The sequence below is a fragment of the Actinoallomurus oryzae genome (genome assembly GCF_039541955.1).
Taxonomy (GTDB): domain Bacteria; phylum Actinomycetota; class Actinomycetes; order Streptosporangiales; family Streptosporangiaceae; genus Actinoallomurus; species Actinoallomurus oryzae.
The window spans coordinates 1-56414 of the sequence record NZ_BAABHF010000002.1; the positions used below are offsets into that span (position 1 = coordinate 1).

The following is a 56414-nucleotide window of genomic DNA, read 5'->3' on the forward strand; positions in this document are numbered from 1 at the left end:
CTGGTGGTGGTGTTGCAGGTGCCAGGCGATCGTTTCGGGCCCGGCGTCTAGCCCCTGCTCGGACAGTTCTTTGCGGATCCGGATGATCAGCTCCACCGTCCCGGCGTCGATCGCGGCCGGTGAGGTATGCGGGCGCCGCGACCGCGGCTCGAACGCGGTCGCGCCCTCGGCCCGGTACCGGGCGACCAGCTTCGACACCCACCCCTTCGACACCCCGTAGGCGCGAGCGACCTCGGCTTGAGAACGGCCCTCAACGACCACCGCGGTGATCACAAGTCTGGCTTTCGACACCGCCAGACTCTGCCGCCCAGGTGTTTCCTATGTCTTGAGACATGCGTTTCCTATGTCCTGAGCGAGCACACCACCCGGGGTACTCACAGAATCGACGGCCGGCGCCGCCCGGACCGGATCACCGTACGCCGCCCCGGAACAAGGCGGCGATCAGGAAGGACGGCAGCGTCCACGACCGTGCGCCGTACGCGAAGCTCGCCCCGCTAACGATTGCTGCCACTTCGGGGGTCTTCACCTCTGCGGGAGGAGAGCGATGGCCGCTGGACGGGCTGGTGTCCCGTACCGACGCGTTGGGCCGGACCACCCGCTACACCCACGGCTCCCTGAAAGAGTTCACGACGGCCGCTGCGTCCGCTTCGAATACAACGATCTCCTTCTCCCTGTCACGATCACCGACGCCGACGGCAGGGCGTGGCGGCACGAGAAGGACGAGCCCGGCAACCTCACCGCGGCGACGGATCCGCTGGGCGCGACCACGACCTGCGCCTACAACGGTCGCGGGAACCTCAGCGCCGTCCGCGACGCCATGGGCGGCGCCTACCGGGTCCGCACCGACGCGGCGGGCCTACCGGTCGAGATCGTCGATCCGGCCGGTGCCGTGACCTGCTACTCCTCGATGAACGAGTGAGGTGTCCTGCCGAAGAAGTTCACTAGGTTCCAGACGGTCTTGCCGCTCTCTTCGTCGGGCCCCGCACACCCCCATTCGTTGCTCAGCGCCTCGATCAGGAGCACCTCGGCAACACCGACCGGCGCACGTCATCGCGCGGCACTGACGACGGCGGCGAGTGCGTCGCGGTCGCCGTCGTCGCCGCTCGGTGACCCGTGAGTCTCCTCTGTCCTGGTCAGTCGGGCAGAGGGGCGGACGGGGGCTGGTAGGCGACCTCGCTGGGCTCGGTGCGGCGGTGGACGAAGTCGAGCAGGTCGCGTTTGCGTGCGGCCAGGCGGCGGTGGGCGGCGACGCGGCGGTAGTGGGCGTGGTCGCCGCGGTCCGGCCGGGCGGCGCCGTCGACCTCGTAGCCGTGCTCGCGCAGCAGGTCGCCGGCCACGGTCTCGCACAGGGCGATCTCCGCTGCCGTCAGGCGCGTGCGCCAGGTGCCGGCGCGGGTCGTGGTGACCTCTTCGTGGGTGCGGGCGTGCCAGACCTTGCGGCCCGGTACGGCGACGGCGGCGACCTGGTCCGGCTCGCACATCGCCGGGTCGAAGTCCTCGCCGAGGAAGTCGCACAGCGCCTTGAGCTCGGTGGCCGGATCGCTGATCAGGCGTTCGTAGTAGAGGCGGTGGTAGGACTCCGGACCGAGCGACCGCGCCGCGCGCTGCCCCGCCTCGATCGACTCCACCCAGGTCGCGAGCGCGTGGTAGGAGTCTTGTTTGTACCAGTCCATCTCCTTCAGCGACGCGACGCAGTCGCGGCCGTCGCGGATGAGCTGGACGATCTGCGCGTCGGGGAACAGGCGTCTCAGTGCGGAGATGCGCTGGAAGTACCCGGGTCGCTTGTCACCCCACCGGGGCTTGCCGAACCTCGCCGCGTACGCGCGCAGCACGATGCCGAGCGCGGAGCCGAGCGTCGGCGGCCCGGCGACGATCTGCTCGATGATCCGTTCCCCGTCCAGACCCAGGTCGGCGAAGCGAGTCTTCTTGCGCTCGACGATCCAGCGCGCGAGCGCCAGGCGGTTGTTCGGCATGCGGAGGTCGCCGAAGTCGGAGCGCGCGTCGTACGCGGCCATCAGGAACCGCGTCTCGGGCGGAATGGCGATGCGCGGGTGGGCGTGCAGCATCAGTTGCAGCATGGTCGTTCCGGACCGTGGACAACCGACGACGAAGATGGGTCGCTCCGGCTGGGTCATCGCTCCACGGTAGAGAAAATTACTGAGAGTTGGTTGAGAGTTTACCGAGAACCTGCTTTCTTTTATTCCCTATAGGAATAGTGAAGCTTCATCGGAACAGCCACTCCAGACGCGGCTCGACGGCCCAGCGGAACGCCTTTCGTACGGGGTCGGTCATCAGCACGACGGCCAGGAGGACACAGCCGAACGTCAGCACCGGCACCTGCCAACCGGAGATGCGGTAGTACCAGCCCTGGTAGGACAGGAAGAGCGTGACGAACCCGTGGAGCAGGTAGGCGTACATGGAGGCGGCGCCGAGCCGGCTGAACCACGTGCGGCGCGCCGGGACCACGGCCAGGAAGGCCGCGGTGAGCAGTCCCGCCGCGGCCAGCGCGAGGACACGGAAGCCGACGCCCGAGGGGGCGCCGACGCCGAGCTCGGCGAAGCTGCGCCGCCAGTGCACCCATTCGGGGTCGACGCTGCTCTCCAGCACGTACGCGGCCGCCGCCCCGGCGACGAGCGTCAGCGCCCCCGCGACACGGATCGCCGGCCTTCTGAGCAGGGCGAAGTGGCGCGGCCCGAGGATCAGCCCGAGCACGAAGAACGGCAGGAACGACAGCACCTGGACGGCGTCGAGCATGCTGGGCAGGGTGACGAGCCCGGCGAACAGCCAGATCGCGACCGCCAGCCCGATCGCGATCGGGAACCGCAGCTGCTGCCACAGCGGCACGGAGAGCCGCCAGGCGAGCAGTGCGGGCAGGAACCAGGTCAGGTAGTAGGGCTCGAGCGGATCCCAGCGCATGTGCCGGCCCGCGAGGAACTCCGTGTAGACGACGTAGACGGCGCTGAACAGGACGTACGGGACGACGATGGCGGCGACGAGCTTGCGGGTGCGGTTCCGGGAACGGCTGAATCCGCGGGAGAAGTACCCGCACATGACGATGAATACGGGGAGATGGAAGGCATAGATGAATGACTGCCCCGCCCCGAGGACTCGCCCGCCGACGGCCGCACCGCGCAACGGCTCCCAGGCGTGCCCGACGACGACCAGAGCGACCGCGAGGAACTTCGCGTTGTCGAAGTAGGGGTCCCGGCTGGTCGGTATTTCCCGGGTAATTCTATCGGCATTACTTGGTTTATCCGGCTCGGTCGGATTCGCGGCACCGGGCGGCGCCGGTTCCGCCGCCACCGGCCCGTCCCTGCGGCCGGAACCGGCACCGAGGCCTTTCGCCGTGCCGACGTCCACGCCGCCGGGACCGCGAAGTCCGCCGTCCCCCACCGCGCCGGGGTCGTCTCGGTCGGGCGCCGGTCCGGAGCCGCCACGGCCACCGGATCCAGGATCCGTGTCCGCGCCGGGAGCCGCCCCGGTGCGACGGCCCGGTTCGAGCAGGGCGCTCCGCCCGCTCCCGAGCGCGGCATCCCGCCCACCGAGCCGCTCGGCACGGTCCGCGGCGGAATCCTCACCGCCGCCGAGCACGCCGCCCTCGCCGACGCCACGACCAGCGGCATTCGCACCGCCGCCGCGACCGTCACCGGGACACACCTCACCTGCGCCACCACGGTCGCGATAGGCCACCGGCCCGCCCTCCGCCGCCGACCCACCGCGGAACACCGCCCCACCGCTGCCCGTACCGCCACCCGCCGCCGAACCGCCCCCGCCCGCCGAGCGACCGCCCGCAGCCGAGCCGCCACCGGTCCCCGGCACACCACCGTCCGCCGCCGAAAACGTCTCCGCCCCTTCGACATCTCCGCCCGACCAGCCCGTACGCTCCGGTGCACCACCGGTCACAACGCCGCCGCCGGTCGCGGAACCACCGCCTCCCGCCGGGAACGCCTCCGACTCCCCCGACCGCGCCGTACGCTCCGAGCCGCCACCGATGCCATCGCCACCCCCGGTCGCGGAATCGCCACCTCCCGGCGGGAACGCCTCCCCTTCCTCCGCCACTCCGCCCGACCGCGCCGTGCGCTCCGACCCACCACCGGTCACATGGCCACCGCCGGTCGCGGAGTTGCCACCTCCCGCAGGAAACGCCTGCCGCTCCTCCGCCACTCCGCCCGACCGCGCCTCGCGTTCCGGCCCAGCGCCCGTCGCACAGCCACCCCCGGCCGCAGAGCCACCGGCCCCTGCCGGGAACGTCTCCGGCGTCTCCCCGCGCGAGCGCGCCGGGTCTCGCGGGCCGCCATCGGTCTCACGTCCGCCTGCGGCCGTGGTGCCGGGGCTCGCCGGCGGGGCGTCGTCCGCCGGCGGGTCGTCGTCTCGGCAGTCCGCCGTGGCCGGCTCGGTGCCGCGGCCATCCTCCGGCTCGCCGTCGTCGGTCGCCCTCTGCTGAGCCGTCACCGGACCACTTCCACCCTCACCAGGGTCACCCTTTCCGCCGTCGCCTTCGGCCGCATCGTGAGTACCACCGTCCTCCACCCCATCACCGGGGGATGAGACCGGGCTGGGATCAGGCTGAGAATCGTCACCACATCCGATCGTCTCCGGGCCGGCGGCCGTCGAACGGTCGGTTCGCCGTCGCTCGCCGGGCGGCCCGTTCCCTCCCCTGCCGAGTCACCCGGTCGCGCGGAGTCCGTACGGGGAGCGCGCACGCGCCGCGGACCAGGGCGTTCCGGGCAGCGGGCGGCCGTGGCCCGGAGCGGGGCCACGGCCGTCGTCGTCCGCCGGGTCACGGTCAGGTCCGGGTTCGGGAGCCGGACCCTGACCGGCCGGCTCATCTTCGGGCATAGAGCCTCGTGGCCGCGGCGACGCCCACGGCCGCCAGTACGACCTGGATCGCCAGCTCGATCCAGTCGATTCCCGCGGTGTCGGCCACACCGACCGCTCCCGCGATGGCGGTGCCGATCAACGCGGCGATGATGCCGATGACGATGGTCAGCCAGATCGGGATCGGCTGACGGCCCGGTATGACCAGCCGGCCCAGCGCGCCGATGATCAAACCGATGATGATCGCAGCGATGATTCCGTTGACGTGCATATCGGGGGCTTCCTTTCGTTCGTGAGGACGCGCAACGGTTCTCCCCGCGATCGCCCGGCCTAAGCCCGAACTCACCGCCGAATCCGACTTACAGGGCGTAACCGGGCCACTCTCCCGGGCCGCGATCTACCGCCTCCACGTCCATGCACCCTCGCCGCCGCGCTCGGCCATCACCGGTTTCGCCGGAGTCCTCGATCGATGGGGCACGGTGGTGTAGGACGGGGCATATGACCTTCCCGCCCGAGCCGCCGCGACCGGAGGACCCGCGGAGTACGCCGGGCACTCCGCCGCCCGCCACGCCAGGCGCACCGCCGCCGGGTACGCCGCCGCCGGCCGTGCCGGTGGGACCGCCGCCCGCCGTGCCGGGGGGACCGGCGCCGTACGGCTGGGACACCGCCTCGGGTCCCCAACGGCGCGGCCGGGGTCTACTGGTCTCGCTCATCGTGGCCGCGGCGGCGTTGGTGCTGGTCGGAACGGTCGCGGCGGTGCTGCTCCTGCACGGAGGCGGTTCCGCCGACAGCGCCTCCGGTCCGCTCAAGACACCGATCCGGTTCCTACCGGTGCTGTCGGAGACGCCCGGCTCATGCCGCGGGGCCGGAACGCCGAGCAGCGACCACCACACCTGCTACCGGACCGCCCTCAGCGGCATGACGGTGACGCGGGTCAAGTCCATCTCGGTGATGTCGCCGGATGCCGAGCACGGCATGACCTCTTGGGGGATCGACCTGAGCCTGGAGCCCTCGGATGGCCGCGCGTTCGAGCAGCTCAGCGCCACGGCCGCCGCGGCAGGACCGCAGCGGCCGGGCAACAAGATCGCGATGGTGGTCGGCGGCGCCGTCGTCTCCGCACCGATGGTCACGGAGACCATCACCGGCGGCCGCGTCCAGATCACGGGCCCCTACGACGAGCAGGCCGCCAAACGACTCTTCCACCAGCTCATCGGCGAGGGCTGACGCACCGCCGGCCCCGAGGAGCCCGCGGCCGGATCCGACCACCGCTGCGGACAAGCCGTCGGCGCATCACGCTGACGACCCCGCCCGCACGCGTCGTCCAGGGGATGCGGCTCAAGCGCCACCGGGAGGCCACACGCCCCCCGGCGTGAGGATGGCGCCGGCAACTCCCCGCCGCCACGGAACAGCGCGCCCTGGTTCACCTCGTCGGCCACTTCCGCGGCGGCGACGGACCCGCCGGCTCCGCGACGCCGCGGTGCCGGCGGCAGTCAACCGCCGGCCGCCTCGTGGGCGTGCCGCACCACGCCGCCGCCACCTGCCGGTCGCCACGGCCGCGGCCGGCACGCCGGCACGGTCAGCGCGCCGCCGGCCCCCGGCGGCTGAATCGGCCGGCCGGCAGGAAGACACCGCCGGGGGGCGTGGAGTCAGCCGAGTTCGATGAGCAGGTCTCCGCCTTCGACCTGCTGCACCGCGCCGACCGCGAGCCGGCGGACCGTGCCGTCGCGCTGGGCGGTGATGGAGGCCTCCATCTTCATCGCCTCGATGGTGGCCACCGTCTGCCCGGCCGACACCGTGGCGCCCTCTTCCACCTGCAACGTCACGACTCCGGCGAACGGCGCCGCGACGTGCCGGTCGTTGCCGCGCTCGGCCTTCTCGGCCGCCTTGACGTCGGTGACGATGGACTCGTCGCGGACGCGGACCGGGCGCAGCTGGCCGTTCAGCGTCGTCAGCACCGTACGGTAGCCGCGCTCGTCGGCCTCGGAGATCGCCTCCAGCTCGATCAGCAGCGACACACCGTGCTCCAGCGTGACGGTGTGCTCGGTGTCGGGTTCGAGGCCGTAGAAGAAGTCCTTCGACGACAGCACCGACGTGTCGCCGTACGTCTCGCGCCGGCGGGCGAACTCCTTCGCCGGCCCGGGGAACAGCAGCCGGTTCAGCGTGGTGCGGCGCGACTCGCGCAGCCCGCGGAGGTCGTCCTCGCTCAGGGCGGTCACCTCGGCGGCGGACGGCCGGCCTTCGAGCGCCCGCGTGCGGAACGGCTCCGGCCAGCCGCCCGGCGGGACGCCGAGCTCGCCGCGCAAAAAGCCGATCACCGAGTCCGGCACGTCGAACTTGGCCGGGTCGGACTCGAAGTCGGCCGCGGTGACGCCCGCCCCGACCAGGTGCAGGGCCAGGTCGCCGACGACCTTGGAGGACGGCGTCACCTTGACCAGGCGGCCCAGCATCCGGTCGGCCGCGGCGTAGCAGTCCTCGATCAGCTCGAACCGGTCGCCGAGGCCGAGCGCGATGGCCTGCTGCCGCAGGTTCGACAGCTGCCCGCCGGGGATCTCGTGGTGGTAGACACGCCCGGTCGGCGAGGCCAGCCCCGACTCGAACGGCGCGTACACCTTGCGCACGGCCTCCCAGTACGGCTCCAGGTCGCCGACCGCCTGGAGCGACAGGCCGGTCGCCCGCGGCGTGTGGTCGGTGGCCGCGACCAGCGCGGACAGCGAGGGCTGCGAGGTCGTGCCGGCCATCGAGGCGACCGCCGCGTCCACGGCGTCCACCCCGGCGTCGATCGCCGTGATCAGCGTGGCGAGCTGCCCGCCGGCGGTGTCGTGGGTGTGCAGGTGGACCGGCAGGTCGAAGCGCGACCGCAGCGCGGTCACGAGCGCGCGGGCGGCGGGCGGTCGCAGCAGGCCCGCCATGTCCTTGATCGCCAGGATGTGCGCTCCCGCCTCGACGATCTCCTCGGCGAGCCGCAGGTAGTAGTCGAGCGTGTAGAGCGTCTCGGAGGGGTCGGACAGGTCGCCGGTGTAGCAGAGCGCCACCTCGGCGACGGCGGTGCCCGTGGCGCGTACGGCGTCGATCGCCGGGCGCATCTGCCCCACGTCGTTGAGCGCGTCGAAGATCCGGAAGATGTCCATCCCGGTCGCCGCGGCCTCGGCCACGAACGCGTCGGTGACCTCCGTCGGGTACGGCGTGTAGCCGACCGTGTTGCGGCCGCGCAGCAGCATCTGCGTGCAGATGTTCGGCACCGCCTCGCGCAGCGCGGCGAGCCGCTCCCAGGGGTCCTCGGCCAGGAACCGCAGCGCCACGTCGTACGTCGCGCCGCCCCAGCACTCCAGGCTGAGCAGCTGCGGCGCCGTACGGGCGAGGTGCGGCGCGACCGCGAGCAGGTCACGGGTGCGTACGCGCGTCGCCAGCAGCGACTGGTGGGCGTCGCGGAACGTCGTGTCGGTGACCGCGACCGCGGACCGGGCCCGCAGGTCGGCCGCGAACCCCTCCGGCCCGAGGGCGGCGAGCCGCTGCCGCGACCCCTCCGGCGGGGCGTCCGCCAGGGACACGGCGGGCAGCTTGTCCACCGGCTCGACCACGACCGGGCGCGGCCCGTGCGGCCGGTTGACGGTCGTCTCGGCCAGGTGGCGCAGGACGCGGCTGCCGCGGTCGGCCGGCGGCCGGGCGTGCACCAGGTCCGGCCGGTCGTCGATGAAGGCGGTGGTGATCCGGCCGGCGCGGAAGTCGGGGTCGTCGAGCACCGCGCCGAGGAAGGGCAGGTTCGTGGCCACGCCGCGGATGCGGAACTCGGCGATCGCGCGGCGCGCCCGACGGGCGGCGTTGGTGAAGTCGTGCCCGTGGCAGGTGAGCTTGACCAGCATCGAGTCGAAGTGCGCGGAGACCTCGGCGCCGGTGTGCACGGTGCCGCCGTCGAGGCGCACGCCGGGGCCGCCGGGTGAGCGGTACGCCGAGATGGTGCCCTTGTCGGGTCGGAAGCCGTTGGCCGGGTCCTCGGTGGTGATGCGGCACTGCAGGGCCGCGCCCGACAGGGTGATCACGTCCTGGGTCAGGCGGAGCTCGGGCAGGGTCATGCCCGCGGCGATGCGCATCTGGGCGATGACCAGGTCGCGGTCGGTGACCTGCTCGGTCACCGTGTGCTCGACCTGGATGCGCGGGTTCATCTCGATGAACACGTGCCGGCCGCGCTCGTCGAGGAGGAACTCCACGGTGCCCGCGTTGACGTAGCCGATGTGGCGGGCGAAGGCCACGGCGTCGGCGCAGATGCTCATCCGCAGGGCGGGGTCGAGGTTCGGCGCGGGCGCGATCTCGATGACCTTCTGGTGCCGTCGCTGCAACGAGCAGTCGCGCTCGTACAGGTGCACGACGTTGCCCTCGGCGTCGGCGAGGATCTGCACCTCGATGTGGCGCGGGTTGACCACGGCCTGCTCCAGGAAGACCGTCGCGTCGCCGAACGCGGACGCGGCCTCGCGCATCGCCGCGTCGATCGACTCTCGCAGCTCGGCCGGCTCGGTCACCCGCCGCATGCCGCGTCCACCGCCGCCGGCGACGGCCTTGACGAAGACCGGGAAGCCGATGTCCTCGGCGGCGGCCAGCAGCGCGTCCACGTCGGTGGAGGGCGCGGAGGAGCGCAGCACCGGGATGCCGGCCTCGCGCGCCGCCGCGACCGCCCGCGCCTTGTTGCCGGTCAGGTGCAGCACCGGGGCCGGCGGGCCGATGAACGTGATGCCCGCCTCGTCGCAGGCCGCGGCCAGCCCGGGGTTCTCGGACAGGAAGCCGTAGCCGGGGTAGATCGCGTCGGCGCCGGCCGTACGGGCGGCCTTGACCACCTCGTCGACGGAGAGGTAGGCGCGCACCGGGTGGCCGGGCTCGCCGATCTGGTACGACTCGTCCGCCTTGGCGCGGTGCAGCGAGTTGCGATCTTCGTACGGATAGACGGCGACGGTGGAGATTCCCAGTTCGAACGCGGCGCGGAACGCCCGTATCGCGATCTCGCCACGGTTGGCGACCAGGACCTTGCCGAACATCGAGCTCCCTCAGGTGGTCGTAGTCCCGCATCACATCGTCGTGGCGCCGGCCACGTCGATTATCCATGGACGCGGACCTTGATCACAGGCCCGGGGAGCCGGTGTGGACTACGACCGGGAGCGGCGCGTGGCCGGGCGCGCCGGCCGGCGGCGGTTCAGCCGCAGCTGGGTGAGCAGCAGGGAGATGCCGACGAGCAGCGCCGTGAGCCAGGCCACCTGGGTCCACAGAAGGCGGTAGGAGGTCGCGTCGAGGCCGAGCGGCGAGGTCTTCGTGCGCAGGGAGACCGGCCGCATGTCGGGCGCCTGGTTCGGGGCGACCGCGGGCGCCTGCCCGGCGATCAGCGGGAGCTGCGCGCCGGCCGGGCCGCCGGCCGTGGGCGTGGTCTGGCCGGGCAGGCCCAGGCCGGTGGCCAGCGCCGCCGACGGCAGCTCCGCCGCCGCGGCGGACGCGCCCGCGGACGACCCGGCACCGGCGACGGTGATCTTGCCGGCGGCACTGCGCGTGCTCGCGCGGTCGGCGCTGAGCGAGGCGGTCACGGTGACGGACCCGGCTGCGTGGCCCGCGGGGATCTTCACGACGGCGGACGCGGAGCGCGCCGCGCTCACGTCGCCCAGCGAGAAGACGCCGCTGATGACCGAGGCACCGGGGGCGGAGAACCGCAGCGTCGCGTGGTGGGCGACCGCGTGCGACGCGCTCACCCGCGCGGTCGCGGTGACCGCGGCGCCCGGGGCGGCCTTGGCCGCGGAGAACGACAGGCGGACGCTCAGGGACGGTGTCCGCTGGTACGGCGGCGCGGAGTTCGGCGGCGCGGGTTTGACCGGCGGCGAGGATGCGGGCGGCGGATCGCTCGGCGGGTCACTCGGGTCGCTCGGGGTGCTCGGGGTGCTGGTGCTGCCGGACGGATCGGGCGCGGGGTCCTCGCCGGCCGTGGGCGACGAGTCGGCGAGCGCCGTCGCGGGAGTCGCCACCGCGCCGAGCGTGATGACCGTCGCCGCGCCGATCGCGACGAAGACTGGTCGTGCGTTCGATCCGGACAGCACTCCGGCACCTCCGCGTCCATCGCCGTACGCCTTCGGGAACCGTGCTTACCCGAGGCGATCAGGCCCATGCGAACACGGGACCGACAGATGGATCAACCATGGCGCGCAGCCCTATCAACAGGTGCGTAATTCCCCCCGCGCCTTATCCCCCGGGTTAGCGGAATAAGTGAAACTCATGCTCCGTCCACGGGCGCGTCATGAGCCTCGCGTACGGGCTCCTGCCCGCGCAGCCAGAGCGCGCGCAGGGCGACCTCGGTGGCGAAACGCGTGTCCGGATCGGCGAGGTCGTCACCGAGGGCGTGCTCGATCTGCCGCATCCGGTAGCGCACGGTCTGCGGATGTACGCCCAGCTCGTCGCCGACCTGCGCGGCGGTGCCGCGGGTGCGCAGCCACACCCCGAGCGTCTCGACGAGGCGTTCGCGCTGCCGCGCGGTCAGGTGGTCCAGGGCGGCGAGCTGCCGGCGGGCGATCTGGTCGATCAGCGGCGCGTCCGCGAACAGCCAGAGGGTCTCCAGGTGGTTCGCGCAGAGGGTGAGCGGGCCGTCGTCGATGATCTCCGAATGGATCAGGCCGAGCGCCTGCCGGGCCCAGCGCAGCGAGTCGGGGGCCCGATCGAGTGACACGGTCAGCCCGGCCGCCGCCTTCGACTCGGCCACCGCGAGTTCGAGCATCGCCCGGCGGTCGGCCGTCAGCGGGCCGGGGACGAGCAGGTACGGCTCGGTGCCGTCGAGGTCGGTCAGCAGGTCGTCGTCCAGCAGCGTCCGTACGATCGGGGCGTTCGGGCGCAGCACGACCACGGTCACCTCGTCCGGGAGCACCCAGCGAGCCGATTCGGCGTGCTCCTCCAGCAGGTCGCGCGGTGCCCCGTCGGCGATGAGCCGCAGGAGCCGCCGGCGGCCGGCCTGCAACTCGTCGTTCAGCTGCGCCTTGGCCTCGCGGTAGCCCCGCACCGACGACGACGCCAGCTCCTCCATGTAGGTGAACAGGGCGTCCGCCAGCACCGAGACGGTCGCCGGGGCGAGGTTCTGCCGCTGGTGCAGCGCCATCACCCGCCGCCAGCCGGTCTGGGCGCCGATCCGGTAGGCGGACTGCAGGACGTCCAGCTGGCGGCCCTCGTACGCCTCGAACCACCCGAGCTTGTAGCAGATGTCATCCGGAAGGGCGTCGGGCGAGCTGATCCATTCGACGAATCCGGCAAGGGCGCGTTCGACCCCGGAACGGAGCGTCCGGCCGTACGGGCCGTCGATGGGGCGGGCGTATTCGGGAATGCCGTCCCGGATCGCGGCCACGATCTCTTTCGTGAGACTGGGCAGTTCGATCCGCATGATCGCCGTCAGCCGCTCGGCCAGTTCGGAACGTGACCCGTTCAGACCGTTCGGTTCGAGCGTTCGAGGCATGCGTGTACCTCCCACCACCACCGTCGGAGTCGGTGTGTCGCGGGGCGGGGTCGCCCTTATTCAGATCGGCCGTCAGGTGGCGCTTGCCGGTGACCGCGGGCCGCACGGGAAATACCGAGCGGGGAACCCCTGTATCTTCCGCACGAACCGCGATCTAGGACACCGTGACCGTAGAGCAGAGAACCGGCTCCGGCAAGGATTTACCGGTATCGCGTTCCCGGACCGTACGGTCTGTCATTGACCGTGTGCGATTCATTGTTTTCGGACAGCGCGGTACCTTTTTTTGTGACGGGATGATGAGAAAGCGGGGTCGCCGGCCGGGCGTTCCTGCCGTCCCGGCCGCCCGGGGGCGGCGGGCGGTCGCGCAGCCGCTTCGCCCGCAGCACGAGTTCCAGGCCGAACCGCGCCTCCGGGTCGGTGAACCGCTCGCCCAGGCTCTCCTTGAGCTGGTTCAGCCGGTACCGCACGGTCTGCGGGTGTACGTGCAGCCGGTTGCCCACGTCGGCCGCGGTGCTCCAGCTCTCCAGCCACACCCGGAGCGTCTCGGTCAGCGCCTTCTGCTTGCCGGCCGGCATGCCGTCGAGCCGGGCGAGCCGCTGCCGCGCCAGCTCGTCGATGAGCTGCGGGTCCGACATCAGCCATAAAGTCAGTAGATGGTCCTCGCAGAAGGTCAGCCGCGTGTCGTCGACGACGCCCTCGGCGATGAGACCGAGGGCCCGCACGGCCCAGCGGAAGGAGTCCGCCACCTCCTCCAGCGGCACGGTGACCCCCACGACGATCCGGTCGCGCGGCACCGCGGCCTCGATCGTCGCGCGCCGGTCCGGGGTGAACCGGCCGGGGACCAGCAGCCGCGGCTCGGCGGCATCGAGGTCGGCGAGGATGTCATCGGCCAGCGCGGTACCGACCAGGCGTGCGCCGGGCCGTACGACGATCGGGGTCGCCTCCGCGGGCACCGTCCAGTCGGCGCGCTCGGCGAGGTCGGCGATCTCCTGCCGTGGAGCGGCCGGCCGCTCCACGATGAGTCGTAAGAGCCGGAGGCGCAGTTCGGCGAGTTCCTCCGGCGTGTGCGCGCTCGCCTCCAGGTAGCCCTCGACGGCGATCGAGGCGAGCTCGTCCATGTACTCCAGTTGCGCCTCGGCCAGGCCCGCGACGGTCTCGGACGGGAGCTCATGACGCGCGCAGATGCTCGTGGTCCAGTGCCAGGCCACCCGGAAGGCGATCCGGAAGGCCGCCTGCAGGGCGTTGAGGTTCCGTCCGTGGTGGGCCTCGATCCGGCCGAGCAGCCGGCACATGTCGACGAGTCGGCCCGACGGCGCGGCGGGTTCGGCGATGCGGTCGATGAAGGAGGCGATGGCCTGTTCCGTCGCGGGCCGCATGGCCGGCCCGAACGGCCCCTCACCCGGCGTCGCGTACTCCGGGATGCTCTTGCGGATCTCGCCGCAGATCTCGTCGGCGAGGCCGTCCAGCTCGAGCCGCAGCAGCCCGGCCAGCTTCCGCCTTTCCGCCTCGTGTTCGAGCCACACCGTCCGTCACTCCTCCCATCGCCGCCGCACCGGCCGCGATGACGGCCGGCGACCACGCGCGCGACGACCAAGCCGTCCAGACGTGATCTGGGACACATCGTGACGCTAACGAAAACTTCGGCGCATTGCAGCCATCCGATCAACCGTTCACTTGACGCGTACAGCCGATGACGGTTTGTGGTTCCGGCTGATCGCCGGCGCACCGCTCCACCGCGGGCGAATCCGGATTAGTTACCGAACGATAAAAACGCGAGGCGCTTCTCGCAGTTGATGACAATTTATCGCTTGCGCCGGAATTTCCTCTTGTTCGACACGTAACACGTGCTTAACCTACTCACAGGTAGCAAGCGTACCGAAAAGACTAGCACACAAGATCATCTTTTGGCGAAACGCTCACCGCCATCAAAGGCGCTGACCGCAATATTCCACGCACCATTGAATGTGGCTACGGCATGGGAAGGGGCCGCCCCTGGACGGTTGGTTCGCGCGCCAGGTTGAACAGTTCGAGAAGATGAAAGGGAACTACGGAACATGCGTAAGATCGCGACAACAGCCTTCCTTACGGCCGCCGCCGCGGCCACCGCCATCAGCCTCTCGTCCTCCCCCGCTCTGGCCGACCCCACCTGGACCGTCGGCCCGGAGAGCTCCGGCTCAGTGGACTTCACCGCCGACTCGACGACGAACCTGGTTCTGACCGACAACAACACCCACACCCAGCTCACCTGTACGACGTCGTCCGGGACCGGTGACGCGGTGTACGGCTCGGGGCAGAGCGGTGACGACCTCGCCAACGTCGACGACCTCTCCTTCGGCAATTGCTCCGGCCCCGCCGGCATCACGTTCACGGTCCAGTCGAGCGGATTCGCGTGGGCACTCAACGCCGACTCCTACGACGGCGTCGACACGACGACCGGAAGCATCAGCGGCGTCACCGCGCATCTGAGCGGCCCGCTCTGCTCCGCGGACGTCGCCGGCTCGGTGCCGATGACCTACTCCAACGACGGCACCCTGAGCGCCACCGGCGGTAGTGGTCTGACGATCACCAACGTCAGCGGCTGCCTCGGTCTCATCAAGAACAACGACACGGCCGGCTTCGTCGGCAGCTACGCCGTCGACCCGGCGGTCACGATCACCAGCCCCTGATCGAGGTCGGCAAAGCCGACTGCCCGTGCGGCCGGGACGTGTCCCCGGCCGCACGGATTCATGTTGGCGTCGTCCGAACGAGCCACCGTCGCCTCAACCGGAGGGATGCGTTCCATGCGGAACTTCACGGCGAAGATCCTCATCGCCCTCACCGCACTGGTCGCGATCGTGGCCGCCGCGTCGCCCGCGTTCGCCGACCAGACGTGGACCGTCACCGGGACGGACTCCGCGGGGGATGGCGCGATTACCATCGGCCAGTGGACGTGTTCGTCAGCGATCACGGCCGACTTCCTGCCCGGCCCGGGAGCGCCGGGTGATGGGCTCGGTCGCATCGAGACCATCTCATTTTCATCGTGCACGAATCCATCAGGGATCACCTTCGTGATCAGCGCCGCGCTCCCATGGCTGATAAACGCCAAGGCATACTCGTCCGGCCGGACCACCGGAACCATCACCGACGTCGATCTCCATTTCAGCGGGCCGCTCTGCAACCTGAATCTTGGCGGCTCGCTCGACTTCTCCTACGACAACCCATCACACACCATGACGTGGTCGGGAGACCTGACCGCCCAGAATGTGTCCGGCTGCCTCGGGTTGATACAGAACGGCGAGACGGAGCCGGTCAGCGCGACGTACGTATTCACCGATCTCACCATCACCAGCCCATGAGGTGGCCGGTTGTCGCCGTGGTGACAAAGGCATCCGCGAGGACTGTCATCCGGTGACAATGATCGCACTGGAGAACATTCTTTGATCAGTGGCTCTTGTGGGGCCGACCACGGCATAAGTAGCGTACTCGCGAGTAGCCATGTCTGCCGACGTGCGTGTCATTCCTGATGAATGGTCCTCGTCGTGGTGGGCGTCAGGACAGGTAGCCGAATATGAGATTCAGTTTCTGGACGCGACGTGGCCTGGCGCGCGCTGCCGTGGCCTGCGTCATCGCGATCACCTCGAGCCTGTTTTCGGCCATCGCCGCGATCGCCGGCGAGCGGGCCATCGACCGCACCTTCACCTATGGGTGTCAGCTGCCGTCGGGCACGCAGCAGGTCGCGGTACGCGTCATCGCGAACGTCCCGGACTCCGCCACGGTCGGCAGGCCGATCCGGCTCGGGCAGGTGACCGTCCTGGTCGCGCTTCCCGCGGCCGCGGTCGCGGATCTGACCAAACAGGGCGCCACCACGGTCGGCGGCACGCTCAGGCTGACCCCCCTGGTGACGGTGAACGGCTCCCCGGCTCCGATCACCGGGTCCGACTTCGCCGTGCCGGAGACGTCGGTCGGGGCGGACCAGCTGGTTCTGGCCGGCTCCGGGCAGGAGCCCGCGCCGACCGTCGCCACACCCGGTCGTGTCGTCTTCTCCGTCGCCGACCTGAACGCCAGCCTCACTCTCCGGCAAGCCGACGGCACGGCGGCACAGCCCGCCACGATGTCGCTCTCCTGTTCCCCGAACCTGGGTCAGGACACGACGTTGGCGACCATCGCGGTCTCGGCAGCGGATGCGCAAGGTGCTTCCGGTCTCGGAGCCGTCTCACATGCCACTACGGCCAAGGCTCAGGAGGACTACTGTCCGCCGGACGTCACGGGAGATTTCAGCGAGGACTTTCCCCTTCCCGAGCCTCCTCCTGACACCCCGATCTCCGTAGACACTCCTAAGTACGCCTGCGCGAAGATCAGCGGTTTCTCGAATGTCGCGAAGCTCAACGGCGCGGCGCCTCTGTTCGGGAAAATGGCGCTGGCCGTGGGAAACAGGACACTCTACAATCTGGAGAGCAATTATTTTGAGACGGACTCCATCGGCGACGCCCATATGGAGACATCACAGGCGACGTTTCTGGCCTTCGGTTTCATGCCGACCACGGCCGAACTGGACGTCACGCAAGTGGGCAAGACCACGGCCTACCAAAATGCGAACATCACGGCTGTGGACTACGCCGAGCGAATGCCTGGACTACCGCCAAGGTTCACGACGGCCTCCGCATACGTCTCCCTTCGGGTTCACGACGTCCGTATCAACGGTGTTCCACTCGATGTGGGTCCTGCCTGCACCACCGCCCAGCCGATGAAACTTCAGCTGAGCGCCAGCACCGAAGATGTCCCGAATTATGTGGTCAACGACGGAGGATATCTGTCCGGGACGGTGACAATTCCGCCGTTCCGCGGATGCGGAGTGGGCGAGAAGCTGGATCCGCTGTTCACGGCGTCGATTTCTGGACCGGGCAACTTCGTCAAGGTGACCCAGGGGCCGATCTGCAGCGCCGAAGATCCTCTAAATGCAGGGTCGCCATGCCCGGTCCAGGACTTTGGCTGGAATATTACGCCGGGCGGATCCGCCGATTTCACCACAGACCAGTTCACGGCAAAAATGGGTGATGCCGTGATCACATGCCCTCCCATTACCTTCAGCGGAAGTCTGCCTTCTGGTAGCATCACGGCAGGCACCAATGCAGGTACTCTTGTAGGGCCAGCCTCTTTCACCTGTACCGGCTCTGGAGGAATTTCGGGAGACCTGAAGGTTTATAGTTCCCCTAGGCCCTCCATCGCAATGGTGACTTACGATTCTGCCGCAAATACCTCGACGGGCTCAATACCGCTGCTGATCAGCAGGTTCACCGGGTCAGGAGGATGCACCGTACGTTTCTCCGGAACGCTAGGTTTTACCTATTCTAACGAAACGCATAAGATGACGATTTTGCCCACATTTGGAGGCCCGCCACAGGTAAGTTCGGTCAGCGGTTCGTGCGCAGGCCCCATCAATAAGGGCGATCCGGTAACCGTCTCCGCGAGCTTCAACGTCGATCCGCCGCAGACGATAAAGAGGCCGTACTAGCGAACGACATGACCACGCGAGCGACATGAGCGATTGTCGTCACTCGGCCGCGCACGCACGCCCCGACGATCGCCCCCCGGATTAGCGCGCAAAGATAAATAACAGCCAGCTACCGAAGCACTTCGTGACAAATCCTTGCGACGCGAAGGAACGGCGAAGACTTTTCTCGAATCCGGGTCTTGTATTGCCCATCACGAACACTTAATCTTCGGGGCAATAGGGGAGATTCCGAAGATTCCACGTCAGGTCAATGGGTCTTCGGCGTCGACGCTGGAATCAAACCTCGTATCGGTCGTGACCGCACCGGCCCGACGAAATCGAGCGGGGTTTGCCGGTAGGGGCACCGAATGACCGACTCGGTGTCCGCGCACCAAGGAGGTTCCACATGCCGGCTGAATCGCTTGCGCCCGTCAGGCGCTGGGGCAGGACCACCGCCGCCGCGACCGCGTCGCTGGCCGCGCTCGGGGTCCTGTCCACCACCGGGACGGCGCACGCGGACGTCGTGCTCAAGCTGAACTATCCGCTGACCGGGACCACGACCATCAAGTCGACCAACTCCTCGATGTCGCTCGGCCCGGGGACCCTGGCGACGGCCGTCGACGACACCGGCGGACTGACCGCCACGGTCGACCTGCCCCCGGCGACCGGCTCGTTCAAGGAGTTCGGCGTCATCCCGGTCTCCGTCACGACCGAGTTCGTCGAGGCGTCGCCGACCACCGGAACCGTCGACATCAACACCGGCGCGGTGCAGACCACGTCACACCTCACCATCAAGATCACAGAGCTCAAGGTCGCCGGCATCCCGACCCCCGTCGGCGGCAGCTGCCGGACCGAGACCCCGGCGGAGGTCTCCGTCGCCTCCGACGCCGACTTCAGCGTCATCAACGGCGGCAACCTCAACGGCACCTACACGATCCCGAAGTTCAAGGACTGCCTGCTCGCCACTCCGCTCATCAACCTCGTGGTCCCCGGCTCGGGGAACACCATCACGCTGACCCTCGGCCCCGCATCCGTCGCGGCCTCGTCTCCCACCGCCGACCCGAGCAAGGTCTTCAAGGCCGGCGCCCTGCGCTGATCGCCACCACCCGATCACCCGGCCCGCGGCGCGGGCCGGGTGATCTCGTATGCGCCGACGACCGCCCCTCGCGGAACCGGCGGATCGTCCCCCTCTTCGGCCGGGCCCATGCGCACTGAGCGACAAGAATCGGCAGCCGGTTTGTTATCCGATGATAAGCAATGCGCCGTGACCTGATTGTCTCATTCGAACGCTTGCGCCCCGAACACCCACGAAAGTAGCGTACCCGCCAGTAGTAATCACTGAGCCGACCCAAAAAGTCCCGCCAATACGAACTTTCAAGCCGAGCCGGTGATGAAGATTCTTCTTTGTATCAGTGCGAAGTCAGGTGCTGGGAGAACTGTGATGGTCGGCTCGCGGTAATGGGCATCGAAGTGGTGGTCGAAGGACTGACGAAATCCTTCGGCCGGCAGAACATCTGGCGCGACATCACCCTCACCCTTCCGGCCGGTGAGGTCAGCGTGATGCTCGGCCCCTCGGGCACCGGCAAGACGGTCTTCCTCAAGTCGCTGATCGGCCTGCTCAAGCCCGAGCAGGGACGCATCCTCATCAACGGCGTCGACATGGTCAGCAGCCCCGAGCGCAAGCTGTACGAGGTGCGGAAGCTGTTCGGCATCATGTTCCAGGACGGCGCGCTGTTCGGCTCGCTCGACCTGTTCGAGAACATCGCCTTCCCGCTGCGCGAGCACACGAACAAGAAAGAGTCCGAGATCCGGCGCATCGTGCTGGAGAAGATGGAGATGGTCGGCCTGGGCGGGGCCGAGCGCAAGCTTCCCGGTGAGATCTCCGGTGGAATGCGCAAACGCGCCGGGCTGGCGCGCGCCCTCGTCCTCGACCCGCAGATCATTCTCTGCGACGAGCCGGACTCGGGCCTGGATCCGGTCCGCACGGCGTACCTCTCCCAGCTCCTCATCGACCTCAACGCGCAGATCGACGCGACCATTCTGATCGTCACGCACAACATCCAGGTCGCCTCGACGGTGCCGGACAACATCGGCATGCTGTTCCGCCGCGACCTGGTCACGTTCGGCCCGCGCGAGGTGCTGCTGACGAGTGAGGAGCCGGTGGTCGCGCAGTTCCTCCGCGGCCGGCGGCACGGCCCGATCGGCATGTCGGAGGAGAAGGACCAGTCGCTGCTGGAGGCCGAGCGCGAGGCCGGCTACCACGATGACGACGAGGGGCTGCCGCCGATCGTGCCGCAGCTGGAGCCCAGCCCCGGCCTGCCGCCCCGCCAGGCCGTCGAGCGCCGCCGCGCGCGGGTGATGGGCATGCTGCACGAGCTCCCGTACCCGGCGCAGCAGGAGATCCTCGCCAGCATCCGGGAGCGGCGATGACCACTCCGGCCGGCTCCGTCCCCGGCACCGCCGCGCTCCGCGAGACCGGGAAGCTGTTCGCGCTGGCCGCCGCCGCGCTCGGCGCGATGTTCCGGCGGCCGTTCCAGGGCCGGGAGCTCGTCGAGCAGTTCTGGTTCATCGCCAGCGTGACGATCCTGCCGACCGCGCTCGTGTCCATCCCGTTCGGCGCCGTGATCGCACTGCAGGTCGGATCGCTCACCCAGCAGCTCGGCGCCCAGTCCTTCACCGGCGCGGCCAGCGTGCTCGCGGTCATCCAGCAGGCCAGCCCGCTGATCGTGGCGCTGCTGATCGCCGGCGCCGGAGGCTCGGCGATCTGCGCCGACATCGGCTCGCGGACGATCCGCGAGGAGATCGACGCGATGGTCGTCATGGGGGTCTCGCCGATCCAGCGGCTGATCGCGCCCCGCGTGCTGGCGGCGATGCTCGTCTCGGTCTTCCTCAACGGCCTGGTGTCGGTGGTCGGCGTGCTCGGCGGCTACTTCTTCAACGTGATCATGCAGGGCGGCACGCCCGGCGCGTACCTGGCCAGCTTCTCCGCCCTCGCCCACCTGCCGGACCTGTACATCAGCGAGATCAAGGCGCTCATCTTCGGCTTCATCGCGGGCGCGGTCGCGGCGCACCGCGGCCTGAACCCGCGCGGCGGCCCCAAGGGCGTCGGCGACGCGGTGAACCAGTCGGTCGTCATCGCCTTCCTGCTGCTGTTCTTCGTGAACCTCGTGCTCACGGCCATCTACCTGCAGGTCGTCCCCCCGAAGGGAAGCTGAGCCGATGGCGATCCGTTTCGATCTCGACCGCCGGCTGTCCTGGCTGGACACCCTCGGCGACCAGCTGACCTTCTACCTGCGGGCGCTGCTGTGGACGCCGCGGGCGCTACGACGCTACCTGCGGGAGATCCGCCGCCTGCTCGCGGAGGTCACGTTCGGCAGCGGAGCGCTCGGCGTCATCGGCGGCACCATCGGCGTGATGATCGCGATGACGCTGTTCACCGGCACCGTCGTGGGCCTGCAGGGGTACGCCGCGCTCAACCAGATCGGCACCTCCGCCTTCACCGGGTTCGTCTCCGCGTACTTCAACACCCGCGAGATCGCGCCGCTGGTCGCCGGGCTGGCGCTGTCGGCGACGGTCGGGGCCGGCTTCACCGCCCAGCTCGGCGCTATGCGCATCAACGAGGAGGTCGACGCGCTGGAGGGCATGGGCGTGCCGAGCCTGCCGTACCTGGTCACCACCCGGATCGCGGCGGGCGCCGTGGCGATCATCCCGCTGTACGGCATCGGCCTGCTCAGCTCGTACCTGTCCTCGCGCGAGATCACGGTGCTGTTCAACGGGCAGTCGTCCGGCACCTACGACCACTACTTCGGGCAGTTCCTGTCCTCGGTGGACGTGCTCTGGTCGTTCGGGAAGGTGCTGATCTTCTCGGTCATGGTGATCCTGGCGCACTGTTACTACGGCTACCGCGCGTCGGGCGGCCCGGCCGGGGTGGGCATCGCCGTCGGCCGCGCCGTACGCACCTCGATCGTGCTGATCAGCCTGACCGACTTCTTCCTCAGCCTGGCGATCTGGGGCGCCACCACGACGGTGAAGGTGGCCGGATGATCAGTGTGGAGGACTCGGCCGCGGTCAAGGCCCGGCGGCGGCTCACCGGACTGGCGTTCCTGCTCGTGCTGTGCCTGCTGGTGTGGCTGTCGATCGCGGTCTACCAGAAGCGCTTCACCGACGTCGCCATGGTGACGCTGCGCACGGACAGCGTGGGCAACGAGATGCACCCGCACGCCGACGTGAAGATGCGCGGCCAGGTCATCGGCGAGGTTCGCGACATCTCCGCGGACGGGTCGGGGGCCCGTCTGCGGCTCGCCCTCCAGCCAGGCGCGCTGAAGAACGTTCCGGCGAACGTCACCGCGCAGATGCTGCCCACCACGCTGTTCGGCGAGCGGTACGTCGCGCTCGTCCCGCCGCCCGACCCCGCGCCGGTGGCCCTCGCCGCCGGCAGCGTGATCGGGCAGGACCGCAGCTCCAACGCCATCGAGCTGGAGCGGGTGCTGGACAACGTCCTGCCCCTGCTGACCGCCGTCCAGCCCGCCAAGCTGTCCGCGACGCTCACCGCGATGGCCCAGGCGCTGCAGGGCCGCGGCGACAAGCTCGGCCAGACCCTGGTGGACTTCGACTCCTATCTCAAGACGCTCAAGCCGCAGTTGCCCGCGCTCGACCGCGACATCAGCGAGCTGGTACGGGTCGCGCGCCTGTACTCCCAGGCGAGCCCGGACATCCTGCAGGCGCTCACCGACTTCACCACGACGAGCCGCACCATCGTCGACCAGCGCGCCAACCTCGCCGAGCTCTACGACTCGATGACCGACTCATCGCGAGACATCACCGCCTTCCTGCGCGGCAACTCCGCGAACATCATCCGGCTGTCCGCGGACAGCCGCCCGGTGCTGCAGACGCTGGCCCGCTACTCGCCCTCCTTCCCCTGCACGCTGAAGACGCTCAGCGACTTCGTCCCCGCGATGGACCGCGCGCTGGGCAAGGGCACCGACCAGCACGGCATGCACGTCACCGTGCACGTGGTCCCCTCGAAGGGCAGGTACGTGCCCGGCCGTGACACGCCCGTCTACAACGCCGGCGGCGGGCCGCACTGCTATCCCGTGCCGTACGAGGGGGCCGCCGGCGCGCTCGGCGTGCCCAACTCGCCCGGGGAGAACGACCTCGTCAACGACCTGCTGAACACGAGCGGGACCGCACCGCGCAAGGGCCTGCCCGACTGGAGCAGCGTGCTGGTCGGCCCGATCTACCGGGGAACGGAGGTGACGGTGAAGTGAACCGCCGAAGCCTCGCCGGGCCGCTGGCCAAGTCGGCGATCTTCATCGTCGTCACCACGCTGGCCACCGCGATCCTGGCGCTCAGCATCGCCGGCACCGGAGTGGGCCGGACCGCCGGTTACCACGCGACGTTCACCGACGTCACCGGCCTGAACACCGGGGACAGCATCCGCATCGCCGGGGTACGCGTCGGCGAGGTGGAGAGCATCCACGTGACCGGCCGGCGGCTGGCGCGCGTGACGTTCTCCGTCGAGTCCGGCCGTACGCTGCCCGCCTCGGTCACCGCGTCCATCAAGTACCTGAACCTCGTCGGGCAGCGGTTCATCGAACTCGACCAGGGCGTCGGGCCGGTCGGCGGCACCCTGCGGCCGGGCGGGACGATCCCGGTGGAGCGGACCACGCCCGCGCTGAACCTCACCCAGCTCTTCAACGGCTTCCAGCCGCTGTTCCAGGCCCTGTCCCCCAAGGACGTCAACCAGCTGTCCGGCGAGATCATCCAGGTGTTCCAGGGCGAGGGCACCACGATGGAGCAGCTCATCGCCTCGCTCGGCCAGCTGACCACGACGCTCGCCAGCCGGGACCAGGTCATCGGACGCGTGATCGACAACCTCACCACCGTCGTGCAGACCGTGAACTCCCGCGAGAGCCGGTTCGAGGGCCTCATCGAGACGCTGAAACAGCTCGTGCACGGCTTCGCCTCCGACCGCAAGCCGATCGGGGAGGCGATCAGCGCGATCTCCGGCCTGACCACGAGCACGGCCGGGCTGCTGGGCCCGAGCCGCGACCCGCTGCGCCGCGACATCCGCGACCTGGGCCGGCTGTCGTCCAACCTGAACCGCGACCAGCCGCTGGTGGAGGGCTTCGTACGGACGCTGCCGACGAAGATGACCACGATCGCCCGGCTCGCCTCGTACGGCTCGTGGCTCAACCTCTACATGTGCCAGGCCACCGTCTCCGGCGTGTCGTGGGCCTCGGAAGGCGGGCCGAAACCCGGACCTCCGCCGACCGGCATCCCGGTCACCGAATCGAGGTGTGAGTCGTGAAGCCGATCCGGGAGCGGAACCCGGTCAAGGTCGCCGTGGTCGGCCTGGTGATCCTGGCCGGGCTGGGCACCGCGGCGTACGCCGCCGACGACCTGCCCGTCATCGGCGGCGGCACGACCTACAGCGCGGACTTCACCGAGTCCGCCGGCCTGCGGTCCGGCAACGAGGTCCGGGTCGCCGGCGTGAAGGTCGGCAAGGTCACCGGGGTCTCCCTCGACCGCGGACGGGTGAAGGTCAGCTTCCGCGTCAAGGACACCTGGATCGGCAACGCCTCGACCGCCTCGATCATGATCAAGACGCTGCTGGGCGAGAAGTACCTCGCGGTCGACCCGCTCGGCACCGGGCGGCAGAAGCCCTCACGTCGCATCCCGGTCAGCCGCACGACCTCCCCGTACGACGTCACGGAGGCGTTCCAGCAGCTCGGCGGCACGCTGGGGCAGATCGACACCGACCAGCTCGGGAAGAGCCTGCAGACGATCTCCGACACGTTCCGGAACACCTCGCCGAACGTCCGCCAGGCCATCGAGGGCCTGTCGAAGCTGTCCAAGACGATCTCCTCACGGGACGCGCAGCTCGCCCGGCTGCTGGCCGGGACCAAGCAGATCACCGCGACTCTGGCCGCGCAGAACGGCAACTTCACCGCGCTCATGCACGACGGCAACCGGCTGCTGGCCGAGATCTCGCGGCGCCGGCTGGCGATCCACGCGTTGCTGACCGGCACTCAGCAGCTGTCCACGCAGCTCAGCGGCCTGGTCAAGGACAACCAGGCGCAGCTCGACCCGACGCTGCGTGCGCTCGACCAGGTGACCGCGATGCTGCGGCGCAACCAGGGCAGCCTCGACCACGCGCTCGCCGTCGCCGGGCCGTACTACCGGCTGATCGGCAACACGCTCGGCAACGGCCGCTGGTTCGACGCCTACCTGTGCGGCATCGTGCCCAAGAACTACCTCCCGCCGAACACGCCTCCGGATGTCGGATGCATGCCACCGAAGCAGGACGGTCGATGATGCGCAGACTCTCGGTCGCTCCGGCCCGCCGACCCGCCGTGATGAGCGCCGGGCTCGCGCTCATCGTCATCCTCGTCGGCGCGCTGTACCTGCTGTCACGTCCCGCCGGGACGAGGATCACCGCGTACTTCGGCCAGGCCGTGGGCGTCTACGCCGGCTCGGACCTGCGCGTCCTCGGCGTGCGGGTCGGCAGGGTCGACACGGTACGGCCCCAGGGCCGCCAGGTGCGGGTGACGATGACGGTGGACCACGGAGTGGCCGTGCCGGCCGGGGCGATCGCCGTCGTGGTGGCGCCGAGCGTCGTCGCCGACCGCTACATCCAGCTCTCCCCCGCCTACACCTCCGGCCCCCGGCTGACCGACCACGCGGTGATCCCGGCGAACCGTACGGCGACGCCCGTGGAGATCGACCAGCTCTACGACAGCCTCAGCCGGCTCGCCAACGCCCTCGGCCCGAACGGCGCCAACCGCAAGGGCGCGCTGTCCGACCTGCTGAACACCGGCGCGGCCAACCTCGGCGGCAACGGCCAGGACCTCGGTGACATGGTCGGCGACCTCGGCCAGGCGTCCAAGACGTTGTCCGGTGCTTCGAGCGACCTGTTCTCGACCCTGACGAACCTGCAGAAGTTCACCGCCATGCTCAAGGCCAACGACGGGCAGGTCCGGCTCGCCGAGCAGCAGCTCTCGCAGGTGACCGGCTTCCTCTCCGACGACCGGCAGAACCTCGGCGCGGCGCTCCAGCAGCTCGCCACCGCGCTCGGCCAGGTTCAGCGCTTCATTCACGACAACCGTGCGCGGCTGAAGTCCAACGTGACCAAGCTGGCCACGATCACCCAGACGCTGGTGGACCAGCGCGCGTCGCTCGCCGAGGCCCTGGACACCGTGCCGCTCGCCGCCGACAACGTCCTGAACACCTACGACCCGGAAAACCGGACGCTCGACGGCCGCGGTGACCTCAACGAGCTGAGCATGGGCGGGCCGCTCACGCCCGAATCGGCCGCGCAGACCGCCGGCGACCAGGTCTGCTCGATGACCGGTTTGGCCCAGTCCATGAAGAACCTGTGTGTCAAGTACAAGCTCGGCTCGGGCTCCGACGCCCTGAAACCCCTGCCGCGCTCGCGCCGGGCGCCGCTCCCGCTACCGCCGGTCGGCGGCGTGTACGGAGGCCGATGATGCGCGCGATGCGGCCGGCCGCCGTCGTGGTCGTGTGTCTCTCCCTGGCGGGCTGCGGCTCGGGCGGCTTCGGCGGCGTGTACGGACTGCCGCTGCCGGGCGGCGCGGACCTCGGCTCCCACCCGTACAAGGTCACCGCGGAGTTCGCCAACGTGCACGACCTCGTGCCGCAGGCGGCGGTGAAGGTCAACGACGTGGCGGTCGGCCGGGTCTCCAAGATCACGCTGCCGCGGAACGGCTGGACCGCGAACGTCGTCATGCTCGTCAACGGCAAGGTCCACCTGCCCGCGAACGCGTACGCGCGGCTCGCCCAGTCGAGCCTGCTCGGCGAGAAGTACATCGAGCTCAGCGCGCCCACCGGCGGTGGTTCGGGCACGCTGGCCGACGGAGCGGTCATCCCGATGACGCGCACCGACCGCGACCCGGAGATCGAGGAGGTCTTCGGCGCGCTGTCGCTGCTCCTCAACGGCGGCGGCCTGAGCCAGCTGCGCACCATCACCCAGGAGCTGAACAAGGCGTTCGACGGCAACGAACCCCAGATCAGGCAGTTGCTCAGCGACCTGAACACCGTCGTCGCCAACTTCAACGACCATCGCCAGGACATCGTCGACGCCATCGACGCGGTCGACCGGCTCTCCGCCACGCTCGCCTCCCGCAAGGAGCAGATCGGCACCGCCCTGGACGACCTCGGCCCCGGCCTGGACGTGCTCGAACAGCAGCGCGGCGCGCTGGTCACGATGCTGCGGTCGCTGCAGGAGCTGTCCGGCGTCGCGGTCACGACCATCAACAAGAGCAAGGAGGACATGGTCGCGGACCTGCAGGCGCTCGCCCCGGTGCTGGCCAACCTCTCCGCCGCCGGGCGGAACCTGCCGAAGTCGCTGCAGGTGCTGCTGACCTACCCGTTCACCGACGAGGTGCTGAACGGGGTCAAGGGCGACTACCTCAACGTCTACCTGTCGGTGACCGCGCTGCCCGGCACCCAGGTCATCCCACCGCTGGTGCCGGGGCAGGAAGGGCAGGCGAAGTCGTCCCGGCGCAAGGCGGGGAGCGTGCCGCTTCCGCTGCCTCCCGTCGGCGGAACGCGGACCACGCCGGCGGGCTCGCCTCCGGGCTCGTCTCCGGTCACGTCTCCGTCCACGCCCGGGTCGCCGCCGGGCTCCGTGCCACCGGGGACGCCGACGGCGACGCCGTCCTCCTCTCCGAACGGGGGTGGCTGATGCTCACGCTCGGAACCCGGCTGAAAAACCTGGCGTTCCTCGTCATCGGTGTGCTCGTCATCGGCTACATCGGCTACCGGTACGCCGACCTCGGGCGCTTCGTCGGCCTGCGCGGCTACTACGTCGTGCGGATGGACCTGCCCGAGACCGGCGGGCTGTTCCCCGGCTCCGACGTCACGTACCGCGGTGTGTCGGTCGGCCGGGTCGGCGACCTGCACCTGACCGGCGACGGCGTACGAGCGGATCTGCACATCGACGACTCCGCGCCCCGGATCCCCGCCGCGTCGCAGGCCGTGGTCGCCAACCTGTCCGCGGTCGGCGAGGAGTACGTCGACCTGCGGCCGGCGAGCGGCGACGGCCCGTACCTGAAGGACGGCGCGACCATCGCGCGTAGCGCCACGCAGACGCCGCCGCCCGTGACCAACGTGCTGACGAACGTCAACAACCTGGCCGCCTCGGTGCCGCTCGACTCGCTGCGCACCGTGGTGGACGAACTCGGCAAGGCGTTCCAGGGGCAGGGCGAGAACCTCCAGACGCTGCTCGACAACTCTGATGAGTTCCTCCGGGACGCCAACAGCGCCGCGCCCGAGACCAACCAGCTGATCTTCGACGGGCAGACCGTGCTGCGGACCCAGCGCGAGGAGGGCGCCGCCCTGGTGTCGTTCGCCCGCAGCGCGCGGCTGCTCGCCGGACAGCTCGACGCGTCCGACACCGACCTGCGGCGGCTGATCACCACCGCGCCGGTCGCCGCCACCGAGATCAGCGGGCTCCTGCGCGACCTCGATCCGAGCCTCAGCGTGCTGCTCGCCAACCTGACGACCACCTCCGAGCTCACGGTCACCCGCCAGCGCGGCATCCAGGAGCTGCTCGTACGCCTGCCGCAGGTGGTGGCGGCGGGCGCGTCGGTGGTCGACTCGAAGGGACTCAACTTCGGGATGGCCCTGACGTTCTTCTCCCCGCTCCCCTGCACGACGGGGTACGGCGGCACGAGGTACCGCAACGGGCTCGACACCTCGGCCGGGCCGCCGCTGAACACGGCCGCGTCCTGCCGGATGCCGGCCTCCAGCGGGGTGGACGTACGCGGCTCGGGCAACGCCCCGTACGGCGGCGGAGTGCCCGCGCCCGTGCGTCCGGGCACGTCGGCGTCGGCGGCGTCGGCGGCCTCGGCGTCGCTGCCCGGGGCGCTCGGACTGCCGTCGGTGCCGGCCGGACCGGCTTCCATGAGCGACCTTCTCGGGCTGGAGCGGTGATGCGCGTCCTCGGAGTGGCCCTGCTGGCGGCCGCGGCGATCTTCTGCGGGTGGTCGGGCTGGAGCTATCACCAGAGCGCGCACTCGTCGTCCGTGCCGTTCGCGCGGGCACGCGACCAGGTGCGGCGGGACGCCCGGCAGGAGATCGCCGTCCTCAACACCCTGGACCCGCGCAAGAGCGACGCCGGGCTGAGCCGCTGGCTGGACGTCTCGACCGGGACGCTGCGCGAGTCGCTGCGGCGTACGTCGGCGCAGGACCGGCAGAAGGCCCTCAAGTCCGGCACCCCCGCGGTGGGCACCGTCACCGACCTCGCGGTGACCGAGCTCGACACGCACGCCGGCACCGCCCAGGTCATCGCGACCGTCCAGGTCAAGCTCGGCAGCTCCCTGGAACGCAAGCGCTTCACCGCCGTGCTGGCGCGTACGGGCTCCCAGTGGAAGCTCAGCTCGCTCACCGCCGTGCCGGTCGGCGCCTAGGAGGAGGGTCGTTGAGCGTCACCGAAGAGCCCAAGGTCACCGAAGAGCCCGAGGCCACCGCGGAGCCGGAGGCCGCGGAGGATTCCGGGGCCGCCGAAGAGCCCAAGGCCGTCGCGAAGCCCGAGGCAGATGAGAAGCCCAAGAGCGCGGAAGAGCCCAAGGCCGCCGAGGAGGCCGCGGGTCCCGAGCCGGACCCCGAGGCTCCGCGGCGCCGGTGGATCCGCCGGCCGCGGGTGTTCGTCGTGGTGTTCACGCTGTTGTTCGCGCTGGCCGGGGCCGGACTGCAGGTGCTGAGCGTGCGGGCGCGGCACGATCCGGCGCTCGCCGACCGGGCGCTCGTCGACACCGAGGCGACCTCGGTCGTCATCGGCGACGTCAGCAACGGGCTCACCAAGATCTTCTCGTACACGCCGGACAGCACGGCGACGACCGAGCAGGCCGCGGCCGAGGTGTTGAGCGGTACCGCCGCGAGCGAGTACCGGACGCTGTTCACCCAGGTGAAGCAGCACGCGGCGGCGGAGCGGCTGACGGTCAGGACCCGGGTCGTACGGGCGGGCGTCGTGCGGCTCACTCACGACACGGCGCAGCTCCTGGTCTTCCTCGACCAGGTCATCGTCCGCAAGGACCGGCCCAAGGGCATGTCGGCGGCGGCCCAGCTCTCGGTCACCGCCCGGCGCCAGGGCGGCCACTGGCGCATCGTCGACATGCACGCCCGGTAACCCGTACGGCTCCAGGAAAGGTGACAGTAGGTGGCACGGACCACAGCCGAGAAACGGCCCACGGAGCCCGACGAGCGTACGGAGTCTCAGGCCGAGGAGCCGGAGCCCGCGGAGACGACGTCCGAGGAGGCCGGACCTGAGCAGGCGGCGTCCGAGGAGACCGAGGCCGAGTCGGGGGCCGAGGAAACCGCATCCGAAGAGGATGAAGACGCAGAGACCGAACGCGAGGATGCCGACGCCGGAGAGACCGAGGGCGAGGACGGCGAAGGCGCCGAGGAGGGCGACTCCGGGGGCGGTTCGGATGAGGAGGGTTCGGACGGGGAGGCCGTGGAGAAGGCGTCGCGACGGCGCCTGCCCCGGATCTCCGATCCGGTGCTGCTGGTGGCGACCGTGCTCGTCGTGGCCGCCGCCGCGTGCGCGGGGTACTTCGGGTGGTCCTGGTACGGCGCGGCGCACGACGACTCTCTCGCCTACTCCCGCGACCGCGACGCCGTGCTCCGCGCCGCCGAGCAGGGCGTGCAGAACATGAACACCCTCGACTACCGCAAGGTGGACCAGGGCCTGGCGACCTGGGAGGCGTCCTCGACCGGCGACCTGCACCAGGAGCTCGTCCAGGGCCGTGCCCAGTTCGCCCAGCAGGTACGGACCGCCAAGACGGTCACCAGCGCGAAGATCCTCGACGCCGCCGTGACCGAACTGGACGACCGGGCGGGCAAGGCCGGCGCGATCGTCGCCGTGCAGATCACCGTCACGCCGCCGACCGGATCGCCGGCCACCAAGCAGAGCCGCATGCGGGCGCAGCTGACCCGTACGCCGTCCGGCTGGAAGCTCAGCGCGCTCGGCCAGGCTCCCCTCGGCACGACCGCCGGCTGAGCCCGCCCCCCTTCGCGAGAGGAACCTCCGCATGCCCTCCCTCCCGTTCGTCATCCGCCGCCGTACCCCCGAGGACGACAAGGCGCCCAAACCAGCCCGTGAGCGCCGGGCCCGGCGCCGGGTCCGGCGGCTGCCGGTCGCCCTGGGGGTCCTGACGGTGCTGCTGGGCGGCCTCGCGGCGTGGTTCGCCGAGGAGGCGAACGCGGTGCGCGACCGCGCCGGAGCCCACAACGTCGCCCTCACCGATCCCGGCCGTACGAGCGAGGTCACGGGCCAGGTGACCGACGCGGTGAACACCCTGTTCTCCTACGACTACACCGACGCGGGCCGGACGCAACAGGCCGAGAACGGCCTGCTCACCGGCAAGGCGGTCGGCCAGTACGACACCATGATCGCCCAGGTGCGTGCCCAGGCTCCGGCCCAGAAGCTCGTCCTGACCACGACGGTGACCGACAGCGCGGTGGAGATGCTCGAGGGCGACCGCGCCCGCCTGCTCGTCTTCGCCGACCAGCGCAACACCCGCACGAGCGGCAAGCAGACCACGTACGCGGCGGCCATGCTCGCCGTCGACGCGGTCCGCCAGGGCGGCCGTTGGAAGATCAGCAATCTGGACACGCTGAACGTGCCGCACTGAGCATTCACCGCGGCCGCTCGGCCCCGGCCCGGCCGCGGTCAGAGGCCGCCCGGAGTCCGTGTCCTGCGGTGCGGCGTGCGGGTTCCCGGGCGGCCTCTCACGCGCGGTCGGCCTCGGCGATGACCGCGGCGGCGAGGCGCGCGGACCGTCCCGCGATCTCGCGCGGAGGCATGGCCTGGCCGTGCTCCAGCCACCAGGTGATCGTCTGCACGAACATGGCCGACAGCACGCTGGGCACCAGCGCCCGGGGATCGTCGTCCGCGAAGTGCTCGGTGGTCATCGCGGCGAGGGCGGCGCGCATCCGGTCGGCGAACCAGGGGCTGCCCCGGCGGCCCAGCAGCGCGCCGTACAGCCGGCGGTAGGCGCCCACGTGCTCGAAGAAGCCCACCCACCGCTCGCCGCTCGGCCGTTCGTCGCCGCCCATCGTGCCGCGCAGCTCGGCCATCGCCTCGTCGAAGATCTGCTCGACCAGGTGGTACTTGTCGCGGTAGTTCCGGTAGAAGGCCGCCCGGCTGACCATCGCCCGTGAGGTGATCTCCCCGACCGTGATCCGGTCGAAGCCGCGCTCCTCGACCAGCTCCACGAGCGCCTCGCGCAGCAGCTTGCGCGTCCGCCGGACCCGCACGTTGTCCTGGGACGGCACGTTGGGCTGAGACACTTCCGGCTCCTTGTCTCGAATGGGACGGAATCCCAGGATCGACGCTTGTCGTGGTCGCGCCGCGCGCCAAGACTGATCGGTCGAGACAGATTGTCTCGATTCGACCAGAGTGTCACAAAGAGGAGTCGAGCATGCGGGTGATCGGAATACGTGCGTTCGGGCCGCCGGAGGTACTCGGCGTCGATGAGAGGCCGGAGCCGGAGCCCGGTGCGGGACAGGCGGTGATGGCCGTCGAGACGGCCGGCGTCGGCTACGGCGATGTGATCGTCAGGTCGGGACGGTATCCGGTCCCGCTGCCGTACGTGCCCGGCATCGAGGTGGGAGGAGAGGTCGTCGCGGTCGGCCCCGGGACGGACCGGTCGCTGCTCGGCCGCCGTGTCGTGGCCACCACCGTGGGCAACGCCGGCGGTTACGCGGAGCGCGCCCTGGTGCCGGTCGCGTGGACGTTCCCGGTGCCGGACGGGATGCCGCTCGCGACCGCGCTGGCGGTCTTCCAGGCCGGCGCGGTCGCGAGCGGCATGCTGTCCGCCATGCGGGTCCGCGAGGGCGAGACGGTGCTGATCACCGCCGCGGCGGGCCGGATCGGATCGCTGCTGGTGCAGTTCGCCAAGGCGGGCGGAGCGACGGTGATCGGCGCGGCCGGGGCCGGCAAGCGGGCCGCGGTCGAGGACTTCGGCGCCGACCACGTCGTGGACTACGGCACCGAGGACTGGCCGGACCGGGTCCGCGGGCTCACCGGCGGCGGCGTGGACGTCGTACTCGACGCGGTCGGCGGCGAGGTCGCCGCCCAGGCGCTGCGGGCCGCCGCGGACGGCCGCGGCAGGTTCGGCGTGTACGGTTTCGCCTCCGGTGACTGGCTGTCGCTCGACGCGCAGGAGATCGCCCGGCGGGGGCTGACCGTGGCGGGCCCGCTCGGCATGGTGTTCGCCAAGCCGGAGGCCGAGCAGCGCGCCGACGCCGAGCGCGCCCTGGCCGCGGCGGCGGACGGCCGCCTCAGACCGCGCATCCACGCCACCTTCCCGCTGGACCGCGCCGCGGACGCGCACGCCGAGATCGAGAAGCGCCGCTCGGTGGGCGCCGTGCTGCTCACCGCCTGAGAACCCCTGAGAACCACCGCCCGTACGGATCCGCAGCCCCGAGGCCGGCGGGCGGTGGCGGGGTCAGCCGATGGGGGTGACGGCCTCGCCATGGGCGACCGGGCCGGGCGGTGTCCCGTCGCCGAACGGCCGTCCGCCGAGGTGCTCCCGGTTGTGCGGGGTGAGCCAGCCGGAGGTGTCCGGGCCGAGAGGCACGACGCCGGTGGGGTTCACGTCGCGGTGGACGACGTAGTAGTGCTCCTTGATCTGCGGGAAGTCGATGGTGTCCCCGAATCCGGGGGTCTGGAACAGATCCCGGGCGTACGCCCACAGCACCGGCATCTCGGCGAGCTTGCTGCGGTTGCACTTGAAGTGCCCGTGGTAGACGGCGTCGAAGCGGACGAGCGTGGTGAACAGCCGGATGTCGGCCTCGGTGATGGTGTCCCCGACGAGGTAACGGCGGGTCGCGAGGCGCTCCTCCAGGATGTCGAGGCGCCGGAACAGCTTGTGGTAGGCGCGTTCGTAGGCGTCCTGCCCCTTGGCGAAGCCGGCCTCGTACACGGCGTTGTTGACGTCGCGGTAGACGTCGGCGTTGATCGCGTCGATCTCGTCCCGGTGTCGCTCGGGGTAGAGATCGGGCGCGCCGGGCCGGTGGTGCCGTCTCCACTCGGTGGACAGGTCGAGCGTGATCTGGGCGAAGTCGTTCGTCACGACCTTGCCCGTGGGGATGTCGACGATGGCCGGCACGGTGATCCCGAGCGGGTAGTCCGGGTCGCGCGCGAAGAAGGCCTCCTGGAGCCGTTCGATCTTCAGCACGGGGTCCCGGCCGCCGGGATCGAGGTCGAAGGTCCAGCTCCGCTCGTCGTGCGTGGGTCCGCAGACGCCCATGGACAGCACGGGCTCCAGGCCCAGCAGCCGCCGCACGATGACGCTGCGATTGGCCCACGGACACGCCCGGCTGACGACGAGCCGGTAGCGTCCGGGCTCGACGGGATATCCGTCCCGCCCGTCGGCGGTGATACGCGTGGTGAGATAACGCTGATCTCGGACGTATTCGGACCCATCGGCACTCATGCGACCCTCCGCCTTTCCACCGACAACACGGTAGCCCCTACCCACGGCCGGACCCCGTTCACCACGCCCTGTTCACCACACCCCGGTCGCCCCGGCCCGGTCGCCCCGGCCCGGCGGGGACCGGGCCTCATTCGCCGCGCGGGCGGGTTCCGCATGGCCGCGAGCTTGTCGTCGTGCCGATGCACCAGCAGGCTCGCCGGACCGGCGGTGACCTCGCACTCGTGAGGCGGAGCCACCCGGAAGCCGCCGCTCACCGCCTCGAGGAAGGGCGCGCCCGAGCCGTCACGGGCGCCCAGGACGGCACTGGGGAATCGCGACAGGAGTCCGGCGCCGGGAGGCGCGTCGCTCGCGGAAGCGGCCGTCGCCTCACCGGCCCGCCCGGCACCGAGGAGTTCTTCCAGGGACGGCCGGACGTCCACGTCGGTGGGTGTGACGGTGATGTGGAGCCGCAGGTAGTACCACTCCATGAAGTCTGACGAACACCGCCGGCGTCCGGCCGGGAAACGCCCCACGGAGTAAGTGATTCCTGACACCGTCCAGATGTCGGCACGGCACGAGATCCGGCCGGGTTCAGGGTCGCGCCGCCCGATGGCTGTGAGGGTAACGGTGTCGCCGTTCCGGCATTCTCGCGTGAACATATTCTCGGCTCCCGCAAGGAGACCCGAAACCGAAGATGGCGAGGGCCGCAAGGACGTCGGCGAGAGGACCCCCGGGCACCGGGCGGCGTCCGCCATATTCGTCCGCAGTGCCCCACCCGCGTGGTGCGGGCCGCAATGGGAGCGTATGCGCAAGATCCCGACGCGGGAGAGCGCGGGATGAGCCAGATCTGTACCGCGGTCCGCGCACAGACGGAGGAGAGCGCCTTTCCGATCAGCACGCTCTCCGCCGCCCGGCCAAAGGGCGCGCTGCGATTCACGGACGATGAAGGCAGGCCCACCCCCCGCGAGCTTCATCGACTTCCGTGAACGGCCGCTGTGACGACCGTGAGAACCCAAGACCGCGCTTCCATTGAAGGGCCTCGGGACGGCCGATGGCGGGCAGGCGTACGCCACGACCCGCGTGACCGCGGATCGCGCTCAAACGGATCTTCCCGATCCGCGGCGTCGGCGGTGAGCGGCGCGAGGTCCCGCATCGGCGGGTCCGCGGCGCTGTGGTGGCGCCGCGGTCACGCGCGACAGTCGGTGCCCGGCCCGCCCGGCGGCGGCCGGTCCGGCGGCGGCTCGGTGGCGATCATCGTGCCGGGCGGGCCGGACGGCGGCGAGGCCGGTCAGCGCCCCGCGGCCTGGAACTTCGTCTGGGGGACCTTTCCGCCGGGGTTCTTGGCCCGGCTGGGGTCCTTCGCCTCGTACGCCTGGACGATCTCCGCGGGGATCCGGCCCCGGTCGTTGATGGAGATCCCGTGTTCCTTCGCCCAGCCCCGGATGTCGGCAGCCCGCTCACGGTTGTGCGCCGTGCGGCCGCGTCCGCCGCGTCCGGTGCGGCGAGGGCCCGCCTTGCGCCCCTTCTCAACGTACGGCGCGAACACCTTGCGAAGCTTGTCCGCGTTTTTCGTCCTGAGATCGATTTCGTAGGGGACGCCGTCGAGTGAAAAGCTCACCGTCTCGTCCGCCGGCTTGCCGTCGATGTCATCGAGGAGCCGAACGATCGTTTCTTGTGCCATCTCAATATCTCCTGCAGTCTCTCACGGCCAGTCAGTCATCCGGGTTGGCGTCGGGGTGAGCCGCTATGAACTTCTCATAGACCTCATCACCGATCTTTCCCCGCGCGCTGACCTCGACGCCTTCCTGCCTGGCCCATTCACGCACGTCACTGTTAGAGTATCCGCGCAGGCGAGGGGCCGTGTCGGCGGTGGGCCGACGAGACCGGCCCGCCTGCTTCACCCGGGTCGCCTTCTCCAGATACGGCCTGAGGACCTCGATCGCCTCTTGCAGTTTCTTGAAGTTCTCATCACCGAGATCGATGGTGTAAGTGGTCTCGCCGATCTCGAAATCCCGCTTCGCGACGTCCTCGCCGTCATGACCGTCGAAATCATCCACCATGATGACCCTGGTTGCCACTAATCGTTCCTTTCTCGGGGACGTTGCCTGAGCAAGGATAGTATTTCGGCACCCGCAGAAGGGGCATCCGGGCGGCCTCGACGCGTCGGTTATGGCGTCCGGCCGCCGTCGCCGCCGTCCGGCGTCCGGATCTTGTGCGACACGCGCGGTTCTCTATGCTGTCGCCGTGGGCGAATCAGCGGGCGAACGTGTGGAAGCGGTCCTGTTCGACTTCTCCGGGACGCTGTTCGACGACACCGGTGTCCTCGACGCGACGGCGCTGGTCACGGCGGCCGCACGGCAGGGCGTCACCCTCGGTCCGTCCGAGGCCGGGGACGTCATCCGGCGCACCCTGCGCCACGTCGACTCACCCGAAGGGTTCGCCGCCCGCGAGGGCTGCGACCTGTCCCAGCAGGCGCACCGGACGATCTGGACCAAACTGATCGCCGAGGCCGGGCCGTTCGGTCCGGAGCTGACGGAGGTCGTCTACTCCTGTCTCACCGACCCCGGCGCCTGGAGCCCGTACCCGGACACCGTTCCGGTGCTCGGCGCGCTGCGCGACGCCGGTGTGCCCGTCGGGGTGCTGAGCAACATCGGCTGGGACATCCGGCCGGCCTTCGAGCGGGTCGGCGCGCTGGCCTCGCTGCGCGCGGTCGTCCTCTCCTGCGAGCAGGGGGTCGCCAAGCCCGACCCCGCGTTGTTCGCCCTCGCGTGCGAGCGCCTGGGCGCCCACCCGTCCCGCGTGCTGTACGTCGGCGACGACCCGGTCAAGGACGGCGCGGCGGTACGCGCGGGCCTGCCGGTCTACCTGCTCCCGAGCGAGCGCGACGGGAACACGCCTCGCGGGCTCTCCGCCGTGCTCCGTCTCGCGCTCCCCTGACCCCGGAGGCCGGTGAGGGCGGCTCGCCGGCGCTCACGGCCGCATCAGGACCTTGCCGAACGACCGTCCCTCGCTGAGGCGGCGCAGCGTCGCGGGAAGCTCGGGCAGCGACACCTCGGCGGTGACGAGCCGCTCGACGCCGAGGCCGTCCGGGGTGTCGGACAGCGCGCGCAGCGCGTGCTCGAAGTCGGCACGCGTCGTCCCGTAGCTGCCGCCCACCAGCGCCGGGCGCCCCTGCCACACGACCGGCTCGGCCAGTTCGGAACGCCGTACGCGGTCCAGGTCGCAGGCCAGGCCCGGCAGCCGGTCGCCGGGCGCGGTCCCGCCGTACAGCATGACGAGGCCGCCGCGGCGTACGGACGCCAGGGCGCGCTCCAGCAGCCCGGGCAGGACGAAGCTCGTCGCGACCACCGCGACGTCGTACGCGCCGCCGGGCGCCTCCGACAGCGGCGTGCCGCCGCCGGAGGGCAGGGCGGCCCTCTCGGCGAGGAACGCCAGCCGGTCCCGGTCCCGGTTGGCCAGCAGCACGCGGGCGCCGTCCGCCTCGGCCAGCCGGGCGATGAGCACGCCCGCCATGCCCGCGCCCAGCACGCAGATCCGCGCGCCGCGCAGATCGCCCGTGCCGAGGTGGCGGCGGGTCATCGTGAGGCAGTGGGCGGCACAGGCCAGCGGCTCGGCGAAGACCAGCCGCCGTTCGCCGACTCCCGGCGGGGCCGGCGGCAGCGCCCGCGCGAGCGCGGAGGCCTCCCCGCCCGCCCACATCCGGCGGGCGAAGCCGGTCCCCCGCCGCAGCGGGACGTTCGGGTCGAGGCAGACCCGCGAGCCGACCGGCAGCCGCGGCGTCGAGCTGCGCGTCACGACCCCCACGAGTTCGTGGCCGAACTGGCTGGGACCCGGCCGCCGACCGCCGATCTCCTTCAGGTCGGAGCGGCAGACGCCGACGAGCGCCGGCTCGACCAGCACGGCGTGGGGCGTGTCCGGGCGCCGTGGCCGCTCGCAGGACAGGCGCGGCCCGGCGGGCGTCAGCTCGACGCTCACGGGTGTACGCGTGGCCGGTTCGGCGCCGGGCGTCAAAGCGTCTCCAGCGCCTCACCGAACCGGTCCGCGACCAGGTTCGCGTCCTCGACCGACAGCACCAGCGGCGGCCGCAGCTCGATGACGTTGCCCAGGCCGTGCTCGGACACCCGGGTGATGACCCGCAGGTCCGTGAGCGCCTTGTTCAGCGCGGTGGCCAGCCGGTTCGAGCGTGAACCGTCGGGCTCGACCAGTTCGACGCCCAGCATGAGGCCGACGCCGCGGACGTCGCCGACGCACGGGAAGTCGTCCTGGAGCCCGCGCAGCCGGTCCACGAGGGCGGCCCCGCTGGTCCGCACGCCGGCGAGGAACTCCGGGCGCCGCACCTCGTTCAGCGTCGCGACGGCCGCCGCGGCGGACAGGGTGTGGCTGCCGTAGGTGAAGCCGTGCATCGAGCGCGGCATGCCGACCAGGCGTTCCTCGGTGAGGATGGCGGCCAGCGGGAAACCGCTGCCGGTCAGGCCCTTCGACAGCGTCATGATGTGCGGGGCGACGCCGAAGTGGTCGGCGGCGAAGAGGCTGCCGGTCCGACCGAGGCCGGTCTGGTTCTCGTCGAAGATCAGGATGATCCCGCGCTCGTCGCAGAACTCCCTGAGCCGCGCGAGGTAGCCCGGCGGCGGCACGACGTTACCGCCCACGCCGCTGATCGGCTCGATGATCATCGCCGCCACGCTGCCGGAGCTGGCGTAGGTGATGAAGTCCTCGATCCGGTCGACGCACCACATCCCACAGGTGTCCGGCGTCTGCCGGTAGAAGCAGCGGAAGCAGTACGGCTCGGGCACGTGCACGGCGCCCGGCAGGTGGTACGGGAACGGCTCCCGCATGCGGGAGGTGCCGTTGTAGCTGGTGGCGGCGATGCTCTGGCCGACGTGCCCGCGGAAGGGCACGATGACGTCGCGCTTCCCGGTGAGCCACTGGGCGATCTTGATGGCGCCCTCGTTGGCCGTCGAACCACCGGTGCTGCGCAGGTTGACCCGGGTGAGCGACGGCGGGCTCAGCTCCACGAGCAGTTCCATCACCCGGTCGGTCGGCGTGGTCCGGAAGGAGGAACTGGCGAACACCAGGTCGTCGAGCTGGCCGCGCACCGCCGCGAGCACGGCCGGGTGGTTGTGCCCGAGCACGAGGTTGAAGGTGCCGGACACGCAGTCGAGGTACTCCCGGCCCTCGGAGTCCCACACGCGGACCCCCTCGCCGTGCACCAGTTCCGCGTCGCCGAGCTCGTAGTAGGCGAAGACCCGCGCGTCGGCCGCCTCCATCAGCGCACGTCCAGGCTGGCGAGCTGCGCGGTGACCCACGACTCGAGCGTCCACGGCCGCGCGGTCTCGCGGCGGCGCCGCGCCGCCTCCGCGCGTTCGGCCGGCGGGGCGAGCAGGCCGGCGGCGATCGCGTCGGCCTGCTCGACCAGGTCGTAGGGGTTGACCGTGCGGCACACCGGGCCGAGGATCTCGGCCGCGCCGGCCAGCTCCGACAGCACCACGTCGGCGTCGCGCTCGTTGACCAGCGGCGCCTCGAAGACGCTGAGGTTCTGGCCGTCGACGGTGGAGTTGAACACCAGCAGGTCGGCGCGCTCGAAGCAGCCGAAGGTGTGGCCGACGTCGTTGTCGCAGTGCGTGCGCACGGTGTCGGGTCCCAGCTCGGCGTTGGCCTCGGCGACGGTCTTCTCCACACGGCGCTGGTACTCGGCGTTGGCCTCGACGTACAGCCGGTTCGGGTTCATCCGCACCAGCATCCGCGCGTCGCGCAGCCGCTCGTCCCGCCGGACGGCGAGGAGGAAGGCGCGCACCGCGCGCTCCCCGTTCTTGATCGGGTCGGTGCGTCCGGAGTGCACGACGAGCGGGCGGTCGCCGGCCCACTCGGCGATGCCGTCGGGCAGCCGCGCGTCGCGGCGGTGGAGCGTCTCGGGGCTGTAGCCGAGCGGCTGGGTGCGGACCCGGGTCAGGTGCCCGCCGCGCCGTACGGTGCCGGCCTCGGTGTCGACCTCGGCGTCCGGGAGCAGGTCCGCGACGCAGGCGAGGAAGTTCGCGCTCCAGCGGCGCGCGAAGAAGCCGATCGTGTCGGCGGCGAGCATGCCCTCCAGCACGCCGGTGCGCATGGCGCGCGGCAGGATCCGCCAGTAGTCGGCCGCGGGCCACGGGATGTGCACGAACAGCAGGATCGGCGCGCCCGGCCGCCGCTCCCGCAGCCGCGCGGGGACGCAGACGAGCTGGTAGTCGTGGACGAGGAACACCGGGTCCGGCTCGCCTTCGGAGCGCCGCAGCATCTCGCCGGCGAAGTCCTCGGTGAACTCCGCGAACCGCTCCCAGGCCGCCCGCGTCTCGGCGCCGAACGAGGGCTGCGTCCACCGGTCCCAGCCGTAGTTGTTGCCCGCCCACATCAGCTCGGCGGTGAGGAAGTTCTGCACGACGCGGAAGGTCTCGCGGTCGTGGCGCAGCAGGTGGAGACGCACCCCGCGTCCGGAGGGCAGCTCGATGCGCATGCCGTCGGGGTTCTCCAGGGCGGCCCGGTGGTCGTCGTCGCTGTCCGCGCTGACGATCCACGCGACGTCCAGGTAACCGGCCTGCTCGGCGACGACGTTCCCCGTGCCGCCCGGGGCCAGCCACGCGCGCAGCTGCCCCGTCTCCGGATCGGGCGCGTAGCTCACCACCGCGCGCTTGCTGGCGAGGAAGACGCGTTTCGTCACAGGCGATCCTCCGCAGTTCGTGGTTCGGGTTTCGCTCCGGCGAGGGCCGCGGACGCCAGCCGGCGGGTGCCCTCGTCGACGTCGACCGGCCGCAGCCCGGCGAGCTCCGGCAGGTCCGCCGCCCGCTCGCTGTGCAGGCAGGCGTTGTCCGGCCGGCAGGCGTACGGCGTACCGGCCTTGCCGGCCGGGCGGATCGGGCGGTCGTCCAGGCCGAGTCCCTTGGCGATCCGGCCGGCCCACTCGTACCGGGACAGGCGTTCGGGCCCGCCCAGGTGGAGCACGCCCGTGCGCCCGGCGTGCAGCAGTGCGGCGGTCCAGGCGGCGACGTCGTCGACCAGGACCGGGGTGTTCCAGTGGTCGGCGGGCGCGACGACGGGACGGCCGTCCCGCAGGCCGCGCACACAGGTGGTGAAGTAGTTGGGCCGGTGCCCGTCGGGGTCCCAGCCGTAGACCAGGCTGACCCGCAGCACCAGGGCGTTGCCGGTGTCGAGCAGGGTCCGTTCGCCGGCCAGCTTGGCCCGCCCGTACGCGTTGGCGGGCGCCACCGGGTCGGACTCGCCGTAGCTGGGGCGGGTGCCGGGAAAGACGTTGTCGGTCGAGATCAGCAGGACGGGCCGTCCCCCGGCCGCGGCCGCGAGGTTGGCGGCGCCGGCGCCGTGCGCGGCCATGGCCTGGTCGGCGTGGCGCTCACACCAGGTGATGTCGGAGGGGCCGTGCACGACGACCAGGGCGTCCGGCGCGAGGCGCCGCACCACCTCGGCGCACGCGCGGCCGTCCCGTACGTCGAGCTCGCCCCAGGGCGTGCCGTCCGCGGACCGGGCGGCCGGCGGGCGCCGGGAGCACAGCACCGCCCGGCCGCCGAGCGCGCGCATGCGGGCACCGATGCGGCCGCCGAGGTAGCCGCTGCCGACGACCATCGTCAGCACGGTCCGGCCTCGCGGTACGCACCTTCGGGGATGAACGGCCGGTTTCCGGATTGATTCGTCGGTCGAGGTGATCGGTGTCCGTCGGTCGGCCCGCCTCGTACCGGCGGCGTCACTGGTTCGGCGCCGGGAACGGCGCTCTCGCTCAAGTGCATCATCACGATCTTTGGCCAAAAGTCGTGTTTGATAAACATTGGGTCGAGAAGGTTACTCTCGCACCGGTGCGGCACGCCCTGACCCGATTGGTGGATCTTGGTAAAAAAGGAGTCCGATGGCGGAGAACAGCTATATCGTTCGTGACCGGATCCCCCTGTCCGCGATCTCGTCGGCCATCGAGGTCAGCCTCGAACGACGGGACACCTACCGCATCCATGTGGTGCCCGAAGCGTCGGCCGCGACCGACGTCCTGATCGACGAACTCGACGGCCGCCGCGCCGCGGTGATCACCGAGCGCACCGTCGCCTCACTACCCGCCTATCGGATCACCGAGACCCTCGACCAGCGTGGACTCCTGCTGGGCAGCATGGTCGTCGACGCCGGCGAGCGCAGCAAGAGCCTGGACACCGCCTACCGCCTCATCGACTGGCTGGCCCAGCTCGGCCTCGCGCGCCGGGACGTGGTGGTGGCCCTCGGCGGCGGAATGATCATGGACACCGTCGGCTGGGTCGCGAGTGCCTTCATGCGCGGCGTGCCGTACGTCAACGTCCCCACGACCCTTCTCGCCCAGGTCGACGCCGGCATCGGCGGAAAGGTGGCCGTCGACCACAATGCCGCCAAGAACCTCGTCGGTGCCTTCTACCAGCCACGTGCCGTCATTTCCTGCCTGGAGTTCCTGGAGACGCTCGATCCGCGGCAGGCCCGCGCGGGACTTGCCGAAGCGCTGAAAAAGGCGATAATCGCCTCACCGGAACTCTTCGAATACATCGAGCGGCACGCCGGCGAACTGGTGCGCTGCCATTCTTCGGCGGTCGGGCCGCTCGTCCGGGCCGCCAGTGCGATCAAGACCGAACTCGTCGGCCGCGACCCGTACGAGGTGGACCTGCGCCGCCCGCTGAACTTCGGGCACACCGTCGGCCACGCGGTAGAGACGATCACCGGTTACGGGCCCGTCCTGCACGGCGAGGCGGTCGCGTACGGGATGGTCGTGGCGCTGGACATCTCCCGCGCCCGCGGCCTGCTCGACGCCGCGCTCGCCGAGCGGATCGTCGACCTGATCCGGCGCCTCGGCCTTCCGGTGCGCCTCGAACAGCTCCGCTCCGTGCCGCCCATCGAGGACGTGCTCGGCGCGCTGGACAAGATCCGCGAGATCCGGGACGGCAGCCTGCGCTTCGTCCTCCCGGTCGAGCTGGGCACCACGCTCATCGCCGAAGACGTCACCGACGACGAGGTGCGGCAGGCCCTGCTGCGCACCGCCGCCGACCACGTCCCGGCGGGCCGCCCATGACCGAACGAAGCGAAGAAACTCTGTGGGCGGTCGACGCGGGCGGCAGTACGACCACGGCGATCCTGCCCGGGAGCGGGGAGGCCAGGACGTACGGGCCGGTCAACCCGGCCTCGGTCGGGGCCGGGCCGGCGGCGCGGACCCTGCGCGACCTGTTCGGCGACGTCGCCGCGGCGCTGGACGGGAGGCACGGGACGGGGTGGATCGCCACCGCCGCGGTCGACCTGACCGGTGCCGAGGACGAGCCGCTCCGCCTGCGCGACCTCGCCCGCGCGGCCGGGGTGCGCGGGCGGCTGCTGGTCTCCAACGACTGCGTGCCGTGGCTGGTCGCGCCGCCGCTCTCCGGCCGCGGCGTCGTGCTGGTGTGCGGCACCGGTTCGGGATTCGCCGCCGCCGACGGCGCGGACGCGCTGTGCCGGGTCGGCGGGTGCGAGTACCTGGGCAGCGACGAGGGCAGCGCCTTCGCCCTCGGCCTGGACGGGCTGCGCGCCGCCGTCCGCGCCGCCGACGGGCGCGGACCCGCGACCGCGATCGCCGCCCGGCTGACCGGCCTCTCCGGAGGCCGGTCAGCCGGGGAGCTCGCCCGCGCGCTGGCCGCCGAGGCGTTCCCCAAGGCCGCGGTCGCCGCCCTGGCGCCCGCGGTCTGCGAGGCATGGCTCGACGGTGACGCCGTGGCCGCCACGCTGGTGTCCGCGGCGGTCGGCGAGCTCATCGTGGGCGTCCGCGCCGCCCGCGACCGCGCCGGGCTCACCGGCGCGTGGTCGGTGGCCGCCGGAGGCGGCGTCCTGCGCGGCTGCCCTCCCCTGCTGGCCGAGCTCGACCGGCGGCTGCACGCCGAGCTGGGCGCCGCCGAGGTCGTGCCGGTGGACCGGCCGGTGGAGACCGTGCGCGCGGCGTTGCGGAGCCTCGCCCGCGACGGGGAGGCGGTGACGCCCGCGGGCGCGGTGGGACGCGCCGTGCGACTGCTCGATCTCGATCCGCCGGAGCGCCGTACGCGACCCGTGCGCCGGCGGAGCACCGATGACCGGCCGGTGAGGGTCGGCCTGTGCCTCGCGGCCTGGGGCGGGTCGCGGCTGGACGCCGCGCTGGAGCACGCCGCGCGCTGCGACGTGGACGCGGTCGACCTGCCCACCGACAGCACGACGGGCCTGGTCGACCTGGCGCGCTGGGCGCGGGAGAGGGAATACCGGGCCGGGCTGCGCGCGGTGGTCGCCGGCGCGGCAGTGGAGTGCGTGAGCAACAGCCGCGACAGCCAGCTGCTGCTGGGACCGCACGGGCCGCACACCGACCCGGTCGTCGCGGGCCCGGCCTCCGTCAAACGGGAGCACGCGCTGCGGTCGGCGCTGGACACCGTACGGCTCGCCGCCGACCTCGGCGCCCCTCACGTCCGGCTGATGTACGGGGTGCCGGACGTGGCACGCTGGCTGTCGTGGTGGCACAGCACGGTGAGCTGGGCCGACAACATCGCCGCCTGGTGTGAGGAGGCGCGGCCGATCCTGCGGCTGGCCGCCGAGCACGGCGTGACGCTGCTCGTCGAGCCGCACCCCAAGCAGGTGGTCTACGACCGGGCCAGCGCCCGGCAGCTCCTCGACGCCGCGGCCGGGACCGAGCCGTCGGCCTCGGTACGGCTGTGCGTGGACCCGGCCAACCTGGCCGCCACCGGGCACGACCCGGTCGACGCGGTCCGCGGCTGGGGCGACGGCCTCGGCGCCGCGCACGCGAAGGACCTGCAGCGCTGGAACCGCCCCGAGCCGCCGCCCGGCGCCGGATGGTCGCGGTACGGGCCCGGGCCGCCGATCCGGTTCCGCGCCCTGGGCGCCGGCGAGATGCCGTGGCCCGCGATCGTGTCGGCGCTGCTCGACGAGGACTTCCGCGGCGTCCTCTACGTCGAGCACGAGGACGCCCTGCTGCCGCGCGAACAGAGCGCGGCGGGCTCCGTACGGCTGCTGCGCGACCTGCTGCCCCAGGGCGCGCCGCAGGGCCGCACCTGGTGACCACGGCGGAAGGGATCGATGATGCGTGACGTCCGTGCCGCACTGCTCGCCGGCGGCCTCGGCGAGCGGATGGGCCGGCTGACCGACGACATGTGCAAACCCCTCGTGCCCTACGCGGCGTCCTGCCGCCTGGTCGACTTCAGCGTGGCGAACGCCGCGCGGTCCGGGATCCCGGAGGTGGTGCTCCTGTCGATGCACCGCGAGCGCGACCTCGTCCAGCACCTCGCCACGCACTGGGACGGGGCGGGCGTCCGGATCCACTTCGGCCCGCACGACGCGCTGGTGCGTTCGGGCGGCCCGCCGCCCGGCGTGCCGCTGCCGCCCCGTCCGCCCGAGTCCGGCACCGCCGACGCGTTCCTCACCAACGCCGAGTACGTGTTCGCGCCGGGCGTCCGCGACGTGCTGGTGCAGCACGCCGACCACGTCTACACCTTCGACTACGGGCCGATGGTGGCCGCGCACCGCGACGCGGGCGCGGACGTGACGATCGGCGTGCAACGGATCGAACGCCGGTTCGTGCGGCTGTTCGGCATGGTCGAGGTGGACGCGGACCTGCGGGTGCGGCGGCTGGTGGAAAAGCCCGCCGAGCCGACGTCGGACCTGGTCTTCACCGCCTTCTGTCTGTTCCGCGCCGATGTGCTGGAGAAGGTGCTCGGCGCTCTGGCGGCGCTCGGCGAGGACGGCTGGCGGCACGACATCAGCCGTGACGTGCTGCCCGCGATGATCGCCGACGGCCGCCACGTGCTCGCGTACCCGGTCTCCGGCTACTGGGCCGACATCGGCACCGTGGAGCGCTACCACCTGGAGCAGATGCGACTGCTGGACCGGCCGAGTCCGCTGCCGCCGGCCGATCTGCCCCGGACGCTGGCCGGCGATCCCCCGCGGTTCGACGCGGACACGCGCTGCCTGCTCGGCGACGGCGTCGCGGTGCCGAGCGAGGCCGACGTACGGTCCAGCGTGCTGTTCCCCGGCTGCGTGGTCGAGCCCGGCGCGCGGATCGAGCGGTCCGTCGTGCTGCCCGGCGCCCGCGTCCGGACCGGCGCACGGCTCGCCGAGACGATCGCTGCGGCCGGTGAGGAGGTGACCGGACCGCGTAGCGGCCTGACCGGGCTGGAACCCGCCTGACGCCGACCCCCTGGGAGGACTTCCTGTGCGGCGGACGCATTTCAACGTACTCATCGTCGGCGGCGGGGCCGCCGGCTGCGTGCTCGCGAACCGGCTCAGCGAGGACGAGCGGACCGGCGTCGGGCTGGTCGAGGCCGGGCCCGACTACGGGATGTTCGACGTCGAGCGCTGGCCGGCCGAACTCCTGGACGCGCGCTCGGCGGCCCGCGGGCACGACTGGAACCCGGGGCCTTCCTGCTGCGCCCGGGCCCGGGTGATCGGCGGTTCCTCGGCGCACAACGGATGCTGGGCCATGCTGGGCGCGCCCGCCGACTACGACGCCTGGGCGGCGTACTCCGGCGGCTCGTGGGACCACGCGGCGCTGCGACCGTACCTGCGGCGGGCGATGAGCCGGCTGCGCGTGCGGCCCGTGGCACCGGCCGACCGCACCGCCTGGCACGAGGCGGTGATCGAGGCGGCGCGCGCCCTCGGCCTGCCGTACCTGGAGGACGTCAACGCCGAACACGAGCGCGAGGGCGTGGGCTGGGTGCCGCTGAACGCCGTGGGCGGCACCCGCTGGCACACCGCGTTCGCCTACCTGGACCCGGCGCGCGACCGCCCGAACCTCCAGGTCGTCGCCCGGTCCCTCGCCGTACGGCTGGAGTTCGCGGGCGACCGGGCGACCGGGCTGGTCGTGGCGGGCGAGGACGGCGAGCGGCTGCTGACCGCCGACACGGTGATCCTGTGCTGCGGGACGTACGGCAACCCGCCACTGCTGATGCGCAGCGGGGTCGGCCCCGAGGCGGTGCTGCGCCGGCTCGGCGCGCCGGTCCTGCACCCACGCGAGGGCGTCGGGGAGAACCTCGTCGACCACAGCTCGCTCGGCCTGGTACTGGACCCCCTGGAGAGCCTGCACGCCGCGATCCCCGACGCGGCCGAGTCCTACTTCGCCCAGACGGTGATCAAGGCGTGCTCCAGCGTAGCCCGCGACGCGTTCTGGGACATCCACATCGTGCCGTCGGCCGCGCCGGCCGAGGACGCGCAGGGCTACTACAACGGGCCGCTGACGGCCGGGTTCTACGTGAACGTGATGGCCCCGGACGCGCGCGGCTCCGTACGGGCCGGGTCGCTGGACCCGGAGGAGGCGCCGGTGATCGAGCACGGCTTCTTCACCGACGCCGGGGGCCACGACCGGCAGGTGGTACTCGACGGCATCGACCTGGCGCACGAGCTGGCGCGCAGCGCGTCCCTGGCCGGTCTCGCCGGGCTGACGCCGTGGCCGGCCGAGCGCCGGGAGAAGGCGTCGGTGCTCGCGGACGCGAACGGCTACTGGCATCCGGTCGGGACCTGCGCGATGGGCCCGGAGGACGACCCGCTGGCCGTCGCGGACGAGCGCGGGCGGGTGCACGGCCTGGAGAACGTCCACGTCGGCGACGCGTCGCTGATGCCCGTCATCCCCCGGGCGAACACCCATCTGACGACCGTGGCCGTCGCCGACCGGCTCGGTGACCTGCTGGCCCCCTCCGTGAGCGGCGCGCGCGGAAGGAGCGAGGTTCGATGAAGGTCGGTCTGCTGTCCCCCAGCATGCCGCCGTTCGACTCCCCGGAGGCGGCACGCCTGATCGCGACCCTGGCCGAGCGGTACGGCGCGCACTCGCTGTGGGTTCCGGAGCACGTCGTGCTGCCCGAGTCCTACGACACGCCCTACCCCTACTCCGGCGACGGGCGCATGCCCGTACCCGCCGAGTGGCCCTACCCCGACCCGCTCGCCTGGCTGGGCTACGTCGCCGGGCTGACCTCCACGGTCCGGCTGGTCACCGGGATGCTGATCCTGCCGCAGCGCAACCCGGTGGTGCTCGCGAAGGAGACCGCGACCATCGACTTCCTGTCGGGCGGACGACTGTCGCTCGGCGTGGGCCTCGGCTGGTTCCGCGAGGAGTTCGAGGCCGTGGGCGTCGACTTCGACGACCGGGCCGCCCGGTTCGAGGAGTACGTCGGGGTGCTCCGCGCGCTGTGGAACGACGAGGACTTCGACGGTCGTCACCACCGGCTGAAGGGCGTGCGCTGCCGCCCCCGGCCGGCGCGGCCCGGCGGCATCCCGCTGATCATGGGCGGCCACAGTGTCGCGGCGGCACGCCGCGCGGGACGGCTGGCCGACGGGTTCTTCCCGGCCGTCGCCGACCCGGCACCGCTGTTCGCCGAGTGCCGACGGGCCGCGGAGGCGGCGGGCCGCGACCCGGACGGCGTCGAGCTGATCGCCGAGGCCTCCCCGGCGACCGCCGAGCGCGCGGCGGAGCTGCGCGCGATGGGCGTCTCGGTCGTCCTGGTCTACCCGCCGCAGGTGCCGGCGGACGAGCTGACCGACGCCTTCGCCGATTTCGCCGACCGGATTCTGGCCCCCCTCGCCACGCTCTGACGTGACGTCCGCGGAAGGTCCGTAGGCGTCACATCCCGGTCACCCGGCGGCCATCGGCGCGTCTTCGGGCCGTCGACCGCCGCGCGGAGAATCACCGCTGAATGCGGCGGATACTCTCGATCGCGCTGGCGGTGGCCCTGGAGTCCTACCTCGACCTGCCGCGCTGGTACGGGGCGCGGCACGGCGGCGACGCCGCGAAGGAGCTGACGACCCAGCTGTCCCTGATCGCCGCCTCGGTGTCGCGGACGGCCGGAGAGATCTACGCGTCCGAGGAACGACGAATGCGCGACCACACGCGTTACCTGCGCGACCGGGACACCGAGCCGCCGCCCGTCTAACAGGGTTCGTGCAACCGTCAGCACGCCTGTCAGCGTCGTTTCCTCGTCCGCCGCCGCCGATCGATGCCGTGCGGGCGCGACGACTTGACGGAGCGTGTCAGGCGTTAGAGCCTTGGGGCAGCACCGCCCGCGCGAGCGGCACCCGGGCGGGCGGCTTGAGCAGTGCGGCTCTTCGTCCCCGACCCTGAGGCGGCTCGTCGATGCCCTCCATGACCCTTTCTCCGCTCTCGGTCACGACGGTGGCCGGGGTGACGGTGGGAACGTTCCCGGCCGAAGCCGACGCCTCCAACGCGTCCGCGATCCGCGACCAGTTGCTGCACCTGATCGGCGCCGGCACCGGCCCCCTGGTGCTCGACCTGACGGCCACCGAGTTCTGCGACTGCGCCTGCGTCGGCGCCATCCTGCGCGCCGAGCGGGAGGCGGACGCCCGGCGTATCCGGATCTGCCTGGCCCTGCCGCCCGCCGGCCCGGTCCGCCGGATCGCCGCCATGACCGGCCTCGACCGGCATCTGCCGGTGACGACCAGTGTCGCCGGTGCCGGGCGGACGCTCGGGGCCGTTCCCGGGTGAACTCCCGCCGTACCGGCGACCGTGTTCCTGGCGGAGACCGGCGGCGAAAGGGCCGATCCCGACTTCGCGGCAGGCCCTAACGGCACGTGGTGAACTCGGTGCTGCAGGGATCGCCCCGGTGGCGCGGGCGTACGCAGATCCACTCCTCGCCGATGCGGCGGACGAGGTGGTCTTCGCGCTCCACCAGCAGGAGGAGGACGTCGGCCAGGACGGCCTGATCGGTGGCGACCATGGGTCGATTCTCCCAGCCGGTACTGACAGTTTCCTGGGTGAAACCGCCGGTCAGCCGCCCATCGCGGCTTCTGTCCCCCGGCACGCGGGAGGTGCCGTGGATACGATGCGGCTCATGAGATTCGCCATCGCGATCCCGCAGTTCTTCTCCGACGGCGCGTTCGATCCGGTCGCGTTCCGCACCTATCTCACGCGCGCCGAGGAGCTCGGCTTCGAGAGCGCGTGGGCGCAGGAACATCTGGTGGGACGCTATCCGGTGCTCCGGCCGATCGAGACGATGACCTACGCGGCCGCCTGCACCGAGCGGCTGCGGCTCGGCTGCGCCGTGTTCGTGTCCACGCTGCACAACCCGGTGCACCTGGCGCAGAGCCTGAGCACGCTCGACCAGCTGAGCCGGGGACGGGTCGAGGTCGGCGTCGGCACCGGCGGCAAGCGGCGGCCGTTCGCCGCCTTCGAGGTCGATCCCGACCGCTACGTCGCGCGCTTCCACGAAGGGCTCGAGGTGATGCGGGCGCTGTGGAGCGAGCCGAGGGTCACCTTCGCCGGAGAGTTCTGGCGGCTCGAGGACGCGGCGCTGGAGCCGAGGCCGTTCCAAAAGCCGTTCCCGCCCGTCTGGTACGGCGGCTCCGGCCGGAACCTCCTCCGCCGCGCCGTCCGGCACGGCCACGGGTTCTTCGGCGCCGGCTCCTCCCCCACGGCCGCGTTCGCCGACCAGGTCCGGGCCGTACGCGAGGCGCTCGCCGAGGGGGGACGGCCGCAGGAGGACTTCGCCATCGCCAAGCGGGTCTACATCGCCGTCGACGACGACGCCGGCCGGGCACGAGCCCGGATCAACACCGAACTGGAGCGACTGTACGGCCGCCGTTCGGCGGACATCGAGAGCGCCGCCGCCGCGGGCACCCCGGACGACTGCGTCCGCGAGCTGCGCCGGGTCGCCGACGCCGGCGCGGAGCTCATTTTGTTCACCCCGATGTTCGACCAGGCCGAGCAGATGGAACGCCTGGCCGAGACGGTCATCCCCCGGCTCTCCTAGTACGGCAGTCCGAGATCGTGATCTTGTCATTGGCGTTTGAGGCGTGCTCGGTAGTGGAACCAGCGGGCGCGGGCTTGGTGTCGGTGTCGCCAGATGTGCCAGTGCATGTGGTGGCTGATGCTGTGCCGGCTGCGAGTGAACAGGTTGATCAGGCGTTTCACCTCGGCGACGGTGAGCGGGATCAGCTGGTGGAGCGGTATCGGCGGTGGTCGGCGTGAGCGGGTGAGGGTCCGCGGCGTGACCCGGTGGCCTTCGGGCGCGAAGCACAGGTAGAACGCCACCTCACGGATTCCCTTGGCATTGGGGACCAGGCTGCGGCGGATCAGCAGGTGACGGTGCGGGTCGGCGGTGGCGATCCACGCCCAGGCGTAGCGGCGTTCGCCCTTGGAGCCGGCCCCGCATGATTCGATGACCCAATCGGCGGCGATCAGCATCTTCAGCGCGTCATCGGCCCTGGCCGTGCCGGCTCGGGTGAAAGCGACCCGGGTCGATTCAAAGATGGCCAGGACGTAACCGGTGCCGGTCGATTCCAGCCAGGCGCGCAGGTTCGGGTCGCCTCCATACACTTCGTCTCCGGTCACCCAGGGCGGGAGGCGGTCTTCGGTATGCAGGTCGGCCAGGATTTGGCGGCCCAGCTGCGGCTTGGTCGCAAACGCCAGTTCCTCGGGCACCCGGGCGCGGGCGCGGCGGTCAGCGTCGGTGGCCCATTCGCGGGGCAGGTACGGGCGGGCACCCACCAGCGCATGCCCCGTCTTGACGGCGAAGTTGCAGTACACGACGTTAATGGCGTTGGAGACCCGGCCCGCGCACCCGACGTATTGGCGTTTGACGCCGACCGTGGCGTTGCCCTTCTTCTCCTGCCCGGACTCATCCAAGATCGCGACCGCGTCACCGTCGTCCAGGTGGTCGCACACGAAGCCCCGGATAGCGGCCATCGCGGCCATGGTGTCCCACTTCGCAGCCTCCAGCAGATGCTGCATCCTGCCGGGCGTGGCGTCACCGGCATGTTCCGTGATCGTCCAGCAGTTCTTACGCGGCAGATCGCTCATCAAGGCGCGCACGTACTTCTTCGCTGAAGCCCGGGGCTCCCATCTGCAGTAACACCCGGCCATACGGGCCATCAGATCATCGAGATGGCCACCGGCCGCCACAGCCTCTACCCTGGCGGCAGCAGCCGCCCCAAGATCGTTGATCGTCACACATCAAGATCACCGCACGGCTGTCCTGCGTTGCATGGACCGCCGATGGAAGGCGAAGTCGACGCTGCGGTCGTTTTCACCCGGACTGGGGCCACCTCGAAGGCGGGCACTGAGAGCCGGTCGGCGTCTTCCCGTTGGAGTCGATCTGGGTGTTGCCGCCCGCGCCTGGCTTGGTGGTGTCCGAGCCGTATAGCGGACCGCAGTCTTGGTAATCGGCCGGGTTGTCTATCTTGACGGTGTACTGCGTCCGGCTACCAAGCCCTCCAAGACCTAGCCGAAGTAGTACTCGCCCCGTGCGTAGGTGGTCGTGTTGTAGTAGGTGCATTCGTTGCTGGTGGGGCAGGTGCGGGTGGCTGTGCCTGCACTGATCACCGTCTGGTGGGAGGCCAGCGCCAGGGCCGCCATCTCGTGGGGCAGGGGCCCGATGTAGGTGAAGGTCATGTTGCTTACGGTCTCAGTGAGTTTCTTGTTGTTCTTGTCGTACCAGAAGATCGTCCACTTCGGGACGTTGATGCTGACGTCGGTCGGCGTACCGGTGGCGGTGCCGGGCCTGGGCTGTACCACCCCGATGACCAGGGAGGGGATGTTGGGTGAGGCGCAGCCATGGAACACGGTGGAATTCACGTCGGCGGCACCGGAGGTGAAGTTGACGTTGATCTCGTTGTTTGCGTCCTCGCAGACAACTGTCGGCGCGGGCTCCTCGGCATGGGCCGGGGCGGTCGCTACCGAGGCGAGCAGTGCAAGGACGCCGATGGGGACCACGGCGGCAAGGCGGCGCTGCATGGTTCTCCTTCACGGAATGGGGATGGTAGTGGATATCCCTTTCTATTGTCATTACCTTCACCGGTGATTGCAATGCAGAAGCTGTCTGCGAAGTCGGTCATTTCGCATCATGTCTGGATAGTGTTCTAGTAAGGATGGCGGGTGCGTCTTATTGACGCTACGAAGATAAAGCATCCGACCCGGCCAAAAAACGCCGTCGTCCAATTCCGGATACGGAACCGGCCGAATTCGGGAACAGCATGAATCAAACGGTCGCGAGAGCGGTTGCCAACGGCGGCCAGTCGGATCCCCGTTCCGGAGGCACTGGTCCGGTCTGCATGCATAGGGTCCGCGACATGTCCCGTAGCGTCCAACCGAAGGAACTCCCGTCTGGCCTGTGGAATCGGATCATCACCAAGGCCGGAGTGCACCGGCGCTACCGTAGCCGGATCACGTTTTCCGCCGGCGTGCTCATGTTCGGGCTCGGTTGGATACTCGGCCCAGGCGCCGGTTGGGTACTACTACGCCACATCGACGAAGTGCACGACTCAACCGGTAAGGACTTGGCGGGCTGTCCTGGACGCTGCAGGCGGCCCGCCAGCCCTCCCACTCCAACTGGGGCGCCCACCCAGACCAGCGGCGGCGAAGGGCTTTCTTTTGATGGACGGGAAGCCCAAGACCGTCGGCGTGTTCATCACCGTCGCGCCCGCCACCGCGATCGCTGTCAGCGAGACCACCGGCAACTCCGAGCTCGCCTTCAAGGCCGCCGTTCTGGTCCGCTATGGGCATCCTCGTTGTCGTGGCGTCACCGTTCGCCACCTGTGCCGATACTGCCGGAGATCAGGCGGACGTGGGACGAGAGAAGGGGGTCCGCGAGGTGGCGTTCTACCTGTGTTTCGTGCCCGAAGGACGCCCCGTCACGGTGCGGACCCTCATCGGCGTCGCCGGGCGCACGTGGCCGGTGTAAGAGGACTTCCAGACCGCGAAAGACGCGTTCGGGCTAGACCATTCCCAGGTCAGGACCTACCCGGCGCTGCTACGCCATCTCGTTCTCACCATGGCCGCCCTGGCCGTGGTCGCCATCACCGCCGCCCACGCCCGCAGGACCACCACCGCCGGCACGACACCCACCAGCCCCCTGGTTCGCATCTCAGTTCGTGATACAGATCCGGCCTGGAATTAGACAACATCGGACGGGCTCTTCGAGCAGCTCAGCGAGCTGGTCAGGAGAGTGTGATCATGTCCGATCCGATACGTGGACTCGACAAGGCGGGCCGGCGGTCCAAGCGGTTCTTGTCGCCGTCGGAGAAGTACGAGATCTGGCTGCAGCCGATCCGCCGGGAGGCCACGATGGCCGAGGCGACCGCGCAGTGGCAGGTCGACCGGCCCACCATCATGCGGATCCGTACCGTGGCCAAGGAAGGCGCTTTGGCGGCACTGGCGAGTCGCGCCCGGGTGTGAAAGCCCGCGAGCGCGACTACGAGTTGGAGGCGGCCCGGCCGAGAACGCCCGGCTGGCCGAGGCGGTCAAGCAGATGACCCTCAAGCTGACCCTCGTGGAGGGAAAAGACGGCTGGGGCTGAGTGGCCGGGTCCCGGCCCGGGTCGATGCGGCCACCAAGGAAGGGCAGCTGGACCTGATCGAGCAGGCCTGGGCCAGGGCTGTACGGTCGAGCGGGCCTGCGCTGTGCTGGAGCTGAACCGGGTGCGAGCCGACCGGTGGATGAGACGCCGCCGGGCCTGCGCGCTGGCCGACGGCAAGCCGGGCGGGCATCCGGTGCACGGGCTGCTGGAGGAGGAGGTCACCCAGATCCTGGCCCTGTTCGAAGAATGGGGCGATACCGATCGGTCCCACCGCAAGCTCGCGCACCGCGGTTCGTATCTGGGCCGGGTGTGGGTGTCACCGTCTTCGGTCCGCCGGGTCCTGAACGCCCACGGGTTGCGGCTGCGCCGCCCCAAGCGGCCCGCCCGGTCCCAGCGGCGGCCGTTCCCCGAGTGGGCCGAATGGAAGCCCAACCGCATCTGGATCTTCGACACGACGCACTTCGGCAGGTGCGGGATGGCCGTGGTCGCGATCACGGACCTGGTCTCCCGCAAGTGGATCTGCGAGGTCGTCTCGGTGGAGGAGACCTCCACCCAGGTCAAGCTCGCCTTCACCCGTGGGCCCATGTGCGCGATCGCTCAGCACTTCGGCCGTCCGGGCATCCCGACCGACCAGGCGTGGATCGAGACGCTGTTCGGGCACGTCAAGGCCGAATACCCTCATCTGCTGAGGATCCGAGATCCCGGACTCTTGCGCGCCGAGTTCGCCGCCGTGCGCGCGCACTACAACGGCGTCATGTTGCATGAGGGCATCGGCTACGTCTGCCCCGACGACGAACACCAGGGCTACGGCGAACAGATCCGCAAGGCCCGACAAGCCGGACTCGCAAACGCCCGGCAACGCCGGCTCGCCTGCCACCGGGCGAACCGGGACAACCCATCGATGCAGGAGCACGGCGACGTTGGCTAATAGATCGCTGATCTGTATCGCGAACTCAGAAACGGCTCACCCCACCACCACCTGCGCTGGCACCTGTGGCGACGACGCCATCAAGCCCGCGCCCGCCGGTTCCACCACCGAACCCGTCTGGCCCGCCGATGACCAGATCACAATCTCGGACTGCCGTACTAGGGGGCCGCGACCGTCCCTGGACGCTCGACCGGTCCCGAGGCCATCCCCTTTGGCCCGGGACCGGTCGATTCGTGCCGCCGCGTCCGGTGCGGTATCTCACCGGGCGGCGTCGGGCGGGCGGGCCGTACCCCATTGTCGGGCCCACCCTCATTGGTCTGTGTCGTCCAGCGCGATATCCGTTTCAAGGAGGACGGGCGCCGGATTCTTCGGATCTGTTGACCGCGCAACGATCGGAGACGACCGGCGGCGCCGGCTCTCAGGCTCGTCGCCGCGCTTCCCCGCCCCGCGCGGGCGCCGCGGTCACCCACCGCAGCCGCTCGATCGGCATCCCCTCGTCGCCGCAGCCGTCCCGGATGTGCTCGACGGCCCGCGGAAGCACGACGTCGCGCACGGCACGGCCCCGCTCGGTGAGCACGAGGTGCGTGACGCGCCGGTCCCAGGAGTCCTCGACGCGCGACACCAGGCCGCGTGTCACCAGGCGGTCGACCAGGCGGGTCAGCCCGCTGGGCGAGATCTCGACGGCCCGGGCCAGCCGCGCCGCCGCGTCTTCCCGCGTCCGCCGCGCCGGAGGGACCGTCGGGATCACCGACAGAACGTGCATCTCGGTGAGGTTGAGCCGGTGCTCGGCGCGGAGCCAGCCGTCGAGCCGGCGCAGCCGCGAGTGGATGAGCTGCAGAGCACCGATGAGGTCACCGGGGTCGCCGTCCGGCTCGGCCTCCACTTCGGGGGCGGCGAGCCGCCGAGAATCCGCGCGCCGGCTCGATCCCGCCTGCCGGGCCTGGAACATCTCCCGTGCGCGCTGCACCGCGTACTCGGTCACGGAACCTCCTTCGTCGGCCCCGCGACC

52 protein-coding genes are annotated in these 56414 nt (G+C 70.9%); 31 read left to right on the forward strand and 21 right to left on the reverse strand.

Going from position 1 to position 56414, the window contains the following annotated elements; all coding sequences use genetic code 11:
• Positions 1 to 291: helix-turn-helix domain-containing protein (locus ABEA10_RS00035; protein WP_345455507.1), on the reverse strand; the 291-nt coding region annotated here is incomplete at its 3' end.
• Between the two features lie 253 nt (positions 292 to 544).
• On the opposite strand from ABEA10_RS00035, the gene ABEA10_RS00040 reads away from it, so the two are divergent.
• Positions 545 to 919 carry a hypothetical protein gene (locus ABEA10_RS00040; RefSeq protein WP_345455510.1) on the forward strand — a complete coding sequence of 125 codons (375 nt, stop codon included), beginning with the start codon at positions 545 to 547 and terminating at the stop codon, positions 917 to 919.
• 214 nt (positions 920 to 1133) lie between these two features.
• Here ABEA10_RS00040 and ABEA10_RS00045 read toward each other — a convergent pair whose 3' ends face one another.
• The 3 genes from ABEA10_RS00045 to ABEA10_RS00055 all read right to left on the reverse strand — a co-directional run bounded on the left by ABEA10_RS00045 (position 1134) and on the right by ABEA10_RS00055 (position 5089).
• Positions 1134 to 2135: a sulfotransferase family protein gene (locus tag ABEA10_RS00045; RefSeq protein ID WP_345455513.1), complete on the reverse strand. Its 1002-nt coding sequence runs from the start codon at positions 2133 to 2135 to the stop codon at positions 1134 to 1136.
• Positions 2136 to 2223: 88 nt separating this feature from the next.
• A complete protein-coding gene (locus tag ABEA10_RS00050; RefSeq protein ID WP_345455516.1) occupies positions 2224 to 3303 on the reverse strand; it encodes an acyltransferase family protein in 1080 nt (359 codons plus the stop codon).
• A 1522-nt stretch (positions 3304 to 4825) separates the two neighbouring features.
• Positions 4826 to 5089 carry a GlsB/YeaQ/YmgE family stress response membrane protein gene (locus ABEA10_RS00055; protein WP_345455519.1) on the reverse strand — a complete coding sequence of 88 codons (264 nt, stop codon included), beginning with the start codon at positions 5087 to 5089 and terminating at the stop codon, positions 4826 to 4828.
• 227 nt (positions 5090 to 5316) lie between these two features.
• Between ABEA10_RS00055 and ABEA10_RS00060 the strand changes: the two genes are divergently transcribed.
• A complete protein-coding gene (locus tag ABEA10_RS00060) occupies positions 5317 to 6042 on the forward strand; it encodes a SecDF P1 head subdomain-containing protein (protein WP_345455522.1) in 726 nt (241 codons plus the stop codon).
• Between the two features lie 422 nt (positions 6043 to 6464).
• On the opposite strand, the gene ABEA10_RS00065 is transcribed toward ABEA10_RS00060, so the two are convergent.
• The 4 genes from ABEA10_RS00065 to ABEA10_RS00080 form a co-directional block, all read right to left on the reverse strand.
• Positions 6465 to 9842: a pyruvate carboxylase gene (locus ABEA10_RS00065; RefSeq protein ID WP_345455525.1), complete on the reverse strand. Its 3378-nt coding sequence runs from the start codon at positions 9840 to 9842 to the stop codon at positions 6465 to 6467.
• 108 nt (positions 9843 to 9950) lie between these two features.
• Positions 9951 to 10883: a hypothetical protein gene (locus ABEA10_RS00070; RefSeq protein WP_345455528.1), complete on the reverse strand. Its 933-nt coding sequence runs from the start codon at positions 10881 to 10883 to the stop codon at positions 9951 to 9953.
• Between the two features lie 173 nt (positions 10884 to 11056).
• Entirely contained in the window at positions 11057 to 12280 is a 1224-nt protein-coding gene (locus ABEA10_RS00075) for a PucR-like N-terminal domain-containing protein (RefSeq protein ID WP_345455531.1), read from the reverse strand.
• A 200-nt stretch (positions 12281 to 12480) separates the two neighbouring features.
• Positions 12481 to 13803, reverse strand: a complete 1323-nt coding sequence (locus ABEA10_RS00080) for a PucR family transcriptional regulator (RefSeq protein ID WP_345455534.1) — start codon at positions 13801 to 13803, stop codon at positions 12481 to 12483.
• A gap of 531 nt (positions 13804 to 14334) precedes the next feature.
• On the opposite strand from ABEA10_RS00080, the gene ABEA10_RS00085 reads away from it, so the two are divergent.
• From ABEA10_RS00085 to ABEA10_RS00165, 17 genes are all read left to right on the forward strand, one after another.
• On the forward strand, positions 14335 to 14946 hold the full coding sequence (locus ABEA10_RS00085; protein WP_345455537.1) for a hypothetical protein: 612 nt from the start codon (positions 14335 to 14337) through the stop codon (positions 14944 to 14946).
• Between the two features lie 114 nt (positions 14947 to 15060).
• Entirely contained in the window at positions 15061 to 15615 is a 555-nt protein-coding gene (locus ABEA10_RS00090; RefSeq protein ID WP_345455540.1) for a hypothetical protein, read from the forward strand.
• 212 nt (positions 15616 to 15827) lie between these two features.
• A complete protein-coding gene (locus tag ABEA10_RS00095) occupies positions 15828 to 17771 on the forward strand; it encodes a DUF6801 domain-containing protein (RefSeq protein ID WP_345455543.1) in 1944 nt (647 codons plus the stop codon).
• A 385-nt stretch (positions 17772 to 18156) separates the two neighbouring features.
• Positions 18157 to 18846 carry a hypothetical protein gene (locus ABEA10_RS00100; protein ID WP_345455546.1) on the forward strand — a complete coding sequence of 230 codons (690 nt, stop codon included), beginning with the start codon at positions 18157 to 18159 and terminating at the stop codon, positions 18844 to 18846.
• A 362-nt stretch (positions 18847 to 19208) separates the two neighbouring features.
• On the forward strand, positions 19209 to 20180 hold the full coding sequence (locus tag ABEA10_RS00105) for an ABC transporter ATP-binding protein (RefSeq protein ID WP_329236251.1): 972 nt from the start codon (positions 19209 to 19211) through the stop codon (positions 20178 to 20180).
• Positions 20177 to 20965 (forward strand): MlaE family ABC transporter permease, encoded by a 789-nt coding sequence (locus tag ABEA10_RS00110; protein ID WP_329236253.1) that lies wholly within the window; start codon positions 20177 to 20179, stop codon positions 20963 to 20965. The genes ABEA10_RS00105 and ABEA10_RS00110 overlap by 4 nt, the downstream gene beginning before the upstream one ends.
• Positions 20966 to 20969: 4 nt before the next feature.
• On the forward strand, positions 20970 to 21794 hold the full coding sequence (locus ABEA10_RS00115; protein WP_329236256.1) for an MlaE family ABC transporter permease: 825 nt from the start codon (positions 20970 to 20972) through the stop codon (positions 21792 to 21794).
• Positions 21791 to 23017, forward strand: coding sequence for an MCE family protein (locus tag ABEA10_RS00120; protein ID WP_345455557.1), 1227 nt, complete (start codon positions 21791 to 21793; stop codon positions 23015 to 23017). Before ABEA10_RS00115 ends, ABEA10_RS00120 begins: the two co-directional genes overlap by 4 nt.
• A complete protein-coding gene (locus tag ABEA10_RS00125) occupies positions 23014 to 24060 on the forward strand; it encodes an MCE family protein (RefSeq protein ID WP_345455560.1) in 1047 nt (348 codons plus the stop codon). Before ABEA10_RS00120 ends, ABEA10_RS00125 begins: the two co-directional genes overlap by 4 nt.
• Complete coding sequence (locus ABEA10_RS00130) at positions 24057 to 25067, forward strand: MCE family protein (RefSeq protein WP_345455563.1); 1011 nt, start codon at positions 24057 to 24059, stop codon at positions 25065 to 25067. Before ABEA10_RS00125 ends, ABEA10_RS00130 begins: the two co-directional genes overlap by 4 nt.
• Complete coding sequence (locus ABEA10_RS00135; RefSeq protein WP_345455566.1) at positions 25064 to 26239, forward strand: MCE family protein; 1176 nt, start codon at positions 25064 to 25066, stop codon at positions 26237 to 26239. Before ABEA10_RS00130 ends, ABEA10_RS00135 begins: the two co-directional genes overlap by 4 nt.
• Positions 26239 to 27456, forward strand: a complete 1218-nt coding sequence (locus ABEA10_RS00140; protein ID WP_345455569.1) for an MCE family protein — start codon at positions 26239 to 26241, stop codon at positions 27454 to 27456. The genes ABEA10_RS00135 and ABEA10_RS00140 overlap by 1 nt, the downstream gene beginning before the upstream one ends.
• Positions 27456 to 28706, forward strand: a complete 1251-nt coding sequence (locus ABEA10_RS00145) for an MCE family protein (RefSeq protein WP_345455571.1) — start codon at positions 27456 to 27458, stop codon at positions 28704 to 28706. Before ABEA10_RS00140 ends, ABEA10_RS00145 begins: the two co-directional genes overlap by 1 nt.
• A complete protein-coding gene (locus ABEA10_RS00150) occupies positions 28706 to 29182 on the forward strand; it encodes a hypothetical protein (protein ID WP_345455574.1) in 477 nt (158 codons plus the stop codon). Before ABEA10_RS00145 ends, ABEA10_RS00150 begins: the two co-directional genes overlap by 1 nt.
• Before the next feature lie 11 nt (positions 29183 to 29193).
• A complete protein-coding gene (locus tag ABEA10_RS00155; RefSeq protein ID WP_345455577.1) occupies positions 29194 to 29901 on the forward strand; it encodes a hypothetical protein in 708 nt (235 codons plus the stop codon).
• 30 nt (positions 29902 to 29931) lie between these two features.
• Entirely contained in the window at positions 29932 to 30774 is an 843-nt protein-coding gene (locus ABEA10_RS00160) for a hypothetical protein (protein WP_345455580.1), read from the forward strand.
• A 31-nt stretch (positions 30775 to 30805) separates the two neighbouring features.
• Positions 30806 to 31408 carry a hypothetical protein gene (locus ABEA10_RS00165; protein ID WP_345455583.1) on the forward strand — a complete coding sequence of 201 codons (603 nt, stop codon included), beginning with the start codon at positions 30806 to 30808 and terminating at the stop codon, positions 31406 to 31408.
• A gap of 97 nt (positions 31409 to 31505) precedes the next feature.
• Here ABEA10_RS00165 and ABEA10_RS00170 read toward each other — a convergent pair whose 3' ends face one another.
• Entirely contained in the window at positions 31506 to 32066 is a 561-nt protein-coding gene (locus tag ABEA10_RS00170; protein ID WP_345455586.1) for a TetR/AcrR family transcriptional regulator, read from the reverse strand.
• Positions 32067 to 32197: 131 nt separating this feature from the next.
• Here ABEA10_RS00170 and ABEA10_RS00175 point away from each other — a divergent pair, with 131 nt between their 5' ends.
• Positions 32198 to 33163, forward strand: coding sequence for a zinc-binding dehydrogenase (locus tag ABEA10_RS00175; RefSeq protein WP_345455589.1), 966 nt, complete (start codon positions 32198 to 32200; stop codon positions 33161 to 33163).
• A gap of 63 nt (positions 33164 to 33226) precedes the next feature.
• Here the strand turns inward: ABEA10_RS00175 and ABEA10_RS00180 are convergent, their stop codons facing one another.
• The 4 genes from ABEA10_RS00180 to ABEA10_RS00195 all read right to left on the reverse strand — a co-directional run bounded on the left by ABEA10_RS00180 (position 33227) and on the right by ABEA10_RS00195 (position 36273).
• Positions 33227 to 34216: a glutathione S-transferase family protein gene (locus ABEA10_RS00180; protein WP_345455592.1), complete on the reverse strand. Its 990-nt coding sequence runs from the start codon at positions 34214 to 34216 to the stop codon at positions 33227 to 33229.
• Positions 34213 to 34683, reverse strand: coding sequence for a hypothetical protein (locus tag ABEA10_RS00185; RefSeq protein ID WP_345455595.1), 471 nt, complete (start codon positions 34681 to 34683; stop codon positions 34213 to 34215). The genes ABEA10_RS00180 and ABEA10_RS00185 overlap by 4 nt, the downstream gene beginning before the upstream one ends.
• Before the next feature lie 800 nt (positions 34684 to 35483).
• Entirely contained in the window at positions 35484 to 35876 is a 393-nt protein-coding gene (locus tag ABEA10_RS00190; protein ID WP_425550844.1) for a histone-like nucleoid-structuring protein Lsr2, read from the reverse strand.
• Between the two features lie 31 nt (positions 35877 to 35907).
• Positions 35908 to 36273, reverse strand: coding sequence for a histone-like nucleoid-structuring protein Lsr2 (locus ABEA10_RS00195; RefSeq protein ID WP_329236282.1), 366 nt, complete (start codon positions 36271 to 36273; stop codon positions 35908 to 35910).
• Between the two features lie 166 nt (positions 36274 to 36439).
• Between ABEA10_RS00195 and ABEA10_RS00200 the strand changes: the two genes are divergently transcribed.
• On the forward strand, positions 36440 to 37132 hold the full coding sequence (locus ABEA10_RS00200; protein ID WP_345455599.1) for an HAD family hydrolase: 693 nt from the start codon (positions 36440 to 36442) through the stop codon (positions 37130 to 37132).
• Positions 37133 to 37165: 33 nt separating this feature from the next.
• Here the strand turns inward: ABEA10_RS00200 and ABEA10_RS00205 are convergent, their stop codons facing one another.
• Genes ABEA10_RS00205 through ABEA10_RS00220 form a run of 4 tightly spaced genes read right to left on the reverse strand, consistent with a single transcriptional unit; the run spans position 37166 to position 41803 of the window.
• Positions 37166 to 38170, reverse strand: coding sequence for an alcohol dehydrogenase catalytic domain-containing protein (locus ABEA10_RS00205; RefSeq protein WP_345455602.1), 1005 nt, complete (start codon positions 38168 to 38170; stop codon positions 37166 to 37168).
• A gap of 32 nt (positions 38171 to 38202) precedes the next feature.
• Positions 38203 to 39462, reverse strand: coding sequence for an aspartate aminotransferase family protein (locus ABEA10_RS00210; protein WP_329236294.1), 1260 nt, complete (start codon positions 39460 to 39462; stop codon positions 38203 to 38205).
• A complete protein-coding gene (locus ABEA10_RS00215) occupies positions 39462 to 40886 on the reverse strand; it encodes a trehalose-6-phosphate synthase (protein WP_345455607.1) in 1425 nt (474 codons plus the stop codon). Before ABEA10_RS00215 ends, ABEA10_RS00210 begins: the two co-directional genes overlap by 1 nt.
• Complete coding sequence (locus ABEA10_RS00220) at positions 40883 to 41803, reverse strand: SDR family oxidoreductase (RefSeq protein WP_345455610.1); 921 nt, start codon at positions 41801 to 41803, stop codon at positions 40883 to 40885. The genes ABEA10_RS00215 and ABEA10_RS00220 overlap by 4 nt, the downstream gene beginning before the upstream one ends.
• Positions 41804 to 42080: 277 nt before the next feature.
• Here ABEA10_RS00220 and aroB point away from each other — a divergent pair, with 277 nt between their 5' ends.
• The 7 genes from aroB to ABEA10_RS00255 all read left to right on the forward strand — a co-directional run bounded on the left by aroB (position 42081) and on the right by ABEA10_RS00255 (position 49670).
• Positions 42081 to 43253 (forward strand): 3-dehydroquinate synthase, encoded by a 1173-nt coding sequence (gene aroB / locus ABEA10_RS00225; RefSeq protein WP_345455613.1) that lies wholly within the window; start codon positions 42081 to 42083, stop codon positions 43251 to 43253.
• Positions 43250 to 45244, forward strand: coding sequence for a TIM barrel protein (locus tag ABEA10_RS00230; RefSeq protein ID WP_345455616.1), 1995 nt, complete (start codon positions 43250 to 43252; stop codon positions 45242 to 45244). The genes aroB and ABEA10_RS00230 overlap by 4 nt, the downstream gene beginning before the upstream one ends.
• Before the next feature lie 21 nt (positions 45245 to 45265).
• Complete coding sequence (locus ABEA10_RS00235; RefSeq protein WP_345455619.1) at positions 45266 to 46369, forward strand: sugar phosphate nucleotidyltransferase; 1104 nt, start codon at positions 45266 to 45268, stop codon at positions 46367 to 46369.
• Between the two features lie 25 nt (positions 46370 to 46394).
• Positions 46395 to 47909: a GMC family oxidoreductase gene (locus ABEA10_RS00240; protein WP_345455622.1), complete on the forward strand. Its 1515-nt coding sequence runs from the start codon at positions 46395 to 46397 to the stop codon at positions 47907 to 47909.
• Positions 47906 to 48763 carry a TIGR03619 family F420-dependent LLM class oxidoreductase gene (locus ABEA10_RS00245; RefSeq protein WP_345455625.1) on the forward strand — a complete coding sequence of 286 codons (858 nt, stop codon included), beginning with the start codon at positions 47906 to 47908 and terminating at the stop codon, positions 48761 to 48763. Before ABEA10_RS00240 ends, ABEA10_RS00245 begins: the two co-directional genes overlap by 4 nt.
• A 101-nt stretch (positions 48764 to 48864) precedes the next feature.
• Positions 48865 to 49101, forward strand: coding sequence for a hypothetical protein (locus ABEA10_RS00250; protein WP_345455627.1), 237 nt, complete (start codon positions 48865 to 48867; stop codon positions 49099 to 49101).
• A gap of 209 nt (positions 49102 to 49310) precedes the next feature.
• Positions 49311 to 49670 (forward strand): STAS domain-containing protein, encoded by a 360-nt coding sequence (locus ABEA10_RS00255; RefSeq protein ID WP_345455629.1) that lies wholly within the window; start codon positions 49311 to 49313, stop codon positions 49668 to 49670.
• A 76-nt stretch (positions 49671 to 49746) separates the two neighbouring features.
• Here the strand turns inward: ABEA10_RS00255 and ABEA10_RS00260 are convergent, their stop codons facing one another.
• Positions 49747 to 49902, reverse strand: a complete 156-nt coding sequence (locus tag ABEA10_RS00260; RefSeq protein WP_345455631.1) for a hypothetical protein — start codon at positions 49900 to 49902, stop codon at positions 49747 to 49749.
• A 114-nt stretch (positions 49903 to 50016) separates the two neighbouring features.
• Between ABEA10_RS00260 and ABEA10_RS00265 the strand changes: the two genes are divergently transcribed.
• A complete protein-coding gene (locus ABEA10_RS00265) occupies positions 50017 to 50934 on the forward strand; it encodes an LLM class flavin-dependent oxidoreductase (RefSeq protein WP_345455634.1) in 918 nt (305 codons plus the stop codon).
• 26 nt (positions 50935 to 50960) lie between these two features.
• On the opposite strand, the gene ABEA10_RS00270 is transcribed toward ABEA10_RS00265, so the two are convergent.
• The gene (locus ABEA10_RS00270; RefSeq protein WP_345455637.1) at positions 50961 to 52133 is read right to left on the reverse strand and encodes an IS701 family transposase; all 1173 of its coding nucleotides are present in this window, start codon (positions 52131 to 52133) and stop codon (positions 50961 to 50963) included.
• Between the two features lie 270 nt (positions 52134 to 52403).
• Positions 52404 to 52916 carry a hypothetical protein gene (locus tag ABEA10_RS00275; RefSeq protein ID WP_345455639.1) on the reverse strand — a complete coding sequence of 171 codons (513 nt, stop codon included), beginning with the start codon at positions 52914 to 52916 and terminating at the stop codon, positions 52404 to 52406.
• Between the two features lie 1218 nt (positions 52917 to 54134).
• Between ABEA10_RS00275 and ABEA10_RS00280 the strand changes: the two genes are divergently transcribed.
• Entirely contained in the window at positions 54135 to 54356 is a 222-nt protein-coding gene (locus tag ABEA10_RS00280; protein ID WP_345455642.1) for a hypothetical protein, read from the forward strand.
• Positions 54357 to 54616: 260 nt separating this feature from the next.
• On the forward strand, positions 54617 to 55405 hold the full coding sequence (locus ABEA10_RS00285) for an integrase core domain-containing protein (RefSeq protein WP_345455644.1): 789 nt from the start codon (positions 54617 to 54619) through the stop codon (positions 55403 to 55405).
• A 418-nt stretch (positions 55406 to 55823) separates the two neighbouring features.
• Here the strand turns inward: ABEA10_RS00285 and ABEA10_RS00290 are convergent, their stop codons facing one another.
• Positions 55824 to 56387 (reverse strand): MarR family winged helix-turn-helix transcriptional regulator, encoded by a 564-nt coding sequence (locus tag ABEA10_RS00290; protein ID WP_345455646.1) that lies wholly within the window; start codon positions 56385 to 56387, stop codon positions 55824 to 55826.
• Positions 56388 to 56414: the final 27 nt, after the last annotated feature.

Bases quoted from the DNA above. Each gene is read 5' to 3' on its own strand.
- ABEA10_RS00040 (WP_345455510.1), top strand. From the start codon at position 545: ATGGCCGCTGGACGGGCTGGTGTCCCGTACCGACGCGTTGGGCCGGAC.
- ABEA10_RS00045 (WP_345455513.1), bottom strand. From the start codon at position 2,135: ATGACCCAGCCGGAGCGACCCATCTTCGTCGTCGGTTGTCCACGGTCC.
- ABEA10_RS00055 (WP_345455519.1), bottom strand. From the start codon at position 5,089: ATGCACGTCAACGGAATCATCGCTGCGATCATCATCGGTTTGATCATC.
- ABEA10_RS00060 (WP_345455522.1), top strand. From the start codon at position 5,317: ATGACCTTCCCGCCCGAGCCGCCGCGACCGGAGGACCCGCGGAGTACG.
- ABEA10_RS00065 (WP_345455525.1), bottom strand. From the start codon at position 9,842: ATGTTCGGCAAGGTCCTGGTCGCCAACCGTGGCGAGATCGCGATACGG.
- ABEA10_RS00075 (WP_345455531.1), bottom strand. From the start codon at position 12,280: ATGCCTCGAACGCTCGAACCGAACGGTCTGAACGGGTCACGTTCCGAA.
- ABEA10_RS00085 (WP_345455537.1), top strand. From the start codon at position 14,335: ATGCGTAAGATCGCGACAACAGCCTTCCTTACGGCCGCCGCCGCGGCC.
- ABEA10_RS00090 (WP_345455540.1), top strand. From the start codon at position 15,061: ATGCGGAACTTCACGGCGAAGATCCTCATCGCCCTCACCGCACTGGTC.
- ABEA10_RS00095 (WP_345455543.1), top strand. From the start codon at position 15,828: ATGAGATTCAGTTTCTGGACGCGACGTGGCCTGGCGCGCGCTGCCGTG.
- ABEA10_RS00100 (WP_345455546.1), top strand. From the start codon at position 18,157: ATGCCGGCTGAATCGCTTGCGCCCGTCAGGCGCTGGGGCAGGACCACC.
- ABEA10_RS00105 (WP_329236251.1), top strand. From the start codon at position 19,209: ATGGGCATCGAAGTGGTGGTCGAAGGACTGACGAAATCCTTCGGCCGG.
- ABEA10_RS00110 (WP_329236253.1), top strand. From the start codon at position 20,177: ATGACCACTCCGGCCGGCTCCGTCCCCGGCACCGCCGCGCTCCGCGAG.
- ABEA10_RS00115 (WP_329236256.1), top strand. From the start codon at position 20,970: ATGGCGATCCGTTTCGATCTCGACCGCCGGCTGTCCTGGCTGGACACC.
- ABEA10_RS00120 (WP_345455557.1), top strand. From the start codon at position 21,791: ATGATCAGTGTGGAGGACTCGGCCGCGGTCAAGGCCCGGCGGCGGCTC.
- ABEA10_RS00135 (WP_345455566.1), top strand. From the start codon at position 25,064: ATGATGCGCAGACTCTCGGTCGCTCCGGCCCGCCGACCCGCCGTGATG.
- ABEA10_RS00140 (WP_345455569.1), top strand. From the start codon at position 26,239: ATGCGCGCGATGCGGCCGGCCGCCGTCGTGGTCGTGTGTCTCTCCCTG.
- ABEA10_RS00145 (WP_345455571.1), top strand. From the start codon at position 27,456: ATGCTCACGCTCGGAACCCGGCTGAAAAACCTGGCGTTCCTCGTCATC.
- ABEA10_RS00150 (WP_345455574.1), top strand. From the start codon at position 28,706: ATGCGCGTCCTCGGAGTGGCCCTGCTGGCGGCCGCGGCGATCTTCTGC.
- ABEA10_RS00165 (WP_345455583.1), top strand. From the start codon at position 30,806: ATGCCCTCCCTCCCGTTCGTCATCCGCCGCCGTACCCCCGAGGACGAC.
- ABEA10_RS00175 (WP_345455589.1), top strand. From the start codon at position 32,198: ATGCGGGTGATCGGAATACGTGCGTTCGGGCCGCCGGAGGTACTCGGC.
- ABEA10_RS00180 (WP_345455592.1), bottom strand. From the start codon at position 34,216: ATGAGTGCCGATGGGTCCGAATACGTCCGAGATCAGCGTTATCTCACC.
- ABEA10_RS00185 (WP_345455595.1), bottom strand. From the start codon at position 34,683: ATGGAGTGGTACTACCTGCGGCTCCACATCACCGTCACACCCACCGAC.
- ABEA10_RS00190 (WP_425550844.1), bottom strand. From the start codon at position 35,876: ATGGCACAAGAAACGATCGTTCGGCTCCTCGATGACATCGACGGCAAG.
- ABEA10_RS00210 (WP_329236294.1), bottom strand. From the start codon at position 39,462: ATGGAGGCGGCCGACGCGCGGGTCTTCGCCTACTACGAGCTCGGCGAC.
- ABEA10_RS00220 (WP_345455610.1), bottom strand. From the start codon at position 41,803: ATGGTCGTCGGCAGCGGCTACCTCGGCGGCCGCATCGGTGCCCGCATG.
- aroB (WP_345455613.1), top strand. From the start codon at position 42,081: ATGGCGGAGAACAGCTATATCGTTCGTGACCGGATCCCCCTGTCCGCG.
- ABEA10_RS00230 (WP_345455616.1), top strand. From the start codon at position 43,250: ATGACCGAACGAAGCGAAGAAACTCTGTGGGCGGTCGACGCGGGCGGC.
- ABEA10_RS00235 (WP_345455619.1), top strand. From the start codon at position 45,266: ATGCGTGACGTCCGTGCCGCACTGCTCGCCGGCGGCCTCGGCGAGCGG.
- ABEA10_RS00245 (WP_345455625.1), top strand. From the start codon at position 47,906: ATGAAGGTCGGTCTGCTGTCCCCCAGCATGCCGCCGTTCGACTCCCCG.
- ABEA10_RS00250 (WP_345455627.1), top strand. From the start codon at position 48,865: ATGCGGCGGATACTCTCGATCGCGCTGGCGGTGGCCCTGGAGTCCTAC.
- ABEA10_RS00255 (WP_345455629.1), top strand. From the start codon at position 49,311: ATGACCCTTTCTCCGCTCTCGGTCACGACGGTGGCCGGGGTGACGGTG.
- ABEA10_RS00260 (WP_345455631.1), bottom strand. From the start codon at position 49,902: ATGGTCGCCACCGATCAGGCCGTCCTGGCCGACGTCCTCCTCCTGCTG.
- ABEA10_RS00265 (WP_345455634.1), top strand. From the start codon at position 50,017: ATGAGATTCGCCATCGCGATCCCGCAGTTCTTCTCCGACGGCGCGTTC.
- ABEA10_RS00275 (WP_345455639.1), bottom strand. From the start codon at position 52,916: ATGCAGCGCCGCCTTGCCGCCGTGGTCCCCATCGGCGTCCTTGCACTG.
- ABEA10_RS00280 (WP_345455642.1), top strand. From the start codon at position 54,135: ATGTCCGATCCGATACGTGGACTCGACAAGGCGGGCCGGCGGTCCAAG.
- ABEA10_RS00285 (WP_345455644.1), top strand. From the start codon at position 54,617: ATGAGACGCCGCCGGGCCTGCGCGCTGGCCGACGGCAAGCCGGGCGGG.